At 57.8% G+C, this 57,671-nt stretch carries 44 protein-coding genes (2 of these 44 cut by a window edge); 29 read left to right on the top strand and 15 right to left on the bottom strand.

Translation table 11 applies throughout. The annotated features are described in order from the left end of the window. From NAC44_RS06425 to NAC44_RS06410, 4 genes are all read left to right on the top strand, one after another. Window positions 1-783, top strand: the 3' portion of a protein-coding gene (locus tag NAC44_RS06425; protein WP_250939175.1) for an AMP nucleosidase. 720 nt of this gene lie to the left of the window's left edge; 783 of the gene's 1,503 nt are visible here — the last part of the coding sequence; its start codon lies beyond the left edge, outside the window; its stop codon occupies window positions 781-783. A 247-nt stretch (window positions 784-1,030) separates the two neighbouring features. Next, the gene (locus NAC44_RS06420; RefSeq protein WP_250939170.1) at window positions 1,031-2,572 is read left to right on the top strand and encodes a glycosyltransferase family 39 protein; all 1,542 of its coding nucleotides are present in this window, start codon (window positions 1,031-1,033) and stop codon (window positions 2,570-2,572) included. Window positions 2,573-2,663: 91 nt separating this feature from the next. Next, window positions 2,664-3,260 carry a PadR family transcriptional regulator gene (locus NAC44_RS06415; protein ID WP_250939168.1) on the top strand — a complete coding sequence of 199 codons (597 nt, stop codon included), beginning with the start codon at window positions 2,664-2,666 and terminating at the stop codon, window positions 3,258-3,260. Window positions 3,261-3,262: 2 nt separating this feature from the next. Further along, a complete protein-coding gene (locus NAC44_RS06410) occupies window positions 3,263-3,550 on the top strand; it encodes a DUF2218 domain-containing protein (RefSeq protein ID WP_250939166.1) in 288 nt (95 codons plus the stop codon). On the opposite strand, the gene NAC44_RS06405 is transcribed toward NAC44_RS06410, so the two are convergent. Then, window positions 3,551-4,921, bottom strand: a complete 1,371-nt coding sequence (locus tag NAC44_RS06405; RefSeq protein WP_250939164.1) for an aspartate aminotransferase family protein — start codon at window positions 4,919-4,921, stop codon at window positions 3,551-3,553. Between the two features lie 98 nt (window positions 4,922-5,019). Between NAC44_RS06405 and NAC44_RS06400 the strand changes: the two genes are divergently transcribed. The 5 genes from NAC44_RS06400 (at window position 5,020) to NAC44_RS06380 (ending at window position 11,978) form a co-directional block, all read left to right on the top strand. Then, window positions 5,020-6,360 (top strand): glutamine synthetase family protein, encoded by a 1,341-nt coding sequence (locus NAC44_RS06400; protein WP_250939162.1) that lies wholly within the window; start codon window positions 5,020-5,022, stop codon window positions 6,358-6,360. 309 nt (window positions 6,361-6,669) lie between these two features. Beyond that, window positions 6,670-8,268: a peptide ABC transporter substrate-binding protein gene (locus NAC44_RS06395; protein WP_250939160.1), complete on the top strand. Its 1,599-nt coding sequence runs from the start codon at window positions 6,670-6,672 to the stop codon at window positions 8,266-8,268. Window positions 8,269-8,333: 65 nt separating this feature from the next. Beyond that, the gene (gene oppB / locus NAC44_RS06390; RefSeq protein ID WP_250939158.1) at window positions 8,334-9,257 is read left to right on the top strand and encodes an oligopeptide ABC transporter permease OppB; all 924 of its coding nucleotides are present in this window, start codon (window positions 8,334-8,336) and stop codon (window positions 9,255-9,257) included. Continuing rightward, a complete protein-coding gene (locus tag NAC44_RS06385) occupies window positions 9,250-10,371 on the top strand; it encodes an ABC transporter permease (protein ID WP_250939156.1) in 1,122 nt (373 codons plus the stop codon). The genes oppB and NAC44_RS06385 overlap by 8 nt, the downstream gene beginning before the upstream one ends. Before the next feature lie 2 nt (window positions 10,372-10,373). Then, window positions 10,374-11,978 (top strand): ABC transporter ATP-binding protein, encoded by a 1,605-nt coding sequence (locus tag NAC44_RS06380; protein WP_250939154.1) that lies wholly within the window; start codon window positions 10,374-10,376, stop codon window positions 11,976-11,978. A 146-nt stretch (window positions 11,979-12,124) separates the two neighbouring features. Here the strand turns inward: NAC44_RS06380 and NAC44_RS06375 are convergent, their stop codons facing one another. Both NAC44_RS06375 and NAC44_RS06370 read right to left on the bottom strand, forming a co-directional pair. After that, a complete protein-coding gene (locus NAC44_RS06375) occupies window positions 12,125-13,171 on the bottom strand; it encodes an acyltransferase family protein (protein ID WP_250939152.1) in 1,047 nt (348 codons plus the stop codon). Between the two features lie 424 nt (window positions 13,172-13,595). Then, a complete protein-coding gene (locus NAC44_RS06370) occupies window positions 13,596-14,501 on the bottom strand; it encodes a diacylglycerol/lipid kinase family protein (protein WP_250939151.1) in 906 nt (301 codons plus the stop codon). Window positions 14,502-14,748: 247 nt separating this feature from the next. On the opposite strand from NAC44_RS06370, the gene NAC44_RS06365 reads away from it, so the two are divergent. The 12 genes from NAC44_RS06365 to NAC44_RS06310 all read left to right on the top strand — a co-directional run bounded on the left by NAC44_RS06365 (window position 14,749) and on the right by NAC44_RS06310 (window position 25,447). Then, window positions 14,749-15,990 carry an MFS transporter gene (locus tag NAC44_RS06365; RefSeq protein ID WP_250939148.1) on the top strand — a complete coding sequence of 414 codons (1,242 nt, stop codon included), beginning with the start codon at window positions 14,749-14,751 and terminating at the stop codon, window positions 15,988-15,990. Between the two features lie 277 nt (window positions 15,991-16,267). Further along, on the top strand, window positions 16,268-17,644 hold the full coding sequence (gene mgtE / locus NAC44_RS06360; RefSeq protein WP_250939146.1) for a magnesium transporter: 1,377 nt from the start codon (window positions 16,268-16,270) through the stop codon (window positions 17,642-17,644). A gap of 619 nt (window positions 17,645-18,263) precedes the next feature. Further along, the gene (locus tag NAC44_RS06355; protein ID WP_250939144.1) at window positions 18,264-18,527 is read left to right on the top strand and encodes a hypothetical protein; all 264 of its coding nucleotides are present in this window, start codon (window positions 18,264-18,266) and stop codon (window positions 18,525-18,527) included. Further along, complete coding sequence (locus NAC44_RS06350) at window positions 18,524-18,829, top strand: hypothetical protein (RefSeq protein WP_250939142.1); 306 nt, start codon at window positions 18,524-18,526, stop codon at window positions 18,827-18,829. Before NAC44_RS06355 ends, NAC44_RS06350 begins: the two co-directional genes overlap by 4 nt. After that, window positions 18,822-18,968 carry a hypothetical protein gene (locus NAC44_RS06345; RefSeq protein WP_250939140.1) on the top strand — a complete coding sequence of 49 codons (147 nt, stop codon included), beginning with the start codon at window positions 18,822-18,824 and terminating at the stop codon, window positions 18,966-18,968. The genes NAC44_RS06350 and NAC44_RS06345 overlap by 8 nt, the downstream gene beginning before the upstream one ends. Before the next feature lie 56 nt (window positions 18,969-19,024). Then, complete coding sequence (locus tag NAC44_RS06340) at window positions 19,025-19,348, top strand: hypothetical protein (RefSeq protein ID WP_250939138.1); 324 nt, start codon at window positions 19,025-19,027, stop codon at window positions 19,346-19,348. A gap of 2 nt (window positions 19,349-19,350) precedes the next feature. Beyond that, window positions 19,351-19,626, top strand: coding sequence for a DUF1488 family protein (locus NAC44_RS06335; protein WP_250939136.1), 276 nt, complete (start codon window positions 19,351-19,353; stop codon window positions 19,624-19,626). Between the two features lie 10 nt (window positions 19,627-19,636). Next, entirely contained in the window at window positions 19,637-20,449 is an 813-nt protein-coding gene (locus NAC44_RS06330) for a transglutaminase-like domain-containing protein (RefSeq protein WP_250939125.1), read from the top strand. 319 nt (window positions 20,450-20,768) lie between these two features. After that, complete coding sequence (locus NAC44_RS06325) at window positions 20,769-23,042, top strand: glycosyltransferase family 4 protein (protein ID WP_250939123.1); 2,274 nt, start codon at window positions 20,769-20,771, stop codon at window positions 23,040-23,042. Between the two features lie 49 nt (window positions 23,043-23,091). After that, on the top strand, window positions 23,092-24,411 hold the full coding sequence (locus NAC44_RS06320; RefSeq protein WP_250939121.1) for a glycoside hydrolase family 130 protein: 1,320 nt from the start codon (window positions 23,092-23,094) through the stop codon (window positions 24,409-24,411). Between the two features lie 29 nt (window positions 24,412-24,440). After that, window positions 24,441-24,668 (top strand): hypothetical protein, encoded by a 228-nt coding sequence (locus NAC44_RS06315; protein ID WP_250939119.1) that lies wholly within the window; start codon window positions 24,441-24,443, stop codon window positions 24,666-24,668. 146 nt (window positions 24,669-24,814) lie between these two features. Next, window positions 24,815-25,447 carry a tyrosine-type recombinase/integrase gene (locus NAC44_RS06310; protein WP_250939116.1) on the top strand — a complete coding sequence of 211 codons (633 nt, stop codon included), beginning with the start codon at window positions 24,815-24,817 and terminating at the stop codon, window positions 25,445-25,447. Between the two features lie 288 nt (window positions 25,448-25,735). Here the strand turns inward: NAC44_RS06310 and NAC44_RS06305 are convergent, their stop codons facing one another. The 3 genes from NAC44_RS06305 to recQ all read right to left on the bottom strand — a co-directional run bounded on the left by NAC44_RS06305 (window position 25,736) and on the right by recQ (window position 31,028). Continuing rightward, a complete protein-coding gene (locus tag NAC44_RS06305) occupies window positions 25,736-26,839 on the bottom strand; it encodes a branched-chain amino acid aminotransferase (RefSeq protein ID WP_250939114.1) in 1,104 nt (367 codons plus the stop codon). A 491-nt stretch (window positions 26,840-27,330) separates the two neighbouring features. After that, complete coding sequence (locus NAC44_RS06300; protein WP_250939112.1) at window positions 27,331-28,992, bottom strand: electron transfer flavoprotein-ubiquinone oxidoreductase; 1,662 nt, start codon at window positions 28,990-28,992, stop codon at window positions 27,331-27,333. Between the two features lie 179 nt (window positions 28,993-29,171). Continuing rightward, entirely contained in the window at window positions 29,172-31,028 is a 1,857-nt protein-coding gene (gene recQ / locus NAC44_RS06295; protein ID WP_250939111.1) for a DNA helicase RecQ, read from the bottom strand. A gap of 143 nt (window positions 31,029-31,171) precedes the next feature. On the opposite strand from recQ, the gene NAC44_RS06290 reads away from it, so the two are divergent. From NAC44_RS06290 to NAC44_RS06275, 4 genes are all read left to right on the top strand, one after another. Beyond that, window positions 31,172-31,957: an SDR family oxidoreductase gene (locus tag NAC44_RS06290; protein WP_250939109.1), complete on the top strand. Its 786-nt coding sequence runs from the start codon at window positions 31,172-31,174 to the stop codon at window positions 31,955-31,957. Window positions 31,958-32,252: 295 nt separating this feature from the next. Beyond that, window positions 32,253-33,497, top strand: coding sequence for an efflux RND transporter periplasmic adaptor subunit (locus NAC44_RS06285; protein WP_250939107.1), 1,245 nt, complete (start codon window positions 32,253-32,255; stop codon window positions 33,495-33,497). A 3-nt stretch (window positions 33,498-33,500) separates the two neighbouring features. Continuing rightward, window positions 33,501-36,632, top strand: a complete 3,132-nt coding sequence (locus NAC44_RS06280) for an efflux RND transporter permease subunit (RefSeq protein ID WP_250939105.1) — start codon at window positions 33,501-33,503, stop codon at window positions 36,630-36,632. A 107-nt stretch (window positions 36,633-36,739) separates the two neighbouring features. After that, a complete protein-coding gene (locus NAC44_RS06275; protein WP_250939103.1) occupies window positions 36,740-36,955 on the top strand; it encodes a hypothetical protein in 216 nt (71 codons plus the stop codon). 6 nt (window positions 36,956-36,961) lie between these two features. Here NAC44_RS06275 and NAC44_RS06270 read toward each other — a convergent pair whose 3' ends face one another. Continuing rightward, window positions 36,962-38,011, bottom strand: a complete 1,050-nt coding sequence (locus NAC44_RS06270; protein WP_250939101.1) for an alginate lyase family protein — start codon at window positions 38,009-38,011, stop codon at window positions 36,962-36,964. Window positions 38,012-38,167: 156 nt separating this feature from the next. Here NAC44_RS06270 and NAC44_RS06265 point away from each other — a divergent pair, with 156 nt between their 5' ends. Together NAC44_RS06265 and NAC44_RS06260 are read left to right on the top strand one after the other, a co-directional pair. Beyond that, entirely contained in the window at window positions 38,168-39,466 is a 1,299-nt protein-coding gene (locus tag NAC44_RS06265; RefSeq protein WP_250939099.1) for an Hsp70 family protein, read from the top strand. A 44-nt stretch (window positions 39,467-39,510) separates the two neighbouring features. Next, window positions 39,511-40,404, top strand: a complete 894-nt coding sequence (locus NAC44_RS06260) for a uracil-DNA glycosylase (RefSeq protein WP_250939097.1) — start codon at window positions 39,511-39,513, stop codon at window positions 40,402-40,404. Window positions 40,405-40,979: 575 nt separating this feature from the next. Here NAC44_RS06260 and NAC44_RS06255 read toward each other — a convergent pair. Beyond that, window positions 40,980-41,894, bottom strand: coding sequence for a hypothetical protein (locus NAC44_RS06255; RefSeq protein WP_250939095.1), 915 nt, complete (start codon window positions 41,892-41,894; stop codon window positions 40,980-40,982). 1,348 nt (window positions 41,895-43,242) lie between these two features. Between NAC44_RS06255 and pepN the strand changes: the two genes are divergently transcribed. Continuing rightward, complete coding sequence (gene pepN / locus NAC44_RS06250; protein ID WP_250939093.1) at window positions 43,243-45,891, top strand: aminopeptidase N; 2,649 nt, start codon at window positions 43,243-43,245, stop codon at window positions 45,889-45,891. Between the two features lie 175 nt (window positions 45,892-46,066). On the opposite strand, the gene NAC44_RS06245 is transcribed toward pepN, so the two are convergent. Next, the gene (locus NAC44_RS06245) at window positions 46,067-46,312 is read right to left on the bottom strand and encodes a hypothetical protein (protein WP_250939929.1); all 246 of its coding nucleotides are present in this window, start codon (window positions 46,310-46,312) and stop codon (window positions 46,067-46,069) included. Between NAC44_RS06245 and NAC44_RS06240 the strand changes: the two genes are divergently transcribed. Continuing rightward, a complete protein-coding gene (locus NAC44_RS06240) occupies window positions 46,206-48,518 on the top strand; it encodes a PAS domain-containing sensor histidine kinase (RefSeq protein WP_250939090.1) in 2,313 nt (770 codons plus the stop codon). The two genes, NAC44_RS06245 and NAC44_RS06240, sit on opposite strands and share 107 nt — an antisense overlap. Before the next feature lie 45 nt (window positions 48,519-48,563). Here NAC44_RS06240 and NAC44_RS06235 read toward each other — a convergent pair whose 3' ends face one another. The 6 genes from NAC44_RS06235 to NAC44_RS06210 all read right to left on the bottom strand — a co-directional run. Further along, entirely contained in the window at window positions 48,564-51,512 is a 2,949-nt protein-coding gene (locus NAC44_RS06235; RefSeq protein ID WP_250939088.1) for a bifunctional [glutamine synthetase] adenylyltransferase/[glutamine synthetase]-adenylyl-L-tyrosine phosphorylase, read from the bottom strand. Window positions 51,513-51,632: 120 nt separating this feature from the next. After that, window positions 51,633-53,033, bottom strand: a complete 1,401-nt coding sequence (locus NAC44_RS06230; RefSeq protein WP_250939086.1) for an ATP-binding protein — start codon at window positions 53,031-53,033, stop codon at window positions 51,633-51,635. 8 nt (window positions 53,034-53,041) lie between these two features. Then, on the bottom strand, window positions 53,042-53,800 hold the full coding sequence (locus NAC44_RS06225; RefSeq protein ID WP_274706809.1) for a response regulator transcription factor: 759 nt from the start codon (window positions 53,798-53,800) through the stop codon (window positions 53,042-53,044). A 71-nt stretch (window positions 53,801-53,871) separates the two neighbouring features. Further along, window positions 53,872-55,422, bottom strand: a complete 1,551-nt coding sequence (locus NAC44_RS06220) for a Do family serine endopeptidase (RefSeq protein WP_420839896.1) — start codon at window positions 55,420-55,422, stop codon at window positions 53,872-53,874. A gap of 243 nt (window positions 55,423-55,665) precedes the next feature. Further along, a complete protein-coding gene (locus NAC44_RS06215) occupies window positions 55,666-56,130 on the bottom strand; it encodes a cytochrome c-type biogenesis protein (protein ID WP_250939082.1) in 465 nt (154 codons plus the stop codon). Further along, window positions 56,127-57,671, bottom strand: the 3' portion of a protein-coding gene (locus tag NAC44_RS06210; RefSeq protein WP_250939080.1) for a heme lyase CcmF/NrfE family subunit. Its footprint extends 453 nt past the window's final position; 1,545 of the gene's 1,998 nt are visible here — the last part of the coding sequence; its start codon lies beyond the right edge, outside the window; the stop codon is at window positions 56,127-56,129. Before NAC44_RS06210 ends, NAC44_RS06215 begins: the two co-directional genes overlap by 4 nt.

Below are 57,671 nucleotides of genomic sequence, written 5' to 3'. Positions count from 1 at the left end.
GGCGAAGGCTATACCGCCTTTGTCGAACCGGGCAATGTGGTGACGCTGGCCGGAGAGAGCGCACCGTCTTCTGGCGCCAATCCGCCCCGTCTGCCGCAAATGCCGACCTATCACCTGAAAAAGAAGGGGCATGGCGGCATCACCATGATCAATATCGGCGTCGGCCCCTCCAATGCCAAGACGATCACCGATCATGTCGCGGTGCTGCGCCCGCATGCCTGGGTGATGCTTGGCCATTGCGCCGGCCTGCGCAACAGCCAGCGGCTCGGCGATTATGTGCTGGCGCATGCCTATATGCGCGAGGATCACGTTCTGGACGACGACCTGCCCGTCTGGGTGCCGATCCCGGCGCTGGCGGAAGTGCAACTGGCGCTGGAGGCCGCCGTCGAGGAAGTCACCGGCTATGAGGGCTTCGAGCTGAAGCGGATCATGCGTACCGGCACTGTCGCCACCATCGACAACCGCAACTGGGAACTGCGCGACCAGCGCGGACCGGTCAAGCGGCTGTCGCAAGCCCGCGCCATTGCTCTCGACATGGAATCGGCCACCATTGCCGCCAACGGCTTCCGCTTCCGCGTGCCCTATGGCACGCTGCTCTGCGTCTCCGACAGGCCGCTGCATGGGGAACTGAAGCTGCCGGGCATGGCCAGCGCCTTCTATAAGACGCAAGTGAGCCAGCATCTGCAGATCGGCATTCGTGCCATGCAGAAACTGGCGGAAATGCCGTCGGAAAAGCTGCATTCGCGCAAGCTTAGAAGTTTTTACGAGACCGCATTCCAATAAGTTGCGAAAAGACCTTGGCAGGCACGGTCTGATATGCGACTCAATGAACAGGGGGATATCTCCCTGTTTCATCAGGATCGGCGTGGGGTAAGGGACATCCGATCTTTCTTGCGGTCGCTGCCAGGGCTTGCCCTTTTTCAGGCATTTGCCGCTCTTCAAGGATGCGTCATCAAGATGACAGCATCCACCGGCGACGATGGTTATCCGTCACAGGCTGGGCGCCGGGCTCAGGATCATCACTCGTCCCATGCCCCCATTGTCTGCTCGACCTGCCGCATCTCATCTCCATTTCGGAAAATCGGTTCTCAAACCGGCTCTCCTGCTGCTGGCAGGCTATTTCCTGCTGGAATTGCTCGTGCGTCTGGCGCTGCCGTCCTCGCTGGAGCTGGATGAAGGGCAGCAGATGTTTTTTTCGCAGGCTCTGGCGCTTGGTTATGGCGATCAGCCGCCGCTGTACAACTGGCTGCAATATGGCGTCATTAAGCTTTTCGGTCCAACGGTGTTTTCGCTGGCGCTGCTGAAAAACCTGATGATGTTTGCCACGTTTAGCCTGATGGCGTTGACGGCATCCCGGCTTTTGACCAGCCGGGCGCTGATCATGATTGCCACCTTCGGCATCATCACCATGCCGCAGATCAGTTTTGAAACGGCGCGCGACCTGACCCATACGGTTGGCTTGCTGTTTTTCACCGCGCTTCTTTTATTTTCTCTGGTGACATGCCTGCAAACGCAAAAACGAAGCGCATTTCTGCTGCTCGGACTGGCGATCGGCGGCGGCATGCTGACGAAATATAATTTTGCCCTTGCGCTCCTACCTGCCCTTGCTGCCGTCGCACTGGATACTGATCTGCGCCCGCGCCTCTACAATCGCCGCTTTCTTGGCGCGCTGGCGCTGGCCGTCCTCATGATGGCGCCGCATCTGATCTGGCTGCTGAACCATATCAGCGAGGCCACTGACGGGCCGATCGACAAGCTGACAGATGACGATCTTGGCTATGTGACAGCGGTTTTCATTGGACTTTTTGCACTGCTCAAGGGGGCGCTTGCCAATATCGGCCTGACCTGCCTGCTGCTGCTCATTCCCTTCGGCAGGATTGCGCCAAGGGCGTTCCGTGCCGATAATGGCTGGAGCAGGCTTTTTTACCGAATGATGCTGCTGACCCTGCTGCTCTTTGCCATCATCATCGCCTTTGGCGGGTTCAGCGTGGTGCGGGAACGCTGGCTTGCCCATACATTCATCGCCTTTCCGCTGCTGCTGTGTCTGAAAGTCGAGGCAAGCGGCCTGGCCGATGAGCGGCAATGGCGGCAGTTTCTGCCGGTGGTTCTGGTGATCATGGTGCTCATTCCCGCCGTGATCGCCGAACGGGTGGTGACGATGAGCTATGTGAGCAATCCCGACAAGAAAAACGTCCCCTATGCGCCAGCCATTAACCGCATTCTGGCGCAGGCCGGGCGACCGCCGGCGCTCATTCTCGCCTCCGACGATCAGTTGGCCGGCAATATTCATCTCGTCCGGCCCGATCTGCCGGTCTTAACGCCGAAAAGCGCACTCCTGACCCCACCGGATCATTTCAGTGCAGACAAACCGCTGCTGGTCATCTGGCGCGATGATGGAAAGAGCAATCCGCTCATGCTGAAAGCGATGAAGGACTGGCTGCGTCACTATCCCGGTCTTTCCGCCCTTTCGACCGGCGAAATCGCCCTTCCCTATTTCTACAGCCATGGCAAGGCGCTCTACAGCTTTTCCTTCGGGCTTTATACCCAACCGGCGGAACAGGTCACAGATTGAACGAAGGAGACATTTCCTCAAAAATGCTCTTGCAAAAAATTATCTAAGATATATCTTAGTTCTAGTTTCAATAGAACGAAGGATATCTGATATGCGATTTTTTCATCGTGATCATCATGGAGAAGAGCGGGGACATGGGCGGCACGGGCCGCATCCTTTCATGCACGCCATGCGTCGCGGCATGGGTGGCTTTGATGGCGACCAATTCGAACAGCGCCGCGGCGGGCGCAAGCGCGTCTTTGACAGCGGCGAACTCAGACTGGTGCTGCTGAAGCTGATTTCAGAACAGCCGCGCCATGGCTACGATCTCATCCGCGCCATCGAGACCCTGTCTGGCGGCGCCTATGCGCCGAGCCCCGGCGTGGTTTACCCGACCATGACGCTGCTGATCGACATGGACCTGGCCGAAGAACAGAGCCAGGAAGGACCGCGCAAACTTCTGACCATCACCGAGGCCGGACGTCAGCATCTCGAAGAGCATGCTGACGAGGTTGCTACCGCCATGGCGCGGCTGGCGGCTTTGGCGAAGATGAGCGAGCGCACCGATGCTGCCCCCATTCGCCGCGCCATGCACAATCTGAAAACGGCGCTGCATACCCGTCTCACCGAAGACGGCACGAGCCGGGAAACCCAGTTGGAGATTGCCCGCATCCTCGACGAAGCCGCCAGCAAGATTGAAAGGCTCTGACAATGGCAAAAACCATCGCGACCATTCCCACCGAAAACGGCTGGAAATATGTGCAGCAATTGTGCAAGCACTGGAGCCACAAGCTGCAGGTGGAATTGACGGAAAACCGCGGCCTCGTCCGTTTCGAGACGGCGACCGCCCTGATGACCTGCACCGACAACGCCATCACCGTCGAAATCGACGCCGACAGCGCAGATCAGCTCGAGCGGCTGAAGGGCGTCGTATCCAGCCATCTCGACCGTTTCGCGTTTCGCGAAGCACCGCTGACCTATGACTGGAAAGCGGCCTGATTATCTGAGGTCACTTGTCACGAACCAGTCGAGCGCCTGCCGCAATGTATCAATCACCTGATCCACTTCAGAACGGCTGATGATGAACGGCGGAGAAAACAGCATGCGGTCGGCTGTGGCGCGCACAATGACGCCATTGGCCAAACAATGATTGCGGATGGCGCTGCCGATCGGGTCGGGCTTTTCATAACGGCGGCGGCTGGCCTTGTCCGCCGTGATCTGCACCGCCCCCATCAGTCCGATGGAGGGCGCCTCGCCAACGGCCTCGTGATCGCAAAGAGATTGCAGGCCCTGCGCGAGATAGGGGCCGATCTCATCACGCACCCGGCTCACCAGCGCCTCTTCCTCCAATATTCTGAGGTTTTCCAGCGCCGCCGCTGCGCAGACCGGATGGCCGGAATAGGTATAGCCGTGATTGAACTCGCCGACCTCCTCGATCAGCACCTTTGCCACCCGGTCTGACACCAGAACACCGCCAATCGGCAGATAGCCGGAGGACAGCCCCTTGGCGATGGGTGCGAGATCGGGTTCGAAGCCGTAATGCTGATAGCCGAACCAGGAGCCGAGACGGCCAAAACCGCAGATCACCTCATCCGACACCAGCAGAATGTCATGAGCCTTGCAGATACGGACAATCTCCGGCCAGTAGCTTTCCGGCGGAATGATCACGCCGCCCGCTCCCTGAATGGGTTCGGCAACGAAGGCGGCGACACGCTCTGCCCCCAGTTCCAGAATTTTGCTCTCCAGTTCCCGCGCCGCCTTCAGGCCAAACTCTTCCGGTGAAAGATCGCCGCCCTCGCCATACCAATAGGGCTGGTTGATGTGGTGAATACCTTCGATCGGCAGATTGCCCTGTTCATGCATGTATTTCATGCCGCCGAGCGAAGCCCCCGCCACGGTCGAGCCGTGATAGCCGTTCCTGCGGGCAATGATCTCGGTTTTCGTCCCCTGCCCCAGCGCCTTCCAATAGACACGTGCCAGGCGAAACCAGGTATCGGTCGCTTCCGAGCCGGAATTGGTGAAGAACACATGATTCATGTGGGGACCCGCCAGCGCGCAGATCTTTTCAGCCAGAAGGGCGGCGGGCGGCGTGGTCGAGCCGAAAAACGTGTTATAATAGGGCAGTTCGCGCATCTGCGCCGCCGCTGCCTCAACAATCGAGGCTCGGCCATAGCCAACATTGACGCACCAGAGCCCACCAAAGGCATCGAGATAACGTTTGCCGGTCGAATCCCAGATATAAACGCCTTCCGCACGGTTCATCACCCGCACACCCTCGGCAGCCAGTTTCTTCATGTCGTTGAACGGATGAAGATGATGAGCGGCATCGATGGCGGCAAGATTGGAAAGCGGGGATGCAGTCTCGGTCATCGTCTTATCCTGTCACATTGAAAGGCGGTCGAAATTTGGCTACGACCATGAAGAGCATATCGCATTTTTGCAAGAAGCCCGAAACGGAAAGATGAACAATGACCGACAGCCTCCCCATCGACCCACAGGCAAGAATCGAAGTGCTGCTTGTCGGCATGAACGGCGATCTGCGCGGCAAGATGATCCCGCTTTCGGCTGAGGACAAGGTGTGGAAGAAGGCTGTGCGACTGCCATCCTCCACCCAGTCGCTGGACATCTGGGGTGACGACAACGACGATATTACCGGCATTTCGCTGACACTCGGCGATCCCGATGGCATTTGCGTGCCGGATCGGCGCACGCTTTGCAGCATGCCCTGGGGGCCTCAAGGCTCGAAACAGGTGCTGGCGACCATGCATGACCTGGATGGCGCACCCTATTTCGTCTGCCCGCGCGGCATTCTGGCGCGGGTGCTGGAGCGGTTCAAGGCGCTTGGTCTGACGCCGGTGGTGGCGACGGAGCTGGAATTTTATCTGATCGAGGACGACTGGCGCGAAACCGGTCGCCCGGCCCCGCCGAAAGCGCTGCAATATCGCGGCGAGCCCAATGGTTTCCAGCTTTACGACATGCGCGCCACCGCCGCCATGGAAGACTATCTGGCGACGCTGCGTGGCTATTGCGATGCTATGGATCTGCCCGCCGACGCCACTACGGCGGAATTCGGCCCCGGCCAGTTTGAGGTCAATCTGCTGCATCGGCCGGATGCGCTGGCGGCGGCCGATGACTGCATCTATCTGAAACGTGCTGCCGAGTATGCCGCCCGCCGCCACGGGCTGAAATCCACCTGCATGGCCAAGCCCTATAGCGACCATGCCGGTTCCGGCCTGCATGTGCATATCAGCATTATCGACAATGAGGGCCGCAATATTCTGGATGCGGCAGGCGCCGAACCGGTGCGGCTGAAATCGATCACGGCGGGACTGATGCAGACCATGGCCGAAGCGCAGCTGATCTTTGCCCCCTTTGCCAATTCCTACCGCCGCTTCCAGCCCGGTTCCTTTGCTCCCGACCGGATCGACTGGGGCTTTGGCCATCGTGGCACGGCCATCCGCATCCCGGAAAAGGACGGCCCCGGTGCGCGGATCGAGCATCGCGTTGCCGGCGCCGACGCCAATCCCTATCTATTGCTCACCGCCCTGCTCGGCGGCATCCTGCGCGGTCTGGAAAACGAACTTGATCCCGGCCCCGCCACGACGCCTGATGAAACCGGACACCATGCCGGGTTCCTGACCCATGACTTTCTCACCGCCGTCGAGGCCTTCCGCCAGTCCGCTTTCATTGCCGATATTTTCGGCAGTCAATATCAGCAGCTTTACGGCGACACCAAGCGCAAGGAGGCGATCACCTACCTGCGCAGCGTTTCGGATTTCGACTACCGCACCTATCTGCCCCGCATTTAGCACTGAGGCTTTCGGGATGAAATTTGCGCATTTGCCAGAAAAGTGAGCAAGACATCCTTTTTTTAACGAGGCTCGTAAACTTATATTTACACCGGTCTCTGGCGGCGCGCTGTGGAAAACCCGTTTCAAGCCTTGACAAAATGCGTGTCTGCGAGGCGCACGCTACCGGAAATATTCTTTTCTTTCCAATAGGATAGCGCCTTTCTGCAACTCAAGCTCCTGTTTTTCTTGAAGGAAGGGGCTTGTTTTTTGTGCAGGATTACAATTTGGTCAGCGCTCGAACCAATACCTGTGGGCATGGAGAGTGGAATGGCCTCGATGAAACTCAAACTCCTTTCGGCGGTGCTGACCGGCACCCTTCTTTTCGGCGCAAGCTCGGCACTTGCAGAAGTTGTCCTGCACCGGGGCAATGGCGGCGAGCCGACCTCGCTCGATCCGGCGCATGTTTCCATCGATATCGAAGGCTTCATCATCGGCGATCTCTTTGAAGGCCTGGTGGTGTTCGACAATGCCGGCAAGATCCAGCCCGGCGTCGCCAAGGACTGGAAGGTCTCCGATGACGGCCTGACCTATACCTTCAATCTGCGTTCCGACGCCAAATGGTCAAATGGTACGCCGGTGACGGCAGGCGATTTCGTCTTCGCCTGGCAGCGCGAGATGAACCCGAAGACGGCGGCGGAATATGCCAATATCCTCTTCCCGATCAAGAATGCCGAAAAGGTCAACAAGGGCGAGCTTCCCGTCGACCAGCTCGGTGTCAAAGCCGTGGACGATCATACCCTGCAGGTCACGCTGGAACAGCCGACCCCCTATTTCCTGCAGCTGATGACCCACTACACCGCCCTGCCGCTGAACAAGGCGAATGTCGAGAAATTTGGCGACCAGTTCGTCAAGCCGGGCAATCTCGTTTCCAACGGCGCCTTCAAGCTGGAAGACCGCGTGCCGAACGATCACCTGACTGTGGTGAAGAACAGCGATTACTGGGACGCAAAAGACGTCAAGATCGACAAGGTGATCTTCTACCCGATCGACGACAAGGCCGCCGCCATGCGCCGTTACGAAGCGGGCGAGCTGGATGTCAGCTACGATCCGCCGGTCAGCCAGCTCAAGGATCTGCAGAAGAAATTCGGGTCTGAGGTGCACAAGGTTCCAGCACTTTCCACCGAATATTACGCCTTTGACACCCGTGAAGCACCGATGACCGACGTGCGCGTGCGCCGGGCGCTGTCCATGGCGATCGACCGCGATTTCATCGCCTCGGATATCCGCCAGGGTGCCGTTTCGCCCGCCTACAGCTTTGTGCCGCCGGGCATGGAAGGCTATGGCACAGGCCCGCAGCCGGATTTTGCTTCGCTGTCGCAGGTCGACCGTGAAGACAAGGCAGCCGCCCTGATGAAGGAAGCCGGTTACGGCAAGGGCGGCAAGCCGCTCAACATCGAGATCCGCTACAACACAAATTCCGACCATGAAAAGCTGGCGACCGCCATTGCCGACATGTGGAAGACCGATTTCGGCGCCAATGTGAAGCTGACCAATCTCGATGTCGCCTCGCACTATTCCTATCTGAAGGATGGCGGCAAGTTCTCGGTTGCCCGCGCGGCCTGGGCTGCCGACTATGCCGATCCGCAGAACTTCCTCTTCCTGCTGCTTGGCGACAACAAGACCTTCAACTATTCGCATTGGAAGAATGCCGATTACGACAAGTATATGGCTGAATCGGACAAGGAAAAGGATCCGGCCAAGCGCATGGATCTGATGAAGAAGGCTGAGGCCATTCTCGTCAATGAACAGCCGATCATGCCGATCTACTATCGCTCCAATATCTGGATGGTGTCGAAGAAGGTCAAGGGCTGGGGTGACAATGCCGTCGACTGGCATCTGTCGAAATATCTGAGCCTCGACAAGTAAAAACAGGAGAAGCAAGGACGCGCGAGGTTTCCGCAAGGCGACCTCGCGCGTCAGCTCTTTGAACCATGATCAGCTTTGTTCTCCGACGGTTTTTAAGCGCCGTTCCGACGATTTTCATCGTCGTCACCATCTCGTTTTTCCTGATGCGCTTTGCGCCGGGCGGTCCCTTCGACCTGGAGCGGCCCTTGTCGCCGCAGACCATGGCGAACATCAACGCCACCTTCCATCTGAACGATCCGCTGTGGCTGCAATATGTGCATTATGTCATCAATGCGGTGCGCGGCGATTTCGGCCCGAGCTTTGTCTATAAGGACAGCACGGTTTCGCAGTTGATTTCCCAGGCGCTGCCCTATTCCGTCGAGCTTGGCGGTATTGCATTGTCGCTGGCGCTGATTGGCGGGGTGATCATCGGCACGATTGCGGCGCTCAACCAGAACAGCCTGTTCGATTTCGTGCTGATGGCTTTTGCCACTGTCGGGGTGACCGTACCGAATTTCGTCGTCGGCCCGGTGCTGACACTGATTTTTGCGCTGATGCTCTATTGGCTGCCTGCTGGCGGCTGGGGCGATGGCTCAGCCTATTATCTGGCGCTGCCAATCACGGTTCTCGCCTTGCCGCAGGTGGCCATTATTGCCCGACTGACGCGCGGCTCGATGATCGAGGCGCTCCATACCGACCATATCCGCACGGCAAAAGCCTATGGCCTGCCGTCGCGCGTGGTGGTCGTTACCCATGCGCTGCGCGGCGCGCTGCTGCCGGTCGTATCCTATCTGGCCCCGGCTGCGGCTGCCCTTTTGACCGGCTCCGCCGTCGTCGAAAGCATTTTCACCATTCCCGGCATCGGCCGTTATTTCGTCATCGGCGCATTGAACCGTGATTATCCGCTGGTCATGGCCACGGTTGTCCTGGTCGCGGTGTTCGTGATCCTCTTCAATCTGCTTGTCGATATTGCCTATGGCCTGCTCGATCCGAGGGTCCGTCATGACTGAGACCGCCATCATCGCTCCCACAGTCGAGGGTCGCAGCCTCGGTCAGCTTGCGCTTTTGCGTTTCCGCCGCAACAAGGCGGCCATGGGCGGGCTGATCATGCTGATCGCCATTGCTCTCTTCTCTTTTGTCGGACCGCTGTTTTCCTCGCACAGCTACGATCAGGTTTTCACGGCCTATATTTCCGTGCCACCAAGCCTTGAACCTCTGCCCGCCACCGGCACGCTTCATGATGTGGCCGATGAGGCCGCGCATCGCGCCCGGCTGACGCTTGCCGCCTTCGAGGTCAAGCACGGCACCTTCACCGCGACGCTGACGGCGGAAAAGCCGATTGACCCGCGCGTCATCCGCTATTTCGACCGGGTGGACCAGTTCAAGAACACCGTGGTCAAGGAAACTGCGGCGGACCTGAAGACCATGGTGCTGACCGGCCACGTGGTACAGGAATATTTCTTCTTCGGCACCGATGGCAATGGCCGTGACCTTCTGGTGCGCGTCATGCTCGGCGGGCAGATTTCCATAGCCGTCGGCCTTGCCGCCAGCCTCGTGTCGCTTGGCATCGGCGTCGTCTATGGTGCAACGTCCGGCTATCTCGGCGGGCGCGTTGACAATATCATGATGCGTATCGTCGAAATCCTCTATTCGCTGCCCTTCGTCTTTCTCGTGGTGGTGATGGTGGTGTTTTTCGGCCGTTCCTTCCTGCTGATCTTCATTGTGATTGGCGCGGTGCAATGGCTGGAAATGGCCCGCATCGTGCGCGGCCAGACACTGTCGATCAAGCGGCGCGAATTTGTTGGCGCAGCCGAAGCGCTGGGGCTGACCGACTGGCAGATCATCCGCCGTCACGTTATCCCGAACACCATCGGCCCGGTCATCGTCTTCGTCACGGTGGTGGTGCCGCAGGTGATCCTGACGGAAAGTTTTCTCTCCTTCCTCGGCCTTGGCGTGCAGGCGCCGCTGGCAAGCTGGGGAACCTTGATCGCAGACGGCGCGGCCAATATCCAGAATGCGCCCTGGCTCTTGATCTTTCCGTCAATTTTCTTCGTTCTCACGCTGTTTTCGCTGAATTTCGTCGGCGACGGCCTGCGTGACGCGCTCGATCCCAAGGACCGATAAGCATGGATACGCACACTTCTCCAACCGTGCTCACCGTTGACAAGCTGAAGGTCGATTTCACCACCCCGGATGGCGAGGTCAACGCCGTCAAGGGCGTGTCCTTTAAGGTCAAGAAAGGTGAAACGCTCGCCATTGTCGGCGAATCCGGCTCCGGCAAAAGCCAGACGATGATGGCGATCATGGGGCTTCTTGCCGCCAATGGCCGTGTCTCCGGCTCGGCCCGCTATGGCGAGACTGAAATGGTCGGCGCCGATCTCAAGACGCTGAACGGCGTGCGCGGCGCAAAGATCACCATGATCTTTCAGGAGCCGATGACCTCGCTCGATCCGCTCTACACCATCGGCAGGCAGATTGCCGAACCGATCGTCTTCCACCGCAAGGTCAGCAAGGCCGCCGCCCGGGCGCGGGTGCTGGAACTTCTGAAACTGGTGGGCATTCCCGAACCGGAACGGCGCATCGACAGCTACCCGCATGAGCTTTCCGGCGGCCAGCGCCAGCGCGTGATGATCGCGATGGCCTTGGCAAACGAGCCTGACCTTCTGATTGCCGACGAGCCGACAACGGCGCTGGACGTTACCATTCAGGCGCAGATCCTCGAATTGCTCGCCGATCTGCAGAAGCGTTTCGGCATGGCCATCGTACTGATCACCCACGATCTCGGCGTGGTCAAGCATGTGGCCGACCGGGTGATCGTCATGCGCAAGGGCGAAGTGGTTGAACAGGGCAGCCGTACCGATATTTTCGAACGGGCCAAGGCCGATTATACGAAAATGCTGCTGGCCGCGGAGCCGACCGGTTCCAAGGCGGCCCCGCCTGCCGATGCGCCAACCGTTCTGGAAGGCAAGAATGTCATCGTCGATTTCACCATTCGCTCCGGCATTCTGTTCAAAAGCAACAACAAGTTCCGCGCGGTCGATCATGTCAATGTCAGCCTGCGCGAAGGCCAGACCATCGGCATTGTCGGTGAATCCGGGTCCGGCAAGTCGACACTCGGACGGGCGCTGCTGAAACTTCTGGAGGCGGAAGGCCGGTTTAGCTTCGACAATGCGGATCTCTCCCATCTCGACCGGGCGGGCATGCGGCCCTATCGCAAGAAAATGCAGCTCGTCTTCCAGGACCCTTACGGCTCACTCTCGCCGCGCCTGACGGTGGGCGAAATCATCACCGAAGGCCTTTACGTGCATGAGCCAAACCTGACCAAGGCACAACGCGACCAGCGCGCCATTGCTGCACTGAAGGAAGTCGGTCTCGATCCGGCCTGGCGCAACCGCTATCCGCACGAGTTTTCCGGCGGCCAGCGCCAGCGCATCGCCATTGCCCGCTCGATCATCCTCAAGCCAAAAGTGGTGATCCTCGACGAACCAACCTCTGCCCTCGACCGCTCGGTGCAGCGACAGGTGATCGAGCTTCTGCGCGACCTGCAACAGAAGCACAATCTCTCCTATGTCTTCATCAGCCACGATCTTGCGGTGATCAGAGCGATTGCCGACCATGTGATCGTGATGAAGAACGGCAAGATCGTCGAGGAAGGCCCGACGCAAGACATCTTCGACGCGCCGGCTGAAGACTATACCAAGGCGCTGATCGCCGCAGCCTTTACCCACTAGAGCATTCTCCCGAGAAAAGTTCATGGCGGTTTTCCGTCCGGAAATGCGTAAAAACAAAGGGTGACATCATGTCGCGTTTCATTGACCTCAATGAAACGCGACATGCTTTCAATCCTAACCGATTTCAGGAATTATGCCGTAGGCCGTTATACGCGCTGCGACCACAAGATGGCCGGTCTCTCGATAAATTCAAAGAAGATCTCTGCAGCAAGCAGTGCTACCGGTATGGCGATCAGGGCGATGGTTTGCGGACCAAGCATCTGGCCGAACTGTTGTTGAAGATACTGCAAAATAATAAAATGCGTCAGGTAAAGACTATAGGAAATCCGGCCGAGCCATTTGAGAACAGGCCATTCGAGTCTCTGCTTCAAGGCCGTCCAGTTCAGGGCCAGCGAGATCATCACGACCGAACCCACTATGCTCATCTGATCCAGCAAGACGCTCATCAACAGATAGGCGAGTACCAAAAACAGCCATTTTCTTGACCTGATGACGCCCCAGACCCGATTCTGATGCTTGACATCATGGGCCAAAAGCCCGCCCACAGCAAAACAGACCAGAAATCGCGCCGTAATCACCAGCGCCGCGCCGATCGTATCTGCCCCGTAGGGAAATTGCCCTATATGCAGGACAAAGAGAAGAACCTCCTCAATGCAGAACAGAATGCTCGTTATGCCGAGAGCCAGGAGCGGTTTGCGCGCGATCAGCAAAGCGAGAAACGGCATCAACAGCGAAATCCGCAGTTCAAACACCAGTGACCAGCTCGGTGGATTGATAGAAATGCCCAGATTTGTGCCCAAAGCCGCGCAGTAGCTGGCAAAGGCCATAAGCATATCGGGCCGTCCGGCGACAAGCCCGGTCGCCATACCGATCAGCCCAGCGATGCAATAGGGAGGATAAAGCCGAACCAGGCGTCTGGCCGCGTATCTGAGATAAGTCTGCTTTCCGACTTTACTCCAGATTGCATGCGCCAGAACGAAACCGCTGAGCACGAAAAAGAAAATCACGAAACTTCGCCCATTGACGAAAATTCTCAACGGCGTGTGATTGAGCATGCCTTGCGGCAAGGCAATTTGCAGACAATGGGTAAGAAGAACACCGAAAGCCGCCAGTCCTCGCAATGAATCCAGTGATTCATATCTTGAGACCGATCTGTTTAAAGCAGGTTCACTATCGCCATAGGCAGGGCGCATTTTTATAAATCCAATTATGGCGACCGCTCTTACTGCATAATTCCTTAAATCGAAATCGATTAAGATAAAATTATGAAGCATATTTAAAGTATTACAGCATCTTATGTGTGTTTGAGAAACGCACAGAAGATGCTGTAACGGTTTGATAGTAGCATTTGCACTGCATCTGCGGAACAGTTTCGAGCATGTTGGAATGAAATTGATATTTGAATACAGCCTATGAAAAAACGGGACGAAATGTCAAATTGATCACAGGAGAGCATTCTGCCGAAAATCGGAATCGACAGGATGCTCCAAGATTTTGTTTTCGCATCGTTTTTTCTGAAAAGTGTTTACCGGATTCTTGCCCAAAATACGCAAACAAAAGCTTGAAGCCTTTATTTTATCGCATGGTGGGATCGATCCTCATTTCACTCCGTGGGCGTCATGCTTTAACCGGCACAAGCACCTTTAATGCGCCGGCATGGATCGTGATATCGACATCGCGTGGCATCCGCAGCAATTCGCCGTCGATCACACAGGCAGCCCCCTTGCGGTGGGCAGGAAAATGCAGCCGCACGGCGCTGGCTGTCGCCGCCGTCACCGCCTGATTGTCCTTGAGCCGCCCTCTGAGAATATCAAATGTCAGCCGCAAGACGCCAGCGGTTGTCAGGGCTGAGGCGAGATAAATGCCGAGCTTGCCTGCCGTCAGCCCGTCGGCAATCAGCAAGGGATTGCTGCCCAGCGGATTGTTGGTCACCGAGAGAGCCGAAACCTTTCGATCATGGGTGACGCGCGCACCGTCAAGATCGGCTGAAACGGTAAACTGCGGCGGATTGACCATGACGCTTGCGGCCGCATGCAAGCTGGCGCGCATCTTGCCAAAACGAGAGGCAAAGCTCATGCGGTTTCTGAGCCGTACCATGCGGGCATGCATGCCGGCAGAGAACTGATGCACAAAGGGTCGGCCATTGGCCGTGGCGATATCGACAGAACGGACCTGCGCCTGCGCCAGCACATCGACGGCGCGCCAGATATCGAGCGGCAGGCCAAGCGTGCGGGCAAACAGGTTCATCGTTCCGGCCGGAACCACCCCAAGCGCAAGACCATGACGCCAGGCAATGCCCGCTGCTGCTGATATCGTCCCGTCGCCACCACCGGCCAAAAGCCCGTCATACCCTTCAAGAGCAGCAGATTTCAGCGCCTTGACGATCTCCTTGCCCGAAACCGTTTCGATCGTCAGATCATGACCGGCAGACCGAAAGGCCGCCTCCACATGACGACAGAAGCCAGCCATATCGGTTGTGCGAAAGGTGCCGCCATCGCGGTTGAACACAGCCTTGACCTTCATCTTTGCGTCACACCTTTGAAGTTATCGCTCATCTATCACCTCACGGAGAGGAACGAGCTGATCGCCACCTGTTCTTTTCAAGAGATCGGCATCACCTTGAAAAAGATCAAGTGCCGTGCTTTCCTTTCTACCGCAACGCAACATGACCTGCTATAAATGCCATATATGATTTGCTCGCCGATTCAGGCGGATAGTAGTCCATAATCCAGGCGCAACCCGCCTCCCCAGCCATACAGATGATGATCCGATGAATGATGCGACCCAGTTTGCTTCACGCCACCACGACAGCGTCAACCTTTCACCGCGCAAGGTGCTGTTGATCGAACTGGCCCTTGCGGTTGGCGGCTTCGGCATCGGCACGGGTGAATTCGCCATCATGGGCCTTCTGCCGGAAGTGGCCAAGACCTATCATGTCAGCGTACCGGAAGCGGGCCGCGTGATCAGCGCCTATGCGCTGGGCGTGGTGATCGGCGCGCCGGCCATTGCCGCCCTTTCGGCCAAGCTGCCGCGCAAAACGCTGCTGTTGATGCTGATGGGCATTTTTTTCATCGGCAATCTGGCCAGCGCTTTTGCCCCAAGTTTTTCAAGCTTTACCCTGCTGCGCTTTCTCACCGGCCTGCCGCATGGCGCCTATTTCGGCGTGGCCGCTCTGGTTGCCGCCAAAATGGCCGCGCCCAACAAGCGGGCGCGCGCCGTGGGCCGGGTGATGATGGGCCTGACGATTGCAACCCTGATTGGCACACCGATCACCACCTTTCTCGGGCAGATGCTGAGCTGGCGCGCCGCTTTCGTCACGGTCGGCCTGATCGGCGCGGTGACCATGGCGATGATCGCCATTCACATGCACAAGGATCGGGTGGCGGAAGGCGCCAGCATGGCGCGTGAACTCAGCGCCTTCACCCGGCTTCAGGTCTGGCTCTGCTTTCTGGTGGCAGCGGTTGGTTTCGGCGGCATGTTCTCCATCTTCAGCTATATTGCCAAGACAACGACGGATACTGCCGGTCTGCCGGTGGAAACCATTCCCATCGTGCTGACCCTGTTTGGCATCGGCATGAATATCGGCAATATCGTCGGTTCACGCCTTGCCGATTACTCGCTCAAAGGCACGATTGGCGGGATGCTTGTCTTCAACATTGCGATGATGACACTGTTTTCCCTGACGGCCTCCAATCCCGTGATGCTGTTCATCTGCGTTTTGCTCACAGGCTGCGGCTTTGCCGCCTGCCCGGCGGTGCAGACCCGGCTGATGGATGTGGCAGCGGATGCCCAGACGCTGGCCGCCGCCACCAACCACTCCGCCTTCAACCTGGCCAATGCGCTCGGCGCCTGGCTTGGTGGGTTGGTGATCACCTGGGGCTATGGCTATGGCGCCACCGGCTATGTCGGCGCGGCACTCTCTTTTCTGGGCCTGATCGTCTTCCTGATCTCCGTTGCGGTTGACCGCCAGGACAAAGCCGGAGCCAGCCGCCACATCGGCACAACAGTCTGAAAACACGCGCAAAAGCAAATGGTTTGCTTTTGCAAAACTGTCATCATCTTCAACCATTCAGATGCGAGAGGCCTTGACTTTTCAAGGCAATCGCGACAGTTATGAGAAGACGTGCGCAGCTTTGGCTGTGGCGCGGATATTAACGGAGCCATCCCTCAGATGCCAAGCGACAGTAGCAGTCGATTGTCTGTGCCGTACGCGGCCATCGTGCTCTGACATCTCCGTCAGCTCGCCCGGTCGGTCCCGTTACGGCGTATCGATCGACGGAAAGGCGAGCATGAATATCCAAAGCTTTCCCAGCCGGGCCGGCTCAGCCGCCCGTCATATTCTGAATGACAGCCTCAGCAAGGTGACGACCGCTGAGCGTGTCGAACAACTGAATGCGCTTGACATTGAAGAAGCCGCCGAGCTGTTGGGCAATATGCCGCAGCAGAAGGCGCTTCGCATCATTGCACGCCCTGAACTCAGCCATGCCGCCGACATTCTCGCCGCAATGCCGGTGGAGCAGTCGGCGAAGCTGCTGAAGGCCACCGCCCATGACCGGGTGGCCGATATTTTCCAGGCAATGGAAGAGCGCAAGCGCGGCGTGATTTTCGGCCGTCTCGATCCGCTGACGGCCAAGGCCGTCTCACATCTGATGACCTATCCGCAACGCACAGCCGGATCGATCATGACCACCGAATTCGTCAGCGTGCCGGACACGATGACGGTGGGCGAAACGCTGGACCATGTCAAAAAGGTCGAAAATGCCAGCGAGACGGTCTATGCCATCTATGTGCTGGATCACGAAACCCACTGTCTGACCGGCGTGGTGACGCTGCGCCGGTTGATCACCGGCGACCAGAATGCCTCGATCCTGACACTCACCCGCCGCGAAGGCATGGTCTCCGCCTCGCCTTTCATGGCGCAGGAGGATGTGGCGCGACTGATCCGCAAGAACAATCTGCTCGCCCTGCCGGTCGTTGATGACAATCAGCAGATGCTGGGCATTGTCACCGTTGACGACGTGATCGACACGATGATTGCCGACACCACCGAGGATGCGCAGAAATTCGGCGGCATGGAAGCGCTCGGCAAGCCCTATATGCAGATCGGCTTTGCCAGCATGATCAAGAAGCGGGCGGGCTGGCTCTGCGCGCTGTTTCTCGGGGAAATGCTGACGGCCAGCGCCATGCAGCATTTTGAAACCGAGCTGGAAAAGGCCGTGGTGCTGACGCTGTTCATCCCGCTGATCATGAGTTCGGGCGGCAATTCCGGCTCGCAGGCCACCTCGCTGATCATCCGGGCGCTGGCCGTGGGCGAGCTGAAACTGTCGGACTGGTGGCGCGTGGCGCTGCGCGAACTGCCGACCGGCGTCACACTCGGGGCCATTCTCGGCCTTGTCGGCTTTGCCCGCATTTCGCTCTGGCAACATCTCGGCCTTTACGATTACGGCCCGCACTGGATCATGATCGGCTTCACCGTCTTTGCCGCGCTGATCGGCATCGTGCTGTTCGGCTCCATGGCCGGCTCCATGCTGCCCTTCATCCTGCAAAAACTGCGGCTAGACCCCGCCAGCGCCTCCGCTCCTTTTGTAGCGACATTGGTGGATGTCTCAGGTCTGGTGATCTATTTTACGGTCGCACTGGCGATTTTGAGTGGGACGTTGCTGTAGGGGATGGGGCAGGAACGACGACGCTCGGGATCGGGACCCGGGTGGTTTTATGAAGCGGCATGATTTAGCTGGCTTGGGAATGAAGAAGCCCTGTTAACTGATCATACTCCGCCCTAGGCAGCTATGCGCCGTCATTCCAGCCGTTAAAGGAAGTTTCCTCTTGCTAAAAAGTCGGACATTGAGTCCGTCGCTGAACCATCGTTGAGCGCTGCAGATTTGCGACCGTGGAGGCTGCAGTTCAAGCTATGCATCTGATGCTCTAGGCAGCGGCGGAAGTGGACTGCATTCGCGAAGGGAACATTAATTTCGATAGAAACTCGTTTATGTGAAGCTATCCGATTTATTATTATTATGCCTGGCGTTGCATTTTACGTGCGGCAGCCCCATATCAACAAATAGTTGTTTTGGCCGAATTGGCTTTGCGGCGTCAGAGACCCCGCCTTTTACCTCCCGAACAAAGAAATAAATCCGTGTGGCCATTGCTGATGCGATCGGATTTCTCCGGGTCGCAAACTTTGCTGGTTGCCACTGACTTGGTGTCCTGAAGGTCATCTCGGTGTTCTGGTTCATACGGAAGACCCACGTCGCCTCATCGAGGCAATTCATTTGAGAGGGCATCATGACAACACGCACTGAACAAACCAACGTCGATTTTTCGTTCCCCTTTCGATTGCCATCTTTCACGGCACGGCAACCTGCCGGACTTTATCGCATCGACTACGACGAAGTGCAGATTGAAGCCGCCGCCCGACTTGCCTGGCGTCGTACAGGGGCATTCATCTTTCTACCGGCCATCGGCTCTAAAAGCACGGCGCAACAAATGGTGCCGATCGCGATGGCTGATCTCCACACTTTAATCGAAAGGGACCATGACCAGTCATGACAAAAATACCTTCAATAAATCATCGTGGACGCCCAGAGAGGCGTGCCGCGCCTACCCATCTTTACTCAATTGGACAGATTGTCAGAAAGAAGCGCGGACTTCCGACGGGCATCGGTAGTCCGGCTGAGACCTACCATATCACCGCGACATTGCCTGCCGCCGGAAATTCGCTGCAATACCGGATGCGTAGCGACAACGAGCGTTATGAACGGGTTGTCAGCCAGGACCTGCTCGAACCTGCTTTTGCGCGTCAATCCGACAGCGCATCGACCCTTCTAGAGGAGACCTTCGCTCATGGCTAAGGGACAGAAGAAAAGCAACCGTGAAATCAGGAAGCCGAAGAAGGAAAAGGCGGCTCCAAAGCCCGAGAACACGTTCGGTGGCCAAATGAAGCTTGCCGCCGCCGGCCAAGAGAAAGGCCCAAGACCCAAGCAGTCGTGAAACAACTCGTGTGGCCCCCGACATAAGGATCGCTGCGTCGCCGGACAAAGGAATGGATGACCATGACCGCCGATAACATTGTGATTATACGCAAGCTGCGGAGTGCCGCGATCAGCGTTTGGGAAAACGAAGGCGGCGCTCCCGGTCCCAGCACGGACGAAAACCAATTCGGACGCCGTATTGAATTGGACCGGTCATGGACGGTCTATCATGTGTACAGTGGTGCTCCCGCCATCATAGACGGGCAACACCTGACCGGGCTGAACAAGGCCTCCGCCACGCATGGTATGCTCTCCCTTAATCTACACAATATCGCTCATCAGGAAGGACGACTCTTAAGGCCGTCTGATCCGGAACGAGATCCTCCAAAGGAGCTATGATCATGACGCTTTCCTTCCCGAATGCCAGCCGCAGCTACGACGAGACACGAAAAGCTGTGCGCTTCGCCGGACATGATGGAATGTTTGAAATCCGCTTCTTCGTTGAATTGGATGCAATTGCGGGTTTGGATAAAAAATCCTCACAGGCATGGTCGGCGGAGGCGAGTTTCCTTTCAGCATTCGATACTTACCGAAAGGCCATCTATGATGTGGCAAGTCGAGTCTACTCGAAGGGCCGCCGCAACATCGTCACGTTGACCGCGACGGATTTTCGGTGAGCGATTACAAATGTTGATACGCTGCGGATATGAGATCACGCTGACCTGTCAGCAGCCGACTGCTCTGGTCTGCCTGCTTTCAGTCCATCCGGACTCGTTTGCAGATCTTCGAGTCCCTGAAACGGTTTTTACAAATCCCATCGTTCCGACATCAACCTACCATGACCTTTTCGGCAACCTATGCCGGCGGCTCGTGGCTCCGGCAGGCGACCTCACGATTTGGGGGGATGCAACGATCTGGGACGATGGCAAGCCCGACCAGGTACTGCCATTCGCGCAAGAAATGGCGGTTCCGGATTTGCCGGACGATTGCCTCGTTTACCTCACCGGCAGCCGCTATTGTGAAACTGACCGCCTCAGCCAGATCGCATGGGACACGTTCGGTCATATCAGTCCGGGATGGAGCCGGGTGCAGGCAATCTGCGATTTTGTCCACAGCCACGTTCTTTTCGACTACATGCAAGCGCGGTCCACTCGAACGGCCTTCGAGACCTACCAGGAGCGCATCGGCGTTTGTCGCGACTTCGCCCATCTGGCAGTGACGTTCTGCCGCTGCCTCAATATTCCTGCACGCTACATAAACGGCCACCTGGGCGATATTGGGGTGCCTGTTGTCGATCCGATGGACTTCAGCGCATGGATCGAGGTTTATCTCGCTGGTGCGTGGCGAACGTTCGATCCTCGCAACAATACGCCTCGGATTGGCCGGATCGTTGTGGCGCGCGGCCGCGACGCCGCCGACGTCCCGCTGATCAATTCATTCGGCCCGCATATTCTGAAGGCATTTCGGGTATGGACTTACGAAGTGCCCGAAGCCGTATAGATCAGGAATTCGATCGATAATACTGTCTGCGGATGTTCAGTATCTTTCAGAAAATACTTCGAATTGAAACTGTAAAAAAGAAAATAAAATTTATGCAAATAAAGTTTCAAATCGCCTTAATTCGAGTGAGCTGATGATGTATATATATTATGACGTTCTTTGAGAGCGTAATTATTTAAAATATCAAGCCATCTACACGCAAAACACCTTCCCGGAATTTTTTATCAGCGACCCAAAGGCCTGATGGAATGGCCGTGGGGGGCGAAGCGCAATTGCGCAGATCCTTTGCTGTTCGGCTTTTCACGAAGGAACGACTGAAATGGCGACATGCAGAAAACTGGCATTTGTCGGCAACTCGCTTCCCAGGCATTGCGGGATCGCGACATTCACCAGCGATGTGAGTGATGCAATATCGGTATCATTTGACGAGGTTGAGGTGGGGATTGTTGCTATGACCGATGGCGACAAGGTCTATCCGTACCCTCCGAAAGTCATCGCGGAAATCCACGAAGACACGACTGCCGAATATGTGGCCGCCGCCGATCTGCTGAATGCCGGTGGATACGATATCGTTTCGCTGCAACATGAATTTGGCATCTTCGGGGGCGTTGCGGGCCGCAACATCATGGCACTTGTTTCGCGTCTGAAGATGCCGGTCGTTACGACATTGCACACGGTATTGGCTGAACCGAGCTCGATCCAGAAGTCTGTTCTCCTGGAGGTTGTCGCTGCGTCCACGAGGGTCATCGTCATGGCGGACAAGGGACGCGCGCTGCTGCAAAGCGTCTACGGCGTTCCGGCCACCAAAATCGATGTGATCGCTCATGGCATTCCTGGCGTGCCTTACTGCGAGACCGGCCCGGCGAAAACAAAACTCGGATTCGTGGGAAAGACTGTTATCCTGACCTTCGGGCTGCTCTCTCCGAACAAGGGCATCGAGGTAATGATCGATGCAATGCCCGAAGTCCTTCGGGCCTGCCCCGACGCCATTTATGTGGTGCTTGGTGCCACGCATCCAAACCTCGTTCGCGAGCAGGGTGAAGCATATCGCGAAAAGCTTCAGGCTCGCGCCCTCGACCTTGGAGTTGAAAAGGAAGTCATCTTCCTCGATCAGTTTGTCGACCTGCCCAAATTGTTGGATTTCATCTCGATGAGCGACGTTTACGTCACGCCGTACCTTGATGAAGAGCAAATGACGTCCGGAACACTTGCTTATAGTTTTGGCCTCGGCAAGGCGGTTGTATCCACGCCTTACTGGCATGCGCGTGAGTTGCTTGCCGATGGTCGGGGCCTGCTCGTTCCCTTCAATGATCCTGGCGCGACCGGGAACGCAATAGCAGAGCTGCTAGGCGACGCGCCCCGCAGAGCGGCAATGGAGCGGCGTGCTTACGAATGTAGTCGCTCGATGACCTGGGGCAAGACGGCCGAGAAATACATGAAAGCTTTCGGTGCAGCGTTGCGTGTCTCCTCGCTAAAACTGGTCGCGCCAGTCAAGAAGCCCGTCGGTCAGCAGACCTTGACCAATCCTCCGCTCAATTTTGGTCATTTTCATTTGATGTGCGACGGCACCGGCATCTATCAGCATGCCGTCTACTCCGTCCCGGACCGCTCTCATGGTTATTGTGTCGATGACAATGCCCGGGCGTTGATCCTTGCATGCGATCTCTTCGATGCAGGAGAAAGGGCGATCCCGGAAACGACGAGTTCCAATTTCGCTGCCTTCATCCAGCACGCATGGAATCCCGAGGTCTCCCGGTTTCGCAACTTCATGAGCTTCAGCCGCAATTGGCTGGAAGAAGAGGGATCTGAAGATAGCCATGGGAGAACGCTTTGGGCGCTTGGCGTCTGTGCGGCGAGTGACAAGGATCCGTCCAGGCGGCGCTGGGCGTCGGCCCTTTTTTCGAGAGCCTTCGAAATAGTTGCCACGTTCACTTCCCCACGCGCGTGGGCCTTTACCCTGCTCGGTCTTGACCGCTATTGCGCCTCGAACGCCGAAGACCATATTGCCGCCGACTTTCGTCTGATGCTCGCCGGGCGGTTGCTGTCCTTGCTCGAGCAAACGGAAAAGAAGGATTGGGTTTGGTTCGAAGGCGGTCTTTCCTATGACAATGGACGGTTGCCGCAAGCCTTGCTTCTGACCGGTGTCGATACAGAAACGCCGCGATTTATGGACGCTGGATTGCGGTCCCTTGCATGGCTCATGAGCAAGCAGATCGCCCCCGGTGGCTATTTTCGTCCGGTCGGGACAGATGGTTTTTTCGACGTCGGTCACGACCCTCGTCCCTTCGATCAGCAGCCGGTCGAAGCGACTGCGATGATTTCCGCCTGCCTTGCCGCCTGGCGCGTAACCGGTGACGAAACCTGGAAGGCAGCCGCATTGCTTGCCTATGGGTGGTTCGGCGGAAAAAACGATCTTTCAACACCTCTGATCGATGAGGAAACCGGCGGATGCCGGGACGGATTGCATGTCGACAGGGCCAATGAAAATCAGGGTGGCGAGTCCGTCATTTGCCACCTCTTGAGCAGCGTCGAAATACGCCAGCTTTCCCGACTTAGCAGCGACCGACCGCAACCCCTTCGCCAGCTTGCGTAGGCAGAAGCGATGTGTGGATCATTTCATTGCAACAATGCCAGAGGCTAACTTGTCCCATTCCACATTCCTGAATCGCCAAGCGTTTCATTTGCGCCCCGACCCTTCGCGCGTCATCGTTCGCCCGTTCAAGCCCGCGACCGAGCCGCGTGATCTCATGCCGACCGATAAATCCAGGGCCAACCATATCGTTGCGCGCGTTCAGGGGCTTGACGAACATGAGACCGGGGCCCTGCTTTCAGACACTCTGGAGAATTTTGACGGGCGGCATCGCAATCTGTTGAGAACGTTCGAGATGCGCGCCGATGCCATGGAAGAAGTCTTCGCGGGGCATCCGGCATTTAGCCGCAAGCAGCGCCAGCTTATCGGCGCTTATTTCATGAGCGAATACACTTTTGAAGCGGCGGCCTTGTTCAATCCGAGCATCGTGCCGCATCCGGACCAGATCGGGACCGCCCCCGGCGGTCTACGCTTCGTCCTCAGTTTACGCGCTGTGGGAGAAGGGCATATATCTTCCCTAACATTCAGATCCGGAGAAATTCTGGCAGACGGCTCGGTCGCGATCGACCCACCCGCCCGTCTTGCGTCGATGCCTGAGGCGTCCAGTTCGCCTTCAACGGACGATGAGGCGCTTGATTTGGCATTCAACGCCAAATCCCAGTTGAGCGAACGCGTGATCTTCCCCGTCACGCCGGCGCAATCCAACGGAATCGAAGATGCCCGGTTCACGCTTTTCGAAGATGACGGAAAGAAGACATATTACGCAACGTACACGGCCTATAACGGGTTGGCGATCCGCTCCGAATTGCTCGAGACAGCCGACTTTGAAAACTTCCGTCTAACGCCGCTTCGCGGCAGTGCTTCGCGCAACAAGGGGATGGCGCTGTTCCCAAGGAAAATCGGTGGCAAATACGCCATGGTCGCGCGTCAGGACAACGAGAATCTCTATCTGATCTATTCCGATGATCTCTATACATGGGATGGCGGGAGCATTTTGATGGCTCCAGAATATCCGTGGGAATTTGTCCAGATCGGAAACTGCGGCTCGCCCATCGAACTGGATCAGGGCTGGCTGTTGCTGACCCACGGTGTTGGTCCCGTGCGACGCTATTCAATCGGGGCCACTTTATTGGACAAACATGATCCGTCCAAGGTGCTCGCCAGGTCCGTCACGCCCCTGATAAGGCCGGAGCCGCACGAACGCGAAGGTTACGTTCCCAATGTCGTCTATACCTGCGGAGCGATGCGACACGGGGATATCATCGTTCTGCCCTATGCAATTTCGGACTCGTATTCCAACTTCGCCACCATCAGCATCAATGCTCTCCTTGAAGCTATGACACCGGTTTCCGGGACATCTCAAAGCACTTGAACAGTCAATACCAGCGTAGGAGGGTGATTATGACACATGTAGAGTTGGCAAAAGTTGAGGAGCGGTACGGAGGCCAGTTGCTATTCAGCGTTCGCTTCATAGGCAATGACATCAGGATGGAATTGCCGGTTGCGATCAAGGACGAGGGAGCAATCGCTTCGAACGAAACGTCTGCCCTTCGTTCCGCGTTGGGTCTCGTTGAGGAAATGGGGGCTTCCATCAAAGCTCGTCTTGGCGTGGAGCATCAAATACCCTAGCGCGGCTTGCTCGACATTTAGGACAGGGCTTGATATCCGCATCGTATCCATGCTCCTCCAACAGCGACTGTCTGAAGTCTGCATCGTCATAGAACCAGATGGTGCGCGTTCTCCCTCCGGCCAATGGTGGCCATAGGAGAACTGAAATGGGTATCTCACAATATGATCCTGTTGCAATGGGTCGACCAGCTTGGAACGAAGGCAAGCTAGTTGGCGTCAAGAAGCCCTTGAAGCAGCGCCAGATCTGGGCGGTCCGCTTCTTCCTCGATCAAGAAGGAAGAATGAGAGATCGTGCGCTTTTTGATCTTGCTATCGACAGCAAGCTTCGCGGCTGCGATCTTGTAAAACTAAAAATTGGCACTCTCGTCACGGGCCACGAAATTCGAAATCGCGCGATAGTCGTCCAGCAAAAGACTGGACGACCCGTGCAGTTCGAAATCACGACCGAGATCAGAGCTAGTTTGCTTGCCTGGCTTCAACGACGGGGAGGAACAGTCGATGACTATGCCTTTCCCAGTCGCGTCGACCACACTGACCATCTCAGCACGCGGCAGTACGCCCGGCTGGTCGATGAGTGGGTGACGGCGATCGGGCTTCGTCGGGAAGATTACGGTACGCATTCGCTACGGCGAACGAAGGCTGCCATAATCTACAAGGCCACCGGCAACCTTCGAGCAATCCAGATCCTGCTTGGCCATACCAAGATCGAGAACACAGTGAGGTATCTCGGCGTCGACATTGAGGATGCCTTGGAACTTGCCGAGCGGACCGAAATCTGAATTAGTCCTTTGGCAATGATATTCGTCCGCTTCTGTGGTTCTTCCGTCAGAAGCGGACAGTCCCTTCCCGGCCCCATTACAGTCATCTCTAAAGACGAACTCAACCATACATAGCCACAAGACAAACCCTAATCACCATTCAACGTGGTGATCCCCACTTGCGACATCGCCCACAGCATCCCCTCTTCTGTCAATATTCTTGCTCAACCGCGAGGATAATGCGGAGTTAGCGCAAAAGTGCGGTATTTACGAAAAAGGCCTGGATCGCTCCCGGCCTTTTGTCTGTACTCAAATCCCGGCGATCTGCCGTACCCAGCCGTGCGGGTCGTTGGTCTGGCCGCGCTGGATGCTGACGAGCTGCTCGCGGATTTTTAAGGTGGTGGGGCCGGTTTCGCCATTGCCGATGGTAAAGCCGCCGCCTGAGAATTTGACTTCGCCGATCCCGGCGACGACGGCGGCGGTGCCGCAGGCGAAGGCTTCTTTCAGCCTGCCGCTTGTTGCATCTGCCTGCCATTCGGCGAAGGAATAGGGGCGCTCATGCACGGTGATGCCCTGATCCTTCAGCAGTGTCACCAGCGAATTGCGGGTGATGCCGGGCAGGATGGTGCCGCCGAGCGGCGGGGTGACGAGCGAGCCGTCTTCCATGACGAAGAAGACATTCATGCCGCCCAGTTCTTCCAGCCACTTATGTTCGGCAGCATCGAGAAACGCCACCTGATCGCAGCCATGTTCGACCGCTTCCTGCTGGGCGATCAGGCTTGCCGCATAATTGCCGCCGCATTTGGCTGCACCGGTGCCGCCGGGGGCTGCGCGGGTATAATGTTCCGACACCCAGATTTTCACGGCCTTGGCGCCGCCCTTGAAATAGGGGCCGACCGGCGAAGCGATGACGCAGAAGATATAATCGCGCGCCGGGCGCACGCCGAGAAAGGCTTCCGAGGCAAACATGAAGGGGCGCAGATAAAGACTGCCCTCGCCTTCCGGTATCCACTTGGCATCGATCGTCACCAGACGGTCGATGGCCTCCATGAACACCTCTTCGGGAATTTCCGGCATGGCCATGCGCCGGGCCGATTCGTTGAAGCGGCGGGCATTTTCTTCCGGGCGAAACAGCACGACGCGGCCATCGGGCGTGCGATAGGCCTTCATGCCCTCGAAAATTTCCTGCGCGTAATGCAGCACCGCTGCCGCCGGATCAATGGCAAAGGGGCCGCGCGCGGTAATCTCGCCCGAATGCCAGCCCTTCACCACATTCCAGTGCATCACCGCCATATGGTCGGAAAACAGCGTGCCGAAGCCCAGCGCCTTGAAGGCTTCGAGGCGGTCCGCCTCCGGCATGGGATTGGCATTGGGCTTGATGGTGAATTCCGGTTTCGCGCTCGCGTCTGACATGTGAATGACCCCTCCAAAATGGTCAATAGGTCAGCAATGTTGACCTATTGATTTCTCGTATAGAGGCTCACCCGCTTTCGCAAGTCTTTTCAAGCGAAATTTGGTACGGTTCAGAAAATATCTGCCGTCATTGGCTGAACGGTTTCTGGCAAAGATGTTTCCGCACGCCATGCTCGGCCTTTTGCGGGGCATCTGCGATGGTGGCGACACCCATGACAGATAAGGATCTGGCCGTCGGCAGCAGACCCTCGGGTCAAGCCCGAGGGTGACGTAGGATGGGTTAGCCTTCGCCAGTTTTTTGGCAGGCGTAGGTCCGGACGGACCGCTTTACCCGAACATTACATGTTCGGATAAACCGGTCCTTCGCCTGCATTTTTGAGAAACGGAGGTCCGGGCGGACCGCCTTATCCAAACATTACATGTTCGGATAAACCGGTCCTTCGCCAGCTTCTTTGAGGACGGAGGTCCGGGCGGACCGCCTTATCCAAACATTACATGTTCGGATAAACCGGTCCTTCGCCTCCTTGTGGCGGCACCCAGGTGATGTTCTGGTTCGGGTCCTTGATGTCGCAGGTCTTGCAGTGCACACAGTTCTGCGCGTTGATGACGAAGGTTTTTTCGCCATCCTTCTCCACCCATTCATAGACCCCGGCGGGACAGTAGCGCGTGGAAGGTCCGGCAAAGACCTCAAGCTCGGAGGATTTTTGCAGGCCCAAATCCTTCACCCGAAGATGCACCGGCTGGTCTTCCTCGTGATTGGTGTTGGATAAAAACACCGAGGACAGCCGGTCGAAGGTCAGCACGCCGTCGGGCTTGGGATAATCGATCGGCTTGTGCTGCGAGGCAGGCTCCAGCGAGGCGGCATCGGTCTTGCCATGCTTCAGCGTGCCGAAAACGGAAAAGCCGAAGAGCTGGTTGGTCCACATGTCCAGCCCGCCCAGCGCCACGCCAATCGCCGTGCCGAAACGCGACCAGAGCGGCTTGACGTTGCGCACCTTTTTCAGGTCATGACCGATATCGCTGTCGCGCCAGGCGTTTTCGATCTCCACCGGCTCGTCATTGGCGCGACCGGCGGCAATCGCCTCGGCAATCTTTTCCGCCGCCATCATGCCGGAGAGAACCGCATTATGGCTGCCCTTGATGCGCGGCACATTGACGAAGCCGGCCGAACAGCCAATCAGCGCCCCGCCGGGGAAGGACAGTTTCGGCACCGACTGATAGCCGCCTTCGGTGATGGCGCGGGCACCATAGGAAATGCGCTTCGCGCCCTCAAAGGTGCCGCGAATGGCCGGATGCGTCTTGAAACGCTGGAATTCCTCGAAAGGATAGAGATAGGGGTTCTTGTAATTCAGGTGGACGACAAAACCGACCGCCACCTGATTATCCTCCAGATGGTAGAGGAAGGAACCGCCGCCGGTTTTCATGCCCAGCGGCCAGCCGAAGGAATGCTGCACCAGACCGGGCCTGTGATGTTCCGGCTTGACCTGCCACAATTCCTTGATGCCAATGCCGAATTTTTGCACATCGCTGTCACGGGACAGATCGAATTTTGCAATCAACTGCTTGGCGAGCGAGCCGCGCACGCCCTCGCCGATCAGCACATATTTGCCGAGAAGCTCCATGCCGCGGGTGAAATTCGGCCCCGGCTCACCGTTTTTTTCGATGCCCATATCGCCGGTGGCGACGCCGATCACCGCGCCCGCTTCGTTGTAAAGCACTTCGGATGCGGCAAAACCGGGATAGATTTCCACGCCCAGCGCCTCGGCATGGCCAGCCAGCCAGCGACAGACATTGCCGAGCGAGACAATGTAATTGCCGTGATTGTTCATCAAGGGCGGCATCAGCGCATTGGGCAGGCGAACCGAGCCCGCCGGGCCGAGAAACAGAAAATGATCCGCCGTCACCGGTGTCTTGAAGGGATGATCCGCCTCCTCACGCCAGCCGGGAATCAGCCGGTCAACACCGATCGGGTCCATCACCGCGCCGGAGAGAATATGCGCGCCAACCTCGGCGCCCTTTTCCAGCACCACGACGGAAAGCTCGGGATTAACCTGCTTCAGCCGGATCGCCGCCGAGAGGCCCGCAGGCCCGGCTCCCACGATCACCACATCAAATTCCATCGCCTCCCGCGGGGGCAGTTCCATCTCGCTCATTGCCTCAACTCCGTCTCAGCGCGTTCCTGTTCCCTCTTTGCAAAAGCGCAAATGCTTGTCGAGCCGGTAAACGACAGGAAATGGCCATAATTTTACGAGTTCTCCCATGAGAGACGAGAATATCTTCCGTTTACGTGAACGTCAATCTCATTGATGCATACCGTTCACGCCTGATTGTCTCAGCTATGCTCCCGGATCACATCCAGAAACGCCTCGCCATAACGCTCCATTTTCGAGCGCCCGACACCGGAAATGGCGAGCATGTCGGATTCGTGCATCGGCCTTTCCGTGGCAAAGGCGATCAGGGTCGTGTCGTGGAAAATCACGTAAGGCGCAACCGACAGATCCTTGGCGATGGTGAGGCGCAGGCTGCGTAGCGCCTCGAACAGAGCTCTGTCTTCATCGGCCAGCCCATCCTTTCGCGCCTGTGCGGCAGCGGATGCCACGCGTACGGCCTTGCCCTTGGTCGGCCTGTCGAGACGAAAGCGCACCTCCCTTTCGCGTTTGAACACGGCGCGCGCGCCCTCTCCCAGCTTGAAGGCACCATAGGCGGCATGATCGATCGTGATCAGGCCAGCGGCAAGCAACTGCCGATAAACGGATTGCCACGTCCGGGTGGCAAGCTCCTTGCCTGCGCCAAAGACCGGCATATCGACATGACCGAAGCTTTTCACCCGCTCGGTGGCATTGCCCGTCAGCACGTCGATGAGATGACCCGCGCCGAAGCGTTCGCCGGTGCGATAAATGGCCGCCAGCGCCTTGATCGCCGCCTCCGTGCCGTCCCAGGTCTCGACCGGCTTCAGACAGGTGTCGCAATGGCCACAGCCGCCGGGATGGGCCTCACCGAAATGGGCCAGGATCGCCTGTCGGCGGCAGCCCGGCGTTTCACAGATCGCCAGGAGCGCATTGAGCTTGGCGCGTTCGATGCGCTTCACCTCGGGCGGCGAGCCTGCCTCGTCGATCATCCGCCCACGCTGAATGACATCGGCCATGCCATAGGCCATCCAGGCTTCGGACGGCAGGCCGTCGCGCCCGGCACGGCCGGTTTCCTGATAATAGGCCTCGACCGATCCCGGCAGGTCGAGATGGGCGACATAGCGCACATTCGGCTTGTCGATGCCCATGCCAAACGCGACGGTGGCAACGAGACAGAGATTTTCCTCTTTCAAAAAGGCGTCCTGATGGGCGTCGCGTGTCTCGCGCTCCATGCCGGCATGATAGGCGAGCGCGCGGATGCCCTGCCGGTTCAACCATTCCGCCGTATCTTCCACCTTGGCCCGCGACAGGCAATAGACGATGCCGCTTTCGCCCTCATGACGGGAGAGAAAGCGCAATAACTGTTGACGCGGCTGGTCGCGCTCAACGATTTCATAGGCGATATTGGGCCGGTCGAAAGAGGTGGTGAAGACTTCCGCATCGGTGAGCGCCAGCCCGTCGATAATGTCCTCTTGCGTATGTGGGTCGGCGGTCGCCGTCAGCGCCATGCGCGGCACGCCGGGAAAAAGTTCCGCCAGTTTGCCAAGCGCCCGATATTCCGGACGGAAATCATGCCCCCATTGCGAAACGCAATGGGCTTCATCAATGGCAAACAGGGCAATTTTCGTGGCGCCGATCAGATCCCTGAAGCCGGGCGCGGCAATCCGTTCCGGCGTGACATAAAGGAGATCGAGTTCGCCTCGGGCAAGATCGCTGCGCAACTGGATAAAATCTTCACGCGACAGGGAGGAATTGAGCGCCGCCGCCCTGACCCCAAGCTGGGTCAGCGCCTCCACCTGATCGCGCATCAGGGCAATCAGCGGCGAAACCACAATGCCCACACCGTCGCGGCAAAGCGCGGGGATCTGATAACAAAGCGATTTTCCCGCCCCCGTCGGAAAAAGTACCACCGCATCCCCGCCGGCAATGACGCGCCGGACAACCGCCTCCTGCTTGCCACGAAAGGCCGGATAGCCATAAACGGTTTTCAAAACATCGAGCGGATCAGGGATATCGCCTTTGCCAAACAGGATAGCGGTTGCGTTCTTGTTCGTTCTCATCTCATGATGTCCATCTGGCGCGGGCCTTCACTTCATGGTGCGGCAGCCCATATCAGCCGTGCGGATTGCAGTTTTGCCTTCAGCCATAGAGCAAGATTGTCCATCCTGCATCCCAAAACGACATTGCAAACAAGGACCATCCCATGGATTTCGGCATTTCCCACAAACGCGCCCTCGTTCTGGCCGCCTCGCGCGGGTTGGGTCTCGGCATTGCCAAAGCGCTTGCGGCGGAAGGATGCCATGTGCTGATCTGCGGACGCACTGAAGACCGGCTGAAAGCCAATTGCGCCGAGATCGTCGCCTCCGGCGGCAAGGCGGATTATGTCGTCGCCGATCTGGCCGATGCCCATTTCGTCGATCAGATGCTGAAGGCCGTGCAGGACAAACTGGGCGGTATCGATATTCTCGTCAACAATACCGGCGGCCCCACACCGGGCATGGCTGAGGCGATGGATGCCGACAAGCTCTATACCTTCTTCCAGTCCATGGTGGTCAGGGTGATCACCCTGACCAATGCTCTATTGCCACTGATGAAGGCGCAGGGCTTCGGGCGGATCGTCACCGTCGCCTCCTCCGGCGTGATCGAACCCATTGCCAATCTGGCGCTTTCCAACACGCTGCGCGGCGCGCTGGTCGGCTGGAACAAGACGCTGTCTTCAGAAATCGCGTCTTATGGCATTACCGCCAATCTCATCCTGCCAGGCCGCATCCACACCGACCGGATCGACGAACTGGACGGCGCCAATGCCAATCGGCTCGGCAAATCTCTGGAAGAGGTGCGCGCCGCCTCGATCAAGACTATCCCCGCAGGCCGTCTGGGCACGGTGGAAGAATTTGCCGCCGCCGCCGCCTTCCTCTCATCGGTTCCGGCATCCTATATCACCGGCACCATGCTGCGCATCGATGGTGGAGCGGCAAAATCCTTGTAACAGTTTGAAAAGGCAATTGGGAACTCTGTCGGACAGGCAGAAAAGACCGAGCCAAAGACTTTGCGTACGCCACGGAAATCTACAGAACAGGCACCGGCAGGTTGTGAACCTGCCGGAACAAGGTTTGACTGAGCTGCGCGCAAAAAACAGGCAACCCAGCTCAAGGTTACATTACCGAAATTTAAGGGTATTTTCTCACTCTTTTTGTATAGTTCTGCATTATCATCATTTTGGCGTTGCACAATCGTGATTGACGATGAGCATACTCCGAAGCTCATCCTTGCAGGTTACACATATGAAAAAAGTTTTGACCGGGATCTGCCTTGTCGCGCTGGCTGCTGCGGGCGCTTGGCATTATCGCGCCAACATTCCCCTTCTCAAGCAATGGGCCGCACCGGCCAGCGGCACGGCAACAGCCGATGCCGCGGCCGGTCATGGCGCAGGCGATGGCAAGAAACAGGGTTCAAGCCGCCACGGTGCGGGTGGCCCTGTTCCGGTCAAGACCGTTGCCGCCACCGTCTACGCCCTGCCGATCGACGCGCCCGCCACCGGCTGGGCCGAGGCTGAGGATACGACGACGATTTCCGCCCTTGAGGCAGGGTTGATCACCAAGGTCGTCGCCGAGGACGGCCAGGATGTGAAAACCGGCGATGTCATTGCCCAGATGGATGATCGCGTCGCCCAGGCAACCGTCGACAAGGACCGCTCCAATATCGATGGCGCAAGAGCCAATCTTGCCGAATATGAGGCGGCGCTGACGCGCGCTGCAAGCCTGCTGAAGCAGAATGCCCAGTCGCAGCAAACCTATGAGCAGGCCAAGGCCAGCCGCGATTCAGCCGTCGCCACACTGGAAGCCGACAAGGCAACGCTTGCCTCAGATCAGGTAACACTTGAGCATATGAAGATCGTCGCGCCCTTCGACGGCCGTCTCGGCGATATCCAGATCAGCCCCGGCGCCTATATGAGCGCCGGCTCGGCGGTGGTGACCATCACCCGCTACAATCCGATCTATGTGAAATTCCAGATGCCCGAACGCTATCTGCCGATGCTGCACAAGGCGCTGACCGGAACGCCGGTCAAAGTGTCGGTGGACCCGCAGAATACCGGCGGCATACCAGTCGAAGGCAAGCTCACCTTCTTCGATAACAGCGTCGACACCACCTCCGGCACCATCCTGGTCAAGGGTGAATTCCAGAACCCTAAGGGTGCGCTTTGGCCGGGCCAGAGTGTCAATGTCACCGTTCACTTCACCACAGACCAGCAAAGCGTCGTCGTGCCGACCGTTGCCGTACGCCCCGGTGCCGATGGATCGTTTGTTTATACCGTTGATGCGCATGGCAAGGCACATGCCCAGCCGGTTCAGGTCATCCGTTCCAATGGCGACATGACGGCGCTGGCGGATGGCGTGAAGAATGGCGACCATGTCGTTATCGAAGGCATGGCGCAGCTGGCCGACGGCCAGAGCGTGCAGGAAGAATTCAAGGGAACGAAAACCGCTGGCGACCCGACCAAATTCGCCGACAACGACCGGAAGGATTGAGCGATGATCCCTGCCTTCTGTATCAATCGGCCGGTCGCGACCACGCTTCTGGCCATCGGCCTCATCCTCGCCGGTCTTGCCGCCTATCGCCTTTTGCCGGTGGCGGCGCTGCCACAGGTCGATTTTCCAACCATCAACGTGACGTCAACGCTGTCGGGCGCTTCGCCTGAAACCATGGCGACGTCGGTCTCCACACCGCTGATCAAGCAGTTCGAGACCATTCCCGGTATTGACGAAATCAGCGCCACCAACTCGCTCGGCAATTCGTCGATCGTGCTCCAGTTCGATCTCAACCGCGATATCGACGCCGCTGCTGCCGACGTGCAGGCGGCAATTTCGCGCGCCACGAAGTCGTTGCCGGACAACATGACCACGACGCCGAGTTACCGCAAGACCAACCCGGCGGATGCTCCCATCCTGCTTCTGGCCGTCAACAGCGACGAGATGCCGCCGAGCCAGGTGGATTCGATTGCCGAAAACATTATCTCGCCGCTTCTTTCGACCTTGAGCGGCGTGGCGCAGGTGACGATTTACGGCTCACAAACCTATGCGGTCCGCATTGGCGTCGATCCGCAGAAACTGCAGGCACGCGGCCTTGGCGTCGATACGCTGACGACGGCGATTGCCAATGCCAACAGCCAGACGCCGGTCGGCTCGCTGGAAAACGAGCAGCAGCAGTTGACGATCAATGCCAATACCCAGAAAACCAATGCCGCCGAGTTCAAATCGCTGGTGGTGGCCACCCATGACGGTGCGCCGATCCACCTGTCCGATGTCGCCCATGTCTATGACAGCGTCGACAATCTCGATGCCGGCAGCTGGTTTGACGGCAAGCGCGCCATCATTCTCGCCGTCCAGCGCCAGCCGGATGCCAATACGGTGCAGGTCGTCGATGAAATCAAGGCAAAGCTGCCCTCACTGAAGCTGCAATTGCCGCCATCGCTGAAAATCAACGTGATGAACGATGCCTCGACATCGATCCGCGAATCCATTCACGATGTGCAGTTTACGCTGGGCCTGACCATCGTTCTGGTTGTCATGGTCATCTATCTGTTTACCGGTCATCTGACGGCAACGCTCATTCCGGCGCTGGCCGTGCCGCTGTCGCTGGTTGCCACCTTCGGCGGCATGTATGTTCTCGGCTACAGTGTCGATAATATTTCGCTGCTCGGCCTGACGCTGGCGGTGGGGTTGGTGGTGGATGACGCCATCGTCATGCTGGAAAACATTCTGCGCTATGTCGAACAGGGCATGCCGGTGCGCGAGGCGGCGCTAAAGGGTGCGGGCGAAGTCAGCTACACGATTTTGTCGATGTCAGTGTCGCTGGTAGCGGTGTTCATTCCCATCCTCTTGATGGGCGGCGTCATCGGCCGGGTGTTCAACGAATTCGGCATGGTGGTGACGCTTGCCATCCTGTCATCAGCCGTGGTGTCGCTCTCAGTGACACCGATGCTGGCGGCGCGCATTTCCTCCCATTCCGGCAGACCACCGCTCTTCATCCGCCTGTTCGATGCGGGATTCAACAAAACCCTTGCCTGGTATGATCGTTCCGTTGGCTGGTGCCTGGAACATCGCGGCACCGTCTTCCTCGTGTTTCTCGGATCGATTGCCCTGTCCGGCTGGCTCTTTGCCACCCTGCCGACCAGCTTCTTTCCGCAGGAGGATATTGGCCGCCTGACCATTTCCACCAAAGCGCGTGACGATATTTCCTATCCGGCGATGAAAGCGCTGCAGGAACAGGTGGAAAAAATCGTCAAGGCCGATCCTGCCGTCGATCATGTCACATCGATCGTCGGTGGCAGTACCCGCAGCCCGCTCAACAACGGCACGATGTTCGTCCAGCTCAAACCGAAGGACGACCGTCCGCCGCTGGAACAGACGCTGGCCAGCCTGCGCCACAAGCTGACGAAAGTGGTCGGCATCCGCTCCTATGTCACACCGCAGCAGAACCTGCGCTTCGGCGGCCGCAGCACCGCCAGCCAGTATCAGCTGGTCATTCAGGCGCTGAACGCCAATACCACCAATGAATGGGCGAAGAAAATCCAGGATGCGATGACAGCCGATCCGATGTTCACCGACGTGACAACGGATGCGCAAAACAATGCGATCGCCGCCGATATCAGTATCGACGGCGACAAGGCAGCCGCTTTCGGCATCACCAATAGCCAGCTGCGGAACACGCTGGAAATGGCCTTTGGCGGCTATGACGCCGCCCAGATCCAGTCAACCGGGGACAGTTATGACGTTATCGTCGAATTTACCCGCAAGACCCAGTGGAACGATCAGTTGCTGCGCGACATCATGGTGCTGTCGAGCACATCCGGCAAGCTGGTGCCGCTGTCCAACTTTGCCACGGTGACACGGCGCAATTCCGCTGTGACCGTCAACCAGACCGGCCAGCTCGTCTCGACCACCGTCTCCTTCAACCTGCCCGATGGCGTGGCGCTGAGTTCGGCCACCGACAGGATCGATCAGATCAAGCGTGATCTCGGCGTGCCGAACGATGTCTTCACCTCCTATGGCGGCACGGCGGCGATCTTCAAACAGTCGCAGGGCAATACCGGGATTCTGATCCTGGCAGCGGTGCTGACCATCTATGTGGTGCTTGGCGTGCTTTATGAAAGCTTCATCCATCCGCTCACCATCCTCTCCGGCTTGCCGGCGGCGGCGCTCGGCGCGCTTCTGGCGCTGAAGATCCTGAACTTCGACCTATCGGTGATTGCACTGATCGGCCTGCTCATGCTGATCGGCATCGTCAAGAAAAACGCAATCATGATGATCGACGTTGCCGTCGAACTGATCCGAGCGGACGGCGAAACGCCGATGAAGGCCATTCACGAAGCCTGCGTGCGCCGCTTCCGCCCGATCATGATGACCACCTTCTGCGCCCTGCTCGGCGCACTGCCGATCGCACTCGGTCAGGGCGCAAGCTCGGAGCTGCGCCAGCCGCTCGGCATTGCCGTGGTCGGCGGGCTGATCGTGTCGCAAATGCTGACACTGTTCATCACCCCGGTGATTTTCGTCGAGATGGATCGCGGCGGCAAGGCGCTGGCCAGATTGTTCAAACGCAAGGACGATCATCATCCGGCCAATAATGACGGCTCGTCTTCCGGCTCGGCACTGGCGGCGGAATGAACAGGTGACGGGCAGACCACTGCCCGTCACGGTTGATCAGATGAATGTGTCTTGCAAGGATCTCCCGGCCTCCGCTACGACAGACCGGGAGTTTTTTGAAACAGTTTATGGGACTGTCCATGATTGCTTTGCGCCGCATCGTCACACTACTGGGTGTTCTTGTTGTTCTCATGGGCATTTTATGGATGGCTCAAGGGGCCGGTCTTTTCCCCTACCCCGCCTCCAGCTTCATGATCAATCAGACCCCCTGGATCATCCGCGGCGGGTTGCTGGCCGTGGCCGGACTGGCCGTTACCTGGGCGGCGGACCGTTTCATCCGCTGACATTGTTCAGCGGATGAAACACTCTTTTCTGCCACCAAGCTGGTCTACGATCGGCTGATAGCGCGGATCGAGCATAGCGGCCATACGGTAGAGACGCAGCGCGCGTTTCGGCTGCCATAGACCTTCAAAGCCCTTCACGCCAGCCTTTCTGCGCGCCGCATCGAAGGGCACGGTGGAATGGACAAATTCCAGATGGGTCTTTTCTCCCATCGCATAAGGCTTCAACCAAGCAAGCGCCTTTTCAAGATCGCCACCCGAGGCTCCTTTCAATCCATACCAGTTCATGCCCTGCTCTTTCGCCGCCACCGCCACACGGACCAGCGGTTCGAGATCGTAGACGACATAATGCAGCGCATCGCGCTGGCGAAAATCTACCGTCTCGCCCTCCGGGCCAATATTGCGATTGATCTGGGCGATGAAGGCCATCTTCGCCCGCTGGATCATCGCAGGGTCATGCAGCGCAAAAGCCGTCAGCGCTGCCAGTTTGACCCGATGCGAGGTCCAGTTGTTGATCCAGGAGCCTTTGGCCGGGTTGAGGTCATTCTCGAGACGGGTGAGATAGCCATTGCCGAGCGTTTTCAGGAAAGACGAAACCGCAGAGCGGGTTTTGGGGTCGAGATCGGTGTCAAGCAGACGATAGGCGTCGATCATCGCATCGAGCCCCGTCTCATCGATGGGATTGTAGCTCGGCCGATACGTGACCGCCCAGGCCGTCAGCAGGGCTTCGGCGCGCTTGAGATCGTCCGGCCTGTGTTCGGCGCGATAAAGCCGGGCAAGGTTCAGCATCAACGGCCAATCCCGTTCCGCCGCAAGGCTCTGATCCCAGATGCCCTGATGCGGCAGGGTGCCTTCGGTATGAACCCGCGCGATGGCCCGCGGCTGCAAAGGCTCGGCATCGACCGCATGGCGCAGGCTTTTCAGCTCCGCCGGATTTGGCGCAGCGCAGGTTTCCGCAACAACCGGCAGCGGCAGGCCCGCGACAAGAACCAGCAGAGGCAAGACAAGACGACATGGCACATCGAAAGATGTGATACATGCATCAATAATGTCGGACATTCGCATATGAATTCGCATGCGTAATTTCCAATGCCTCCTGATCTTCCTCCCTTGTGCCACGACAAAGCCTATGCGAAAAGGCGGCTCCTTTCAGGCAAGGCTGCCTTCACCTTGTATTTTTCCACCTCACACGATGACTTTTCAGAGGAGAGAAGCATGACCCAGGCGCTCGGCCTCGATTTCGGCACCACCAATACGGTCATTGCCGTTGCAGCTAATGACAGTGACACGCAGTCGATCCGTTTTACCTCCGCCGCCGGTGAGGCGGACAGCATGCGAACGGCGCTGTCCTTCATGAAGGACCCGCAGCTTGGCGCACGCGCGCTGAAGGTGGAAGCAGGTCACGCCGCCATCCGCCAGTTCATCGACAATCCCGGCGAATGCCGGTTTTTGCAATCGATCAAGACATTTGCCGCCTCGCCGCTGTTTCAGGGCACTCTGGTCCATGCCCGACGTTTCCAGTTCGAGGACCTGATGGAAGTGTTTCTCAAGCGGCTGGAATCCTATGCCGGAGAGGGTTGGCCGGGAAAAGCCCGCCGCATCGTCGTCGGGCGGCCGGTGCATTTTGCCGGGGCTTCGCCAAAACCGGAGCTGGCGATGCAGCGCTACCACTCCGCTCTTACGCGGCTAGGCTTCGAGGAAATCCATTATGTCTATGAGCCGGTGGCTGCCGCCTTCTACTTTGCCCGCACATTGAAACGCGACGCCACCGTTCTGGTCGCCGATTTCGGCGGCGGCACCACCGACTATTCGCTGATCCGCTTTGAAACCCGCAACGGGCAGCTCTCCGCCATTCCGGTCGGCACCTCCGGCGTTGGCATTGCCGGAGACCAGTTCGACGCCCGCATCATCGATCATCTCGTTGCACCGGACATCGGCAAGGGCAGCCAGTTCAAGAGTTTTGACAAGATACTCGATGTGCCGAGCAATTATTATGCGAGCTTTTCCCGCTGGAACCAGCTCTCGGTGTTCAAAACCTCGAAGGAATTTGCCGACCTGCAACAATTGGTGCGCCAGAGCCTGGAGCCGGAAAAACTGGAGCTGTTCGTCGATCTGGTCGAGCATGACGAAGGCTATCCACTCTACCAGGCGGTGTCTGCGGCAAAAATCGCGCTCTCTGCCGCCGATGAGGCAGAGTTCAATTTCGCCCCGCTCGGCCCTGCCGGACAAAAGCGGGTGAAACGCGCAGATTTCGAACGCTGGATCGGCGAGGATCTCGCCCGCATCGAAGAGGCGCTTGAGGACGTTCTGAGCAAAACCGGCACAAGGCCCGAGGCGGTCGACAAGGTGTTTCTCACCGGGGGCACCTCCTTCGTACCAGCCGTGCGGCGCATCTTCACCGACCGCTTCAGCGCGGAGCGGATCGAGACCGGCGGCGAAATGGTGTCCATCGCCCATGGTCTGGCACTGATCGGCGAGCGCGACGATATCGACCGCTGGACGGTGCAGGACTGAACAAAGCGGTTTCCTTCCGCAAGCGGCTTGGTTACAAGAAGACCATGATATCGCCCCGCGACATGACCGCCGCAGAACTGGCAGCCCTTCTGGCCTTTCATGCCGATTCCGGCGTGGAATGGCTGCTGGAGGACGCGCCTGTCGACCGGATGGCGCAGTTTGCGGCAGAAAAACGCGCCCGCGCGGAACTGAAAGCTCCGGCGGCCACACGGGCAGAGCAGGCAAACCAGAGCCCGGTACCCTCGCCGCGTGAGCGGATGGCCGCGCAGACCGCCTCGCCACCCTCTTCCTCTTCCGGCCCAACAACGCCAAGAGCGACCATTCCCGACGATGCCGCGATTGCAGAGGCACGGCTTGCGGCAGAAAGTGCGACGAGCCTTGAGGAATTGCGCGCGGCGCTTCACGGTTTTGCCGGCTGCAATCTGAAGCTTAGCGCCCGCTCCACCCTCTTTGCCGAAGGACCGGCAGACAGCGGCATCATGATCATCGGCCCCATGCCCTCTGCCGATGATGACCGCGAGGGTGTTCCCTTCAGCGGTCGTGCCGGGGCCTTGCTCGACCGGATGCTTGGCGCAATCAGCCTCTCGCGCGACAAGGCCATGTTGACTACGGCCATTGCCTGGCGTCCGCCCGGAGACCGCTCGCCAACCCGGGCCGAAGCCGAGATCTGCCGCCCGTTCATCGAACGGCAGATTGCGCTTGCCGCACCCAGAACGGTGCTGCTGCTCGGCAATTTTACCGCCCGCTTCTTTCTGAACAGCAATGGCACGATCCATAGCCAGCGTGGTCAGTGGCATAAACTTGCCGCCGGCGATCATACGACCGCCGCACTGGCGACCTTTCATCCCCACGACCTCTTGACCGCCCCTGCCACCAAGGCCCTTGCCTGGCGCGATCTTCTCGCCTTTCACCAGCATCTGCAGCAGACATCGGATTGATATTGCAAGAACCGGTTCCAGGAACACTGGAACACGTTTTCAGGCAGTCCGATAGGCTACAGCATGGTCCAATCGAGAGCCATTCGGTGCATTGAAAATGCAATGCAGGATCGGGTTTCCTCCATGCGGTCAGCGCATGGCAGAGCCGCTCGTAATGCGATTGAAAATTTCGTGTTGCAGTGCAATATAAGCGGGATTGAAGCAGACAGGATCGGAATTGAACGTGATTCGACGCGATCAACGGCCACTGCATTGTGCGTTTGGCTCTTTACGCCAGGCAATGACTGCATTTCGCCACCCCAGGAAGACAGGACGCGCGCTTCAGGTGGCCTTCGAACAGGCAACGGCGCGAGGACTGGATCCTTTGCGCCGGCCCAGCTGCTGATCAGACGCAGACACAGGTTAAGAGTTGACGATGATGACAAAACAGACAGCCAAACCCAGAACATTCACCAGAGCGCTGGCGCAGATTTCAGCGGCTGTTCAGGCCTCGACAGCCTTTACCCGTTCTGCCTCACACACGCAGCAGGCAGAATCGGACCTCAATCGGGCTATTCCGTTTTGAAACCAGCCTGTTAACGCTTGTCCAGGGAAAGCGTCGGTGCTGTTTCCTGCAGGCCGCATGCGGGTAAGTGCCACCCTCTTTCAAGCGCTACCTCGTGCAAAACCTCATCAAGAATACTGGCCTTGATGGCCAACCAGGCACGATATTCCTGAAGGAATCGCGGCGACAGTAATGTCTGGCTATGCCGTCCCTTGCCCTGACGCACGACGCAGCCTTCATCTTCCGCCCGCTTCAACGAGCGCTGCAAATGGGTTCTCGACATCATAAACCGTTCCGCCATCGCCGGAATATCGATGAAACCCAGATTGAAATAACCGTTTTCCACCGGGGCCTTGGCAACGCGGATCATCAATTCATCCATGACCAGAGCGCCGCTTTCTGTCCACAACAGAATCCCGATGGTTTTTGGCGGTTCCCGCCACAAATCATCGGCAATGCAGCGGCGAGCCATTTCTGGCTGAACATGCAACAAGATATCGGGATTATCGCGATAAAGAGCCAGACGCCCGCCGCCATCAACATAATCGAGCACCATCAGATTGGCTGAGAACCACATCTGCATGGCTTCTATGGTGCTCGGGGACAATTCGAGCCGTCGCGGGCGCTTGCGGCTTTCAACGGCAGGGGTCAGAATCTTCAGAAAAAGATATTGATCGACATAGCTTAGAACCGTGTTCCGGCTGGCAATATCTTTAGAAACCATCCAGTCCTTAAGACCGCTTGCAGTCAAACCCGACCCCTTGCCCACCAGGTAATCGGCAGCGAGTGCGAAAGCCGCATGGGTGATCAACCAACGTTGATGCGACACAAGCGAACGCGAAAGCCTTGGACTCTCCTGAAACTGCTGACCCAGTGCACCGGCGAGCATGGCTGAGGCTTCAACAAAACGCCAGGAGGACGCCAGATAGTCTTTCGATAGCACCATTTCCGCCTCCTTATTCACGCTCGCGCACGGATGCAATCACGTCGTTCATCCTGTCGTGCACTCGTCTTGTGTGTATGCATCATAACTCAAAACCGTCCAGCACCTCCATTGGGAGCGATGCACCAGACGATCATTGAAAACCCGCCATGCCCTTCGTATTCATCACGATACCCTGGTTTAAGTGTCTGCCAAGATTATACTGAACCTGAAAAGCATCATATTCCTTTGTTTTCATTTTCTTTTTAGAGCACTGTCCCGAGAAAATTCCGTTGCGATTTTCTGTCCGAACATGCGTAAGAACAAAGAGTGATAGCCTCTCACTATATTCATGAAACATGATAAACTCTATTTTTTATTCTTGACATTTGAGTACAGCGTATGACGAACCTGGAACTCACATGTCAAATTCATTCCACTGATATAATCATGCAGTGCAATTTTTATGAAAAAGTGATGATGCTCCTGAGCTCTTAAAGCTTTCAGCTTTCTATCCCACACCTCAAACAACGAACTACACTCATAGGTCCCGCATTCTTCACTGCAATACCAATGCGACACGCGGCTCAAGTGTCAGGTGCATACACGATAATGCTGATTGTTCAAAGATTATTCACCATAAAATATTCGGCATTTTCCATGAAATCAGGAAGCTGAAGCATCATCCTCATCTTAATATTGAGAGAATGCCAGCATCAGAGCCTAACCGACCCGCCCTGAAACTGGTCCGGTTCATCATGCGCAATCTCTTTGAACGCTCGGCTGTTGTATACTGGTGGGCAAGGATATTGCGCTTTGGCAGGTGGATGGGCAGACCATTGTCGAAAAAGGGACCCATCTGCCGGAACATCTTGTAGAGTGAACGGATAGTCTGCTCTAGACGGATCGATAAAAGTCATCGCCAGCAATAAGGCTCAGCGGCGGTTTAGGCATGCCCCCTGCGCAACCCGCAGGCCTAGTGGAATGAATGTGACATTTGCTCTCAACCATTCAGCAAATGGCTCGCAAATCTTCAAATCGAACCACGAGTAGGCCACGGTTCCTATTATGAAGATCAGGGCAATAGCATCGCCTAAGCCAGGATCCTGGGCTACGAAGAATATGCGGGCTTGTTGGCATAGCGTTATCATCCAGAAAACCGGGCAGGATGAGGTGATCTCAACCCGGCTCGCCATCCGCAGCCGAAGAAAACCTCATAAAATTTATTGATTATTTGAATTCCTCACGAAATACTCAGATAACTTTAGTAATCGTTCAGAAATTTCTGACACAGTTTTCGCGAATTGGGTCGGCGCAATAGCAAGATCTGCTTGCGCTGGCAAAGATGAATAGGCCGGATCAGGATATTTTGATGCGTACAGAAACGGGCCAGGTCATACGCCTGGCGGATTATCACCCGACCGATTTTGTGCTGGAGCGGGTGGATCTCACGTTCGAGCTGGACCCGACAAAGACAAGGGTGGAATCCCGCCTTATCTTTCATCGGCGCGAAGGGGTGGACAAAAGAGCGCCCCTGATGCTCGATGGCGACGATCTGGCGCTGGACGGCCTGCTCTTCGATCAGATCGAGATGGATGCGGCGCAGTATACGGCCACGCCCAGCCTGCTGGTCATTCGCGATCTGCCGGAAAGCGCGCCTTTCGAGATCACCGTGATCACCACGATCAATCCCGAGGCCAATACGCAATTGATGGGGCTTTATCGCTCGGGTGGCATCTATTGCACCCAATGCGAGGCCGAAGGCTTCCGCCGCATCACCTATTTTCCAGACCGTCCGGATGTGCTGGCGATCTATACGGTCAATATCATCGCCGACAAGGCCGCCAATCCGCTGCTTTTGTCGAACGGCAACTTCCTCGGCGGAGCGGGCTATGGCGAGGGCAAGCATTTTGCCGCCTGGTTCGATCCGCATCCCAAGCCGAGCTATCTCTTTGCCCTGGTTGCGGGCGATCTCGGTGTGGTGGAAGACACATTCACCACACTGTCGGGCCGCGAGGTCGCGCTGAAAATCTATGTCGAGCACGGCAAGGAACCGCGCGCGGCCTATGCCATGGACGCGCTGAAACGCTCGATGAAATGGGATGAGGAGGTGTTCGGTCGCGAATACGATCTGGATATCTTCATGATCGTTGCCGTCTCCGATTTCAACATGGGGGCCATGGAAAACAAGGGCCTCAACATCTTCAACGACAAATATGTGCTGGCCGATCCCCAGACAGCGACTGATGCCGATTACGCCAATATCGAGGCGATCATCGCTCATGAATATTTTCACAACTGGACCGGAAACCGTATCACCTGCCGCGACTGGTTCCAGCTCTGCCTCAAGGAAGGCCTGACGGTTTACCGCGATCACGAATTTTCCGCCGATCAGCGCTCCCGCGCCGTCAAGCGCATTGCCGAGGTCCGGCATCTGCGCGCCGAGCAGTTCGTTGAGGATTCCGGCCCGCTGGCCCATCCGGTGCGTCCGGCAAGCTACCGGGAAATCAACAATTTCTACACGACCACAGTCTATGAAAAAGGCTCGGAAGTCACGCGGATGATCGCCACCATCCTCGGGCCGAAACTGTTCAAGAAGGGCATGGATCTCTATTTCGACCGCCATGACGGCGAAGCCGCAACGGTCGAGGATTTCGTGCGCTGCTTTGCCGATGTTTCAGGACGCGATCTCAGCCAGTTTTCCCTCTGGTACAATCAGGCCGGCACACCGCATGTGACCGTGACCACAGATTATGACGCTTCAGCCAAAAGTTTCCGTATCGATCTGGAACAGATGGTACCGCCCACACCCGGCCAGCCGAACAAGCAGCCGATGCATATACCGCTGCGCTTCGGCCTTCTTTCGGCCAAAGGGGCAAGCCTCAAGGCCAGCGCCGTCGAGGGTGGTGAGGTGTCCGGTGATGTGCTGCATCTGACCGAACAGAAGCAGAGCTTTGTCTTCAAAGGGATCAAGTCGAAACCGGTTCTGTCACTCAACCGTAGCTTTTCTGCCCCGGTTATCCTGCATTTCAGCCAGGCGGACACCGATCTGGCCCTGATTGCCCGCCACGATAACGATCTCTTCTGCCGTTGGCAGGCGCTGACCGATCTGGCCCTGCCAGCACTTTGCGCGGATACGAAACGCATTCTTTCCGGCGAGACCGCAGCCGATCATCCGGCACTGATCGAGGCATTGCTGGCGATTGCCAGCGATGACACGCTTGAGCCGGCCTTCCGCGCCCAGGCGCTCAGCCTGCCGAGCGAGGCTGACATCGCACGCGACTATGGCGGCAATATCGACCCTGATGCCATCCATGCGGCCCGTCAAAACCTGCTGAAGTCCGTAGCCGAAAAGGGGCATGATCTGTTTGCCCGGCTTTGCACCGAGTTGGCCACTGCGACCGCCTATAGCCCGGATGCGGCCTCTGCCGGTCGCAGGGCATTAAAAAACACCGCCCTGCTCTATCTCACGCTGGCCGAGGCTGGTCCTGCCCGTGCGGCAGAAGCCTATGGCAAGGCCGACAATATGACGGACCTTTCCCACGCTCTGACGCTGCTTGCCCATTATTGCCCCGAAACGGAAGAGACTCAGGCGGCCCTTGCCAATTTCGAGGCGCGCTACAGCGACAATGCGCTGGTGATCGACAAATGGTTTTCAATTCAGGCAACCATACCCGGCACGGATGCCCTGGAGCGGATCAGGACGCTGATGCATTATACCCGCTACAATGCTGGCAATCCCAACCGGGTGCGCGCCCTGATCGGCAGTTTCGCGTTCTCCAATCCCACCGGCTTTCACAGGGCCGATGGCGCCGCCTATGATTTGATCGCCGATGAAATCCTCGCCATCGACAAGCGCAATCCGCAACTGGCCGCAAGGCTTTTGACCTCGATGCGCAGCTTTGCCATGCTGGAAAGCAACCGCGCCACCAAGGCCCGCTCCGCCCTGAGCCGGATTGCCGCGGCACAAGGCCTGTCCAACGATGTGCAGGACATTGTCAGCCGGATGCTCGCCGGCTGATTGTTTCCCATGAAAACTGTGGGGGAAGGTTTTCTTCCCCCTTCAATCCGTTGACCGATTAAAAAAATGATTCTCGGCAAAGGGTTAACAATCTCCTACTTTTTTCCGCTGGACAGACAGATTCGCAAATGATTCATTAGCTTAGATTCGGGCGAGCGGCGCGCCGAATCGAGAATCAACCTGATGCGGCAATCGTATCGGGGCTTTCTGCTGGCGTTTGTTTCACGCGCAATGTGCGCGTGAAGCGAAAGACGGCAGGGTTGGCTGCTGTCTTGTGCGGCATCCAGCGGACACGAGGAATCAAGGCGGGGATAATGTCGAACGTGCAGCGGGCAACCGCAGCCGATGAGCGGTTGCGACTCAAATTTCCTGGATTTGTGTCATTTCTGCAAGCGGTGAAGGGATTGTCGGCAACAAGCACCGATGAAGCGCTGCGGCGGATCATTCCGCTGCTTGTCGTGGCGTTTCTCATCGTGCTGGGTCTGGCGCGCGGACTGGGCCAAATGTCGGATTATGCCCGCACAGAAAGCGCCTTGCGCCATTCCACCGCGATGATGGCAACCACTGTCGCAACGGCTCTGGCCTCGATCAGCGACAAGCCCTCCGAATTGTCACGAGCTGCTGCAGAGGCGGTGATCGCCCGGTTCCTGCCGAACCGGCTGGTCGATCATGAAAGCTTCGTGCTCCTGCTCGATCCGAACGGTAAGGTCATAGCCGCCAGCGCCAGTGGTGCGCATTTCATTGGCCTTTCCGTATTCAGCCTGTTTCCGGAAGTGGCCGCCCTGTCCCATTACAACGACCGCACAGGCGCGATTGAAACCGCGATCGACGGCTATCGTCATATTGCCGTCTTGATGCCCTCGGGAGATCAAGGTGCCCTTGTGCTGGCCGCCCATTCCCTTAAAGCTGCCAATGACCATTGGCGCGCCGAAATGGCATTGAATGTCACACTATTTGCCGCCATTGCGCTGATTTTGATCGGCGTGCTCTATGCCTATTTTGCTCAGGCCAAGCGCGCCCGGGATACGGCGGATGTGTTTATTGAATCCAATCGCCGGGTTGAAACGGCGCTGTCGCGCGGGCGCTGCGGTCTTTGGGATTTCGATCTCGCCAGCCGCAAGCTGGTCTGGTCGAGCTCGATGTACGACATTCTGGGTCTAACGTCTTCCGGCAGGGATCTGACCTTTGCTGATGCCGCCCGACTGATGCACCCCGATGACGGCAATCTTTACGCGCTGGCCCGCACCATTGGCCGCGATGGTGACCGGCAGATCGATCAGGTGTTCCGGATGCGCCATGCCAACGGCCATTATGTCTGGCTGCGCGCCCGTGCACAGGTGCTGCGCAGCAATTCCGGCTCACCGCATATCATCGGCATTGCCATGGATGTGACGGAACAGCATCGGCTGGCACAGCGCTATGCCGAGGCCGACCAGCGGCTGGCAGACGCCATCGAATGCACCTCGGAAGCCTTCGTGCTTTGGGACAAGAATGACCGCCTGGTGATGTGCAACGGCCATTTTCAGCAAGTTTACGGCCTGCCAGACAGCGTTCTTGTGCCAGGCGCAGAGCGCGCAGCGGTAGAGGCGGCAGCCAGCCGCCCGATCATCCAGCGACGCATTGCCGATTCCGGCAGCAAGAGTGTCTCTCGCACCACTGAACTGCAACTGGCCGATGAGCGCTGGCTGCAGATCAACGAGCGACGCACCCGCGACGGCGGTCTGGTTTCGGTCGGCACGGACATCACCCTTCTCAAGCGGCATCAGGAGAGATTGCGTGAGCAGGAAAGACGGCTGATGGCGACTATTGGCGATCTGTCATCCTCACAGAAGAAGCTGGAGCGGCAAAAAGCAGAGCTGTCCGACGCCAATGAAAAATATCTGGCGGAAAAGGAACGTGCGGAAGCGGCCAACAAGGCGAAATCGGAATTTCTCGCCAATATGTCGCATGAACTCAGAACACCGCTCAACGCCATTCTCGGCTTTTCGGAAATCCTGACGACCGGCATGTTCGGCCCGCTCGGTTCACCCAAATATGCCGAATATGCCCGCGATATTCACGACAGCGGCAAACATCTTTTGAATGTCATCAACGATATTCTCGACATGTCGAAGATCGAGGCTGGCCATATGGTGCTGAAGCTGGAGCAGATCGACTTTGCCTCGCTGATCGACGAAACCCTGCGGCTGACCAGCGTCTCGGCCAAGGAGAAAAACATCACCGTCGATCAGAAAATCGCCACCGACCTGTCCCTCAAAGCCGACCGGCGCGCCATAAAGCAGATTCTGCTCAACATCCTCGCCAATGCAGTCAAATTCACCGATCACGGAGGCCGCATCACCGTCAGGGCCTATCACAGCGGCCAAGGGGTCAGGCTGCTGATCGCCGATAGCGGCATCGGCATTCCGAAACAGGCGCTCGCCAAGATCGGCCAGCCTTTCGAGCAGGTGCAAAGCCAATATGCCAAAAGCCGGGGCGGATCAGGGCTTGGACTGGCGATCTCGCGCTCCCTCACCCAGTTGCACGGCGGCAGCCTGAAAATCCGCTCCCGCGAACATGTCGGCACAATCGTTGCCATCACCGTGCCAAACCGGCTGAATGCCAGCCCGGTTGCGCGCGCCAGCTAGAGCAGTTCCAGGAAAAGTGTGAAACGGTTTTCTCAGGATACTGCTCTATACTTGCAAAATCCGGTAAAACAGCCGGCGAACAGCCTTGCCGCGCCGTTTCAGTTCAGCCTCCAGCGTTTTCAGGTCAGGACAATCGGCAAGCCTTGTCAGCCGGTCGATCAGACCGGCGGGTGCCGTCTCCGCCAGCCTGTCGTCGTTGAGACATACTCTGATCAGTTGGGTCAGATCGGTGTAAAGACGAAGTGTCGTCAAGAGCAGCTGTCTTTCATCATCAGTGACAGCTTTCCCGGCCAAGGCAGCCAGTATTTCCACCGTCGGCCTGCCAGAAAAGCCATCACTGGCACCGCTGGTCAGCACAAGAAACTGTGCCATGAACTCGAGATCGATCATGCCGCCCGGCACGAGTTTCAGATCAAAGAGCGAATGCGGCGGCTTCTCCTGCTCGATCAGCGCCCGCATCTCTGCAACATCGGCGGCAATTTTTGCCGTGTCGCGCGGCAGGAGAAGAACATCGGCCACAACCCGCGCAGCCTCCTGCATCAACTGCGTGTCACCGGCAATCAACCGCGCGCGCGATAGCGCCATATGCTCCCAGGTCCAGGCCTCTTCTTTCTGGTAGCGGGCAAAAGCATGAAGTCGCGTGGCCACCGGCCCTTTGTTGCCGGACGGCCTCAGCCGCATATCCACCGCATAGAGTACGCCTTCGGCCATCGGCGCAGACAATGCCGCAATCAGCCTTTGGGTAAAGCGGGTGTAATAGCGCACCGGATCGAGCGGCTTTTCCCCGGTGCTCTCTTCCGCGTCATCGTCATGCTCGTAAAGCAGAATGAGGTCGACATCCGAGCCTGCCGTCAATTCGCGTGAACCGAGCTTGCCCATGCCGAGAAGCGCAACCCGCCCACCCGCTATCCTGCCATGTGCCCGTTCCATTTCCGCCTGAACGGCAGCAAGCACCTCGGCAAGCAGAAGATCGGCGAGATCGGTAAAGGCCGATCCGGCAACGGCACCATCGATCGATCCGGTCAATAGCCGGATGCCGATGAGAAAGCGCTGTTCGGCGGCAAAAATCCGCAACCGGTCCAGAAGGTCCTCGTAATGGAGACTGCCGGTGAGAAAGCTTTTCAGCCGCCCGGTCAGATAGGACCGCGTCGGCACCTCGACCATCAGCGCCGGATCGAGCATGCCGTCGAAGACATGCGGGCGACTGGCAATGATATCGGCAAGGCGCGGGGCTGCGGCCATCACCGTGACAAGAAGATCAAGCAATGGCAGATTGCTGCCAATCAGCGAAAACAGCTGGATGCCTGCCGGAAGACCGCGTAGAAATGCGTCGAAGCGCAACAGTGCCTCATCGGCGCGGCGGCTCATGCCGAAACGCTGCAACAGGCGCGGCGTCAGCTCGGTCAGCCGTTCCCGCGCCTCGACGGACTGGGTCGCGCGATAACGGCCCGAATGCCAGGTACGGATGATCTTTGCCATATCGCCGGGCCGCTCAAAGCCCAGCCGCTTCAGGGTTTCCAATGTGCCGGGATCGTCATTCTGGCCAGTAAACACCAGATTGCCGCCGGACGACAGTGCATCCTCCTCCTCGAAAAGGCGGGCATAACAGCTTTCCACCAGCCGCAAGATCCGCTCCAGCCGGTTGGAAAAGACAGTGACAGTTTCAAAACCACAAAGAAGCGCAATCCGCTTCAGTTCGCCAGCGCTTGTCGGCAGTTCATGGCTCTGTTCGTCATGCACCATCTGGATGCGATGCTCGACATCGCGCAGGAACCAGTAGGCCTCCGTCAGGGCGCGCCGTGTGGCCGTGCCGATCCAGCGCGCCTCTTCCAGCGCCACAAGCGCCTCTTCCGTCGAACGCACCCGCAATTGCGGCATTCTGCCCCCGGCAATCAATTGCTGGGTCTGGACGAAAAACTCGATCTCGCGGATGCCACCGCGCCCGAGCTTGACATTATGCCCCTTGACGGCAATCGCACCATGACCCTTGTGACTGTGAATCTGCCGCTTGATCGAGTGAATATCGGCAATTGCCGCATAGTCGAGATATTTGCGGAAGACGAAGGGGGACAGGTCCTTGAGAAAGGCTAAACCGGCAGCAAGATCGCCCGCCACAGGACGCGCCTTGATGAAGGCAGCGCGCTCCCAGTTCTGGCCACGACCTTCATAATAGATCAGCGCTGCCTCGACCGGTACGGCCAGCGGCGTGGCACCCGGATCGGGCCTCAGCCTGAGATCGGTGCGGAAGACATAGCCATCACCCGTGCGCTCTTGCAGAATGCGCACCAGACGGCGCATCATCCGCCCATAGAGTTCGGTTGCCCGCTCGGGCTCGGCCAATATACCGGAATCGGGATCGAAGAAGACCACGAGATCGATATCAGAAGAATAATTCAGCTCGCCCGCACCGAGCTTGCCCATGCCGAGCACGATCAGCCCGCTTGCGGCAGAAGGGTCGGAAACAGACTTCACCCGCAATTGCCCCGCCTGATGGCCGGATAACAGCAGATGATCGATGGCGGCGGAAACCGCGGCTTCGGCCATGCGGCTCAGCCAGAGCGTGCTCTGTCTTGCATCGAAAATCCGGGCCAGATCGGCAAGCGCCACCAGAAAGGCCAGTTCCCCCTTGGCCCGACGCAGGTGCCGCATCACCTCGGCTTCGGAAGGGGTGATATCCTGCCCCTCCGGCGCCTGCCATGCATTGCGGGCGCTTGTCACCAGCACGTCAAGCTGCGACTGAAGAGGCCGTGTCAGGGCGCGCACCAGCACGTCGGCATCGCGTTCGACCGTATCGCGCAGATAAGGAGACAGGCTGAGCGCCGCAACGACAAACTGTTTCACCGGCAGATCACTGGCAAGGCAATCGGCGAGCGACGCATCATCCTTTGCCTTGGCCTTCAGAAGGGCCAGCACGGCCTTCTCCGATGCTTTGTTCAGCGGTTGCAAAGGATTGTTTTCCAGTGCACTGAGGCAGATATCGCCCCTCTCCATCATCCGCTGCTCCTCTGCCGCTCTCCTCTTGCAACAAGAGCCTACTGCATAATTCCTTAAATCGGAATCGATTTAAGGAATTATGCAGCAAATATATAGCGTTACAGCAGAGCGTGAAACATCTCAGGCCATGGCGGGAAAAATCATGGTCACGGTCAGGCCGGGTTTCTCAGGATGGCTGGCATCGGTCTGGCTCAGTTCCAGCCGTCCACCATGCAAGGCCATAACCGCTTCCACCAGAGAAAGACCAAGGCCCGTGCCCGGCTTGCTGCGGCTTTCATCGAGGCGAACGAAGCGTTTGACGGCATCCTCACAGCGTTCCGGTGGAATGCCCGGACCCTGATCGCAGATCGACAGATGAATGTCTTTGGCGACGCGGGCGAGACGAATTCTGATCTCGCTGCCATCATCACCGGCATATTTGATGGCATTGTCGATGAGATTGAACATGGCCTGACCGATCAGCTCACGATTGCCATGCACGCTCACCTGCGTCTCGATCTCGCTGACCAACACATAACCCGCCTCGTCCGCCACCGGTTCGTAAAGTTCTGCCGTATCGGCGGCAATCGCGGAGAGATCGAGATCCGTCAGCTCTGCGGCAATCGAACCCGCCTCGACGCGAGAGATCATCAGCAAGGCGTTGAAGGTGCGGATCAACTGGTCAGATTCGGCGATAATGCCCTCAAGCGCTGTCCGCCGGGTATCGCCATCGTCACCGGCCAGCGCATCGGCGGCCTTGTTGCGCAGCCTGGTCAATGGCGTCTTCAGATCATGAGCGATATTGTCGGAGACCTGCCGTAGGCCTTCATTGAGTTTTTCGATCCGCTCCAGCATCTCATTCAGCGAGGAAGACAGCCGATCGAATTCATCGCCGGAACCGGAGACCGGCAGGCGCTGGGCAAGATCGCCCGCCATAATCTTCTTGCTTGCTGCCGACAGCCGATCGATGCGTTTCAGCGCATTGCGACCGATAGCAAACCAGATCACCAGCGCCCCCGCGCCCATGATCGCCAATGCTACCATCAGCGCCTTGCGCACCAGATAACGGAACTTCGTCGGCTCGCCGAGATCGCGGCCCACCAGAATGCGCATGCCGTTATCGAGCACGACCACATGGGCGAGCGCCAGATGCGGCTTGGCGTCAGTCGGATCCTGAAAGCGATTGTAGGTGAAGGGAAAATCGGTCCAGCCCGGCCGGTCCATCACCCCCGGCTGCACGGAGCTGACATTGCCCGCCAGCAACTCGCCATTCGGACCGGCAATCACATAGAGATTGGCGCCGGGCTGGCGCATCCGCCGCTCCATGAAGCGCAGAAGCCCGTTGACGCCGGTATGGTCATAAACCCGCTGGATATCCAGCACTTCCTGCTGGAGATTCTCTTTCGTCTGCTGATTGAGCAGCCGCTCCGACAGCGCCGTGACATAGATGACCAGAAACGAGGCGCAGAGCGCAAACAGCACGATGTAAAGCGCAGACAGACGCACCGCCGTCGATTTCAACAGAAGGCTCATCCGCGACATGAGGTGGCTTACCCCTCATCCTTGATCATGTAACCGGCGCCGCGCACCGTTTTCAGCAAGGGCTTGTCGAAATCCTTCTCGATCTTGGAGCGCAACCGCGACACATGCACGTCGATGACATTGGTTTGCGGATCGAAGTGATAATCCCAGACATGTTCGAGCAGCATGGTACGTGTCACCACCTGACCGGCATTCTTCATCAGATATTCGAGCAGGCGAAACTCGCGCGGCTGCAGGAGAATGTCCTTGCCGGCCCGCGTCACCTCATGCGACAGCCGGTCGAGCTGCAGATCGCCGACCCGGTAGATCATGTCCTGCTCGGGCGTGCCCTTGCGCCGTCCCAAAACCTCGATGCGGGCAAGAAGCTCGGAAAAGGCATAGGGTTTCGGCAGATAATCGTCACCTCCGGCGCGAAGCCCGGTCACGCGGTCATCCACCTGACCAAGGGCGGAGAGAATGAGAACCGGTGTATTAACGCCGCGTCTGCGCAATTCGGAAATGACCGAAAGACCGTCCCGGCGCGGCAGCATCCGGTCGATCACCATCACGTCATAACTGTTTTCCGTCGCCATAAACAGGCCCGACTCGCCATCGCTGGCGTGATCGGCAATGATCCCGGCCTCCCGGAAGGCCTTGGTCATATAGGCAGCGGCTTCGAGGTCGTCTTCAATGACAAGTATCTTCATGCGCATGACATTAGACTCCGCCGAGCCGGTTTGACAGCCCGTTGCAGCATTCTCCACGTCTTGTCGTTTCTGCCAGCCCATGGCGCGCTCCCGTCATGATCGTCAGGCAGGCAGCGGCGGAAAACCGCCGCTGCCCTTTCAGTTTCAGAAGTTCAGCCCTGATTGATCGGCAGAGCGACAAAGCGGCTGCCATTGTCGGTTTCGATCTGGAAGAGCGCCCGTGTGCGACCTTCCTTCTTCGCCTGATTGATGATGCGCGTAACATCACCGGCATCAGAAACCTGCTGATTGTTGACCGAGGTGATCGTCTGCCCGGACTTCAGCCCCTTGTCGGCGGCGTCGGAATTGGGGTCGACATTGGTGATGGTCAGGCCCTTGCCATCGTCGGAAGGCTTGACGGTAACGCCAAGATTGGCGAGCGCCTTTTCCGTTGCCGGAGCTTGATCCTGCTGCTGACCCTGATCGCCGTTGTCATTGGACGCCATGTCCTTTTCCGGCGGCAGTTTGCCAAGATCAACCTTAACCGACATGGATTTACCATTGCGCCACAGCGACACATCCACCGTCGTGTTCGGACGGAAAGAGGCAATCCGCTTGGCAAGATCACGCGGGCCTTTCACCGGATCGCCATTGACGGCGGTGATGACGTCACCCTGCTTGATACCTGCCTTGGCACCCGGCGAGCCAGCCTGCGGCTGGGCGACCAGCGCACCCTTGGCTTCCGCAAGACCGAGCGATTCGGCGATATCCTTGGTCACCGGCTGGATTTCCACGCCAAGCCATCCGCGCTGCACAGAACCATGTTTGATCAGCTCGTTGACCACGGTTTTCGCCGTGGATGCGGGAATGGCGAAGGCAATCCCGACGCTACCGCCCGACGGCGAGAAGATCGCCGTATTGATGCCGACCACCTGACCGTTCAGATTGAAGTCCGGTCCGCCGGAATTGCCGCGATTGACCGGCGCGTCAACCTGAATGTAATCGTCATAGGGACCCGAACCGATGTCGCGACCAAAGGCGGACACAATGCCCGACGTGACAGTGCCGCCAAGACCGAAGGGATTGCCCACGGCCAGAACCCAGTCGCCGACGCGAACCTTGCTGTCATCGGCCCAGTTGACATAGGTGAATTTCTTGTTCGGCGCATCGATTTTCAACACGGCCAGATCGGTGCGGGGGTCGGTGCCGATCAGCTTGGCCTTATATTCCGTACCGTCATTGAGCACTGCCGTATAGGCCTGACCATCAGCAACGACATGGTTGTTGGTAACGATATATCCGTCTTCGGAGATGAAGAAGCCGGAGCCCTGGGCAACCGGACGAAGACGGCCATGGCCTTCACCGGGTTTCTTGTCGCGGGGGCCATGGCCGGGAGGCACCGGCATGCCCCATTCCTTGAAGAAACGCTTCAGTGGATCGGGCAGTTGATCATAATCATGCCCATTGAAGTTAAAGGAGAAATTGCCGTCGTCCGCAGTCTGTTGCACATCAGAGGACACACGAATCGACACGACTGCCGGCAGGACCGCCTGCACCACATCGGCAAAGCCGGGAATTTGCGGCGACTGTACCGTAACAGGTTCGGCATAGGCCGGAGACATCAGGGCTGGAATGCCTGCGCTCAGCATCACCGCGCCAAGCCCGGCGACGGTGCCAGTCATCAAGATTGTCTTGAAAGAACGCTTGTTCGGGGTCTTCGACATTGGAGCACTACCTTCATCTTTGGTTGCATGACAGGCCGGACGGCCAGGAGGGCAAAAACAGCATGACCGGAAACCGATGTTTCAAAAATGGTACAGGCTGTCTTCAGCAGTTGATGACCTAAGATATAGGGTGTCCCACCTTACAACGAACTGTCTGGATGATGAATTTTTGGTAATGGCGGATTTCAGGATATGGAAAGTTTTCCAAAGACTTGAATGATCAACGCACCAGAGCCTAATGCTCTACTCTTTCAGCACCTGCTTGAGCTGCAATTCTTCCTCTGGCGACAGCATCTCGTTGCTGGCCGTCTGCTGACGCTTCCTCGTGCGCAGAAAAAGAGCAAATGCGCCTGCCGCAAAGAGAGCGGCAGGTGCAAACCACAAGATCACGGTATCTGCCGTCAAGGGCGGCTTCAACAGAATGAAATCACCGTAGCGCGACACGAGATAATCGATCACCTGCTGATCGCTGTCGCCCTTCTCCAGCCGTTCGCGCACCAGAAGGCGGATGTCGCGAGCGAGATCGGCATTGGAATCGTCAATCGACTGATTCTGGCACACCATGCAGCGCAATTCAGCCGATAATGCCCGCGCCCGCGCCTCAAGAGCCGGGTCTTTCAGCATTTCATCGGGATTGACGGCAAACGCCGGGACCACCGCAATCATGAAGACGAAAACAAGGCTGGCGGCAAAGCGGAAAAGCCTCATTCCGCCGCCTCCATCCCAGCCTGCGCAACTGGTTCTGCCTTCGCCTTGCGGCGCGGCGCACCGACACGCAGGCGACGGTCGCTCAAGGAGACGAAACCGCCCAGCATCATGATGACGGCACCACCCCAGATGCAGAGAATGAAAGGCTTCCACCAGATGCGCACCACCATGCCGCCATCCTTGCTGACATCGCCGAGCGCCAGATAGAGCTGGCTGAGCCCAAAGGTGCGGATACCCGATTCGGTCACCGGCATCTGCCGCGCGAGATAAAGCCGCTTCGAGGATGTGATACGGCCTGCCGACACACCGCCGCGGCGCAGTTCGAACACGCCCTGATCGGCGGTGAAATTCGCTCCCCGCACAGAGGTCATGCCCTTGAAGGTCACGGCATAACCGCCCGCATTGACGGTCTCGCCCGGTTTCATCTCCACCACGCTTTCCGTCTGGAAGGCGGAGACGGCAATAATGCCGAGCACGCTTACGCCAAGGCCGAAATGGGCGAGCGCCGTCCCGAAGGCCGAGCGCGGCAGACCGGCCAGCCGCCGGAAGGCGACAGAAAGCGGCTGCTTGCCGAGACCGCTACGAAAGACGAGATCCGCCACCGCGCCAAAGATCAGGAAAAAGCCGAGGCCGAGCCCGAAAACCACCAGAACCGGCCCGCCATGCTGCCAGTAATAAAGCGCCACCCCGGCCAGAAAAGCCAGAATGGCCGCCAGATAGAGCCGCTGCAACGCGCCATACAGATCGCCCCGCTTCCAGGCCAGCATCGGGCCGAAGGGAACCGCGACAAGCAGCGGCAGCATCAGCAGGCCGAAGGTGAGGTTGAAAAAGGGAGGTCCCACCGAAATCCGCTCACCCGTCAGGGTTTCGAGCAGCAGCGGATAGAGCGTACCGATCAGCACCGTTGCAGTCGACACCGTCAGCACCAGATTGTTCAGCACCAATGCGCCTTCACGCGACACGGGCTGGAACAACCCGCCGGTCTTCAGCGCCGGTGCCCGCAGCATGAAGAGAAAAAGCGCACCACCGATAAACAGCACCAGAATACAGAGAATGAAAATGCCGCGGCTGGGATCGGTTGCAAAAGCATGGACCGAGGTCAAGACGCCGGAACGCACGAGAAACGTGCCAAGCAGCGACAGGGAAAAGGTCAGGATCGACAAGAGCACCGTCCAGACCTTCAAGGCATCGCGCTTTTCCATGACAAGCGCCGAATGCAGCAGAGCCGTGCCGGCAAGCCAGGGCATGAAGGAGGCGTTTTCCACCGGATCCCAGAACCACCAGCCGCCCCAGCCAAGCTCATAATAGGCCCAGTAAGAGCCCATGGCGATGCCCGCCGTAAGAAATGTCCAGGCAGCCAGCGCCCAGGGCCGCACCCAGCGCGCCCAGGCGGCATCGATCCGCCCGTCGATGAGGGCGGCGATGGCAAAGGAGAAGCAGACCGAAAAGCCGACATAGCCGAGATAAAGCAGCGGCGGATGAATGGCGAGACCCGGATCCTGAAGGATGGGATTGAGATCCTGTCCCTCGGCCGGGGCCGG

The organism is Allorhizobium sonneratiae, assembly GCF_023700755.1.
Lineage (GTDB): Bacteria > Pseudomonadota > Alphaproteobacteria > Rhizobiales > Rhizobiaceae > Allorhizobium > Allorhizobium sonneratiae.
This window is presented reverse-complemented; position numbering and strand designations above follow the sequence as displayed.

What these genes read in the sequence shown, in the direction of transcription:
- NAC44_RS06420 (WP_250939170.1), top strand. Translation starts at nt 1,031, where the DNA reads ATGCCCCCATTGTCTGCTCGACCTGCCGCATCTCATCTCCATTTCGGA.
- NAC44_RS06415 (WP_250939168.1), top strand. Translation starts at nt 2,664, where the DNA reads ATGCGATTTTTTCATCGTGATCATCATGGAGAAGAGCGGGGACATGGG.
- NAC44_RS06410 (WP_250939166.1), top strand. Translation starts at nt 3,263, where the DNA reads ATGGCAAAAACCATCGCGACCATTCCCACCGAAAACGGCTGGAAATAT.
- NAC44_RS06405 (WP_250939164.1), bottom strand. Translation starts at nt 4,921, where the DNA reads ATGACCGAGACTGCATCCCCGCTTTCCAATCTTGCCGCCATCGATGCC.
- NAC44_RS06400 (WP_250939162.1), top strand. Translation starts at nt 5,020, where the DNA reads ATGACCGACAGCCTCCCCATCGACCCACAGGCAAGAATCGAAGTGCTG.
- NAC44_RS06395 (WP_250939160.1), top strand. Translation starts at nt 6,670, where the DNA reads ATGGCCTCGATGAAACTCAAACTCCTTTCGGCGGTGCTGACCGGCACC.
- oppB (WP_250939158.1), top strand. Translation starts at nt 8,334, where the DNA reads ATGATCAGCTTTGTTCTCCGACGGTTTTTAAGCGCCGTTCCGACGATT.
- NAC44_RS06385 (WP_250939156.1), top strand. Translation starts at nt 9,250, where the DNA reads ATGACTGAGACCGCCATCATCGCTCCCACAGTCGAGGGTCGCAGCCTC.
- NAC44_RS06380 (WP_250939154.1), top strand. Translation starts at nt 10,374, where the DNA reads ATGGATACGCACACTTCTCCAACCGTGCTCACCGTTGACAAGCTGAAG.
- NAC44_RS06375 (WP_250939152.1), bottom strand. Translation starts at nt 13,171, where the DNA reads ATGCGCCCTGCCTATGGCGATAGTGAACCTGCTTTAAACAGATCGGTC.
- NAC44_RS06370 (WP_250939151.1), bottom strand. Translation starts at nt 14,501, where the DNA reads ATGAAGGTCAAGGCTGTGTTCAACCGCGATGGCGGCACCTTTCGCACA.
- NAC44_RS06365 (WP_250939148.1), top strand. Translation starts at nt 14,749, where the DNA reads ATGAATGATGCGACCCAGTTTGCTTCACGCCACCACGACAGCGTCAAC.
- mgtE (WP_250939146.1), top strand. Translation starts at nt 16,268, where the DNA reads ATGAATATCCAAAGCTTTCCCAGCCGGGCCGGCTCAGCCGCCCGTCAT.
- NAC44_RS06355 (WP_250939144.1), top strand. Translation starts at nt 18,264, where the DNA reads ATGACAACACGCACTGAACAAACCAACGTCGATTTTTCGTTCCCCTTT.
- NAC44_RS06350 (WP_250939142.1), top strand. Translation starts at nt 18,524, where the DNA reads ATGACAAAAATACCTTCAATAAATCATCGTGGACGCCCAGAGAGGCGT.
- NAC44_RS06345 (WP_250939140.1), top strand. Translation starts at nt 18,822, where the DNA reads ATGGCTAAGGGACAGAAGAAAAGCAACCGTGAAATCAGGAAGCCGAAG.
- NAC44_RS06340 (WP_250939138.1), top strand. Translation starts at nt 19,025, where the DNA reads ATGACCATGACCGCCGATAACATTGTGATTATACGCAAGCTGCGGAGT.
- NAC44_RS06335 (WP_250939136.1), top strand. Translation starts at nt 19,351, where the DNA reads ATGACGCTTTCCTTCCCGAATGCCAGCCGCAGCTACGACGAGACACGA.
- NAC44_RS06330 (WP_250939125.1), top strand. Translation starts at nt 19,637, where the DNA reads ATGTTGATACGCTGCGGATATGAGATCACGCTGACCTGTCAGCAGCCG.
- NAC44_RS06325 (WP_250939123.1), top strand. Translation starts at nt 20,769, where the DNA reads ATGGCGACATGCAGAAAACTGGCATTTGTCGGCAACTCGCTTCCCAGG.
- NAC44_RS06315 (WP_250939119.1), top strand. Translation starts at nt 24,441, where the DNA reads ATGACACATGTAGAGTTGGCAAAAGTTGAGGAGCGGTACGGAGGCCAG.
- NAC44_RS06310 (WP_250939116.1), top strand. Translation starts at nt 24,815, where the DNA reads ATGGGTATCTCACAATATGATCCTGTTGCAATGGGTCGACCAGCTTGG.
- NAC44_RS06305 (WP_250939114.1), bottom strand. Translation starts at nt 26,839, where the DNA reads ATGTCAGACGCGAGCGCGAAACCGGAATTCACCATCAAGCCCAATGCC.
- NAC44_RS06300 (WP_250939112.1), bottom strand. Translation starts at nt 28,992, where the DNA reads ATGAGCGAGATGGAACTGCCCCCGCGGGAGGCGATGGAATTTGATGTG.
- recQ (WP_250939111.1), bottom strand. Translation starts at nt 31,028, where the DNA reads ATGAGAACGAACAAGAACGCAACCGCTATCCTGTTTGGCAAAGGCGAT.
- NAC44_RS06290 (WP_250939109.1), top strand. Translation starts at nt 31,172, where the DNA reads ATGGATTTCGGCATTTCCCACAAACGCGCCCTCGTTCTGGCCGCCTCG.
- NAC44_RS06285 (WP_250939107.1), top strand. Translation starts at nt 32,253, where the DNA reads ATGAAAAAAGTTTTGACCGGGATCTGCCTTGTCGCGCTGGCTGCTGCG.
- NAC44_RS06280 (WP_250939105.1), top strand. Translation starts at nt 33,501, where the DNA reads ATGATCCCTGCCTTCTGTATCAATCGGCCGGTCGCGACCACGCTTCTG.
- NAC44_RS06275 (WP_250939103.1), top strand. Translation starts at nt 36,740, where the DNA reads ATGGGACTGTCCATGATTGCTTTGCGCCGCATCGTCACACTACTGGGT.
- NAC44_RS06270 (WP_250939101.1), bottom strand. Translation starts at nt 38,011, where the DNA reads ATGTCCGACATTATTGATGCATGTATCACATCTTTCGATGTGCCATGT.
- NAC44_RS06265 (WP_250939099.1), top strand. Translation starts at nt 38,168, where the DNA reads ATGACCCAGGCGCTCGGCCTCGATTTCGGCACCACCAATACGGTCATT.
- NAC44_RS06260 (WP_250939097.1), top strand. Translation starts at nt 39,511, where the DNA reads ATGATATCGCCCCGCGACATGACCGCCGCAGAACTGGCAGCCCTTCTG.
- NAC44_RS06255 (WP_250939095.1), bottom strand. Translation starts at nt 41,894, where the DNA reads ATGGTGCTATCGAAAGACTATCTGGCGTCCTCCTGGCGTTTTGTTGAA.
- pepN (WP_250939093.1), top strand. Translation starts at nt 43,243, where the DNA reads ATGCGTACAGAAACGGGCCAGGTCATACGCCTGGCGGATTATCACCCG.
- NAC44_RS06240 (WP_250939090.1), top strand. Translation starts at nt 46,206, where the DNA reads ATGTCGAACGTGCAGCGGGCAACCGCAGCCGATGAGCGGTTGCGACTC.
- NAC44_RS06235 (WP_250939088.1), bottom strand. Translation starts at nt 51,512, where the DNA reads ATGATGGAGAGGGGCGATATCTGCCTCAGTGCACTGGAAAACAATCCT.
- NAC44_RS06230 (WP_250939086.1), bottom strand. Translation starts at nt 53,033, where the DNA reads ATGTCGCGGATGAGCCTTCTGTTGAAATCGACGGCGGTGCGTCTGTCT.
- NAC44_RS06225 (WP_274706809.1), bottom strand. Translation starts at nt 53,800, where the DNA reads ATGGGCTGGCAGAAACGACAAGACGTGGAGAATGCTGCAACGGGCTGT.
- NAC44_RS06220 (WP_420839896.1), bottom strand. Translation starts at nt 55,422, where the DNA reads ATGTCGAAGACCCCGAACAAGCGTTCTTTCAAGACAATCTTGATGACT.
- NAC44_RS06215 (WP_250939082.1), bottom strand. Translation starts at nt 56,130, where the DNA reads ATGAGGCTTTTCCGCTTTGCCGCCAGCCTTGTTTTCGTCTTCATGATT.